The organism is Streptomyces sp. NPDC033966 (assembly GCF_055575955.1).
On sequence record NZ_JBVIRQ010000005.1, the window covers coordinates 224764 to 280839 of the forward strand.

The 56076-nt window shown below is 71.4% G+C and carries 52 protein-coding genes, 1 tRNA gene and 3 pseudogenes (1 of these 56 only partly in view); 20 read left to right on the plus strand and 36 right to left on the minus strand.

Annotation, left to right across the window (positions count from 1 at the left end; genetic code table 11):
• The 5 genes from ACZ518_RS16185 to ACZ518_RS16205 all read right to left on the minus strand — a co-directional run.
• Positions 1-31: the start of an alpha/beta hydrolase gene (locus ACZ518_RS16185; protein ID WP_469113676.1), read on the minus strand. It extends 845 nt beyond the left edge of the window; 31 of the gene's 876 nt are visible here — the first part of the coding sequence; the start codon lies at positions 29-31; the stop codon falls past the left edge of the window.
• A gap of 171 nt (positions 32-202) precedes the next feature.
• On the minus strand, positions 203-1414 hold the full coding sequence (kynU, locus tag ACZ518_RS16190) for a kynureninase (RefSeq protein WP_469113677.1): 1212 nt from the start codon (positions 1412-1414) through the stop codon (positions 203-205).
• Positions 1407-2255: a tryptophan 2,3-dioxygenase family protein gene (locus ACZ518_RS16195; protein ID WP_469113678.1), complete on the minus strand. Its 849-nt coding sequence runs from the start codon at positions 2253-2255 to the stop codon at positions 1407-1409. The genes kynU and ACZ518_RS16195 overlap by 8 nt, the downstream gene beginning before the upstream one ends.
• 129 nt (positions 2256-2384) lie before the next feature.
• Complete coding sequence (locus tag ACZ518_RS16200) at positions 2385-2798, minus strand: DUF3151 domain-containing protein (RefSeq protein WP_469113679.1); 414 nt, start codon at positions 2796-2798, stop codon at positions 2385-2387.
• A 68-nt stretch (positions 2799-2866) separates the two neighbouring features.
• Complete coding sequence (locus ACZ518_RS16205) at positions 2867-4003, minus strand: CE1758 family FMN-dependent luciferase-like monooxygenase (RefSeq protein ID WP_469113680.1); 1137 nt, start codon at positions 4001-4003, stop codon at positions 2867-2869.
• Positions 4004-4308: 305 nt separating this feature from the next.
• On the opposite strand from ACZ518_RS16205, the gene ACZ518_RS16210 reads away from it, so the two are divergent.
• Complete coding sequence (locus ACZ518_RS16210; RefSeq protein ID WP_469113681.1) at positions 4309-5514, plus strand: IS701 family transposase; 1206 nt, start codon at positions 4309-4311, stop codon at positions 5512-5514.
• A 72-nt stretch (positions 5515-5586) separates the two neighbouring features.
• Here the strand turns inward: ACZ518_RS16210 and ACZ518_RS16215 are convergent, their stop codons facing one another.
• The 9 genes from ACZ518_RS16215 to ACZ518_RS16255 form a co-directional block, all read right to left on the minus strand.
• Positions 5587-7524: a helix-turn-helix domain-containing protein gene (locus ACZ518_RS16215; RefSeq protein WP_469113682.1), complete on the minus strand. Its 1938-nt coding sequence runs from the start codon at positions 7522-7524 to the stop codon at positions 5587-5589.
• 151 nt (positions 7525-7675) lie between these two features.
• On the minus strand, positions 7676-8383 hold the full coding sequence (locus tag ACZ518_RS16220; protein WP_469113683.1) for an AfsR/SARP family transcriptional regulator: 708 nt from the start codon (positions 8381-8383) through the stop codon (positions 7676-7678).
• A 77-nt stretch (positions 8384-8460) separates the two neighbouring features.
• Complete coding sequence (locus tag ACZ518_RS16225; RefSeq protein WP_469113684.1) at positions 8461-9165, minus strand: ScbR family autoregulator-binding transcription factor; 705 nt, start codon at positions 9163-9165, stop codon at positions 8461-8463.
• A 220-nt stretch (positions 9166-9385) separates the two neighbouring features.
• Positions 9386-10408, minus strand: a complete 1023-nt coding sequence (fbaA, locus tag ACZ518_RS16230) for a class II fructose-bisphosphate aldolase (RefSeq protein WP_388933322.1) — start codon at positions 10406-10408, stop codon at positions 9386-9388.
• A gap of 303 nt (positions 10409-10711) precedes the next feature.
• A complete protein-coding gene (gene pyrE, locus ACZ518_RS16235) occupies positions 10712-11251 on the minus strand; it encodes an orotate phosphoribosyltransferase (RefSeq protein WP_267034081.1) in 540 nt (179 codons plus the stop codon).
• 56 nt (positions 11252-11307) lie between these two features.
• The gene (locus tag ACZ518_RS16240; protein WP_469113685.1) at positions 11308-12096 is read right to left on the minus strand and encodes an aldose epimerase family protein; all 789 of its coding nucleotides are present in this window, start codon (positions 12094-12096) and stop codon (positions 11308-11310) included.
• 19 nt (positions 12097-12115) lie between these two features.
• Positions 12116-12979 carry an SRPBCC domain-containing protein gene (locus tag ACZ518_RS16245; protein WP_469113686.1) on the minus strand — a complete coding sequence of 288 codons (864 nt, stop codon included), beginning with the start codon at positions 12977-12979 and terminating at the stop codon, positions 12116-12118.
• Between the two features lie 54 nt (positions 12980-13033).
• On the minus strand, positions 13034-14677 hold the full coding sequence (locus tag ACZ518_RS16250; protein WP_469113687.1) for a polyamine aminopropyltransferase: 1644 nt from the start codon (positions 14675-14677) through the stop codon (positions 13034-13036).
• A 105-nt stretch (positions 14678-14782) separates the two neighbouring features.
• Positions 14783-15301, minus strand: coding sequence for a DUF2617 family protein (locus tag ACZ518_RS16255; RefSeq protein WP_469113688.1), 519 nt, complete (start codon positions 15299-15301; stop codon positions 14783-14785).
• A gap of 737 nt (positions 15302-16038) precedes the next feature.
• Here ACZ518_RS16255 and ACZ518_RS16260 point away from each other — a divergent pair.
• Entirely contained in the window at positions 16039-17226 is a 1188-nt protein-coding gene (locus ACZ518_RS16260) for a pyridoxal phosphate-dependent aminotransferase (protein ID WP_469113689.1), read from the plus strand.
• The gene (locus ACZ518_RS16265) at positions 17172-18386 is read left to right on the plus strand and encodes a hypothetical protein (protein ID WP_469114005.1); all 1215 of its coding nucleotides are present in this window, start codon (positions 17172-17174) and stop codon (positions 18384-18386) included. The genes ACZ518_RS16260 and ACZ518_RS16265 overlap by 55 nt, the downstream gene beginning before the upstream one ends.
• A 15-nt stretch (positions 18387-18401) precedes the next feature.
• Here the strand turns inward: ACZ518_RS16265 and ACZ518_RS16270 are convergent, their stop codons facing one another.
• Entirely contained in the window at positions 18402-18941 is a 540-nt protein-coding gene (locus ACZ518_RS16270; RefSeq protein ID WP_469113690.1) for a type III secretion system chaperone family protein, read from the minus strand.
• Positions 18942-19048: 107 nt separating this feature from the next.
• Complete coding sequence (gene clpB / locus ACZ518_RS16275) at positions 19049-21640, minus strand: ATP-dependent chaperone ClpB (RefSeq protein ID WP_469113691.1); 2592 nt, start codon at positions 21638-21640, stop codon at positions 19049-19051.
• Between the two features lie 171 nt (positions 21641-21811).
• On the opposite strand from clpB, the gene ACZ518_RS16280 reads away from it, so the two are divergent.
• Positions 21812-22216 carry a pyridoxamine 5'-phosphate oxidase family protein gene (locus tag ACZ518_RS16280; RefSeq protein ID WP_469113692.1) on the plus strand — a complete coding sequence of 135 codons (405 nt, stop codon included), beginning with the start codon at positions 21812-21814 and terminating at the stop codon, positions 22214-22216.
• A 198-nt stretch (positions 22217-22414) separates the two neighbouring features.
• On the opposite strand, the gene ACZ518_RS16285 is transcribed toward ACZ518_RS16280, so the two are convergent.
• Together ACZ518_RS16285 and ACZ518_RS16290 are read right to left on the minus strand one after the other, a co-directional pair.
• Positions 22415-22729, minus strand: coding sequence for a Rieske (2Fe-2S) protein (locus ACZ518_RS16285; RefSeq protein WP_030228709.1), 315 nt, complete (start codon positions 22727-22729; stop codon positions 22415-22417).
• A complete protein-coding gene (locus ACZ518_RS16290) occupies positions 22729-22926 on the minus strand; it encodes a hypothetical protein (RefSeq protein ID WP_469113693.1) in 198 nt (65 codons plus the stop codon). Before ACZ518_RS16290 ends, ACZ518_RS16285 begins: the two co-directional genes overlap by 1 nt.
• An 85-nt stretch (positions 22927-23011) precedes the next feature.
• Between ACZ518_RS16290 and ACZ518_RS16295 the strand changes: the two genes are divergently transcribed.
• Positions 23012-24046 (plus strand): helix-turn-helix transcriptional regulator, encoded by a 1035-nt coding sequence (locus ACZ518_RS16295; RefSeq protein WP_469113694.1) that lies wholly within the window; start codon positions 23012-23014, stop codon positions 24044-24046.
• Positions 24047-24167: 121 nt separating this feature from the next.
• On the opposite strand, the gene ACZ518_RS16300 is transcribed toward ACZ518_RS16295, so the two are convergent.
• From ACZ518_RS16300 to dnaK, 4 genes are read right to left on the minus strand one after another with little or no spacing between them, the layout of a single operon-like run.
• The gene (locus ACZ518_RS16300) at positions 24168-24635 is read right to left on the minus strand and encodes a heat shock protein transcriptional repressor HspR (RefSeq protein WP_427708201.1); all 468 of its coding nucleotides are present in this window, start codon (positions 24633-24635) and stop codon (positions 24168-24170) included.
• A gap of 1 nt (position 24636) precedes the next feature.
• Entirely contained in the window at positions 24637-25812 is a 1176-nt protein-coding gene (gene dnaJ, locus ACZ518_RS16305) for a molecular chaperone DnaJ (RefSeq protein WP_469113695.1), read from the minus strand.
• 39 nt (positions 25813-25851) lie between these two features.
• Positions 25852-26514, minus strand: coding sequence for a nucleotide exchange factor GrpE (grpE, locus tag ACZ518_RS16310; protein ID WP_469113696.1), 663 nt, complete (start codon positions 26512-26514; stop codon positions 25852-25854).
• Positions 26514-28358, minus strand: a complete 1845-nt coding sequence (gene dnaK, locus ACZ518_RS16315) for a molecular chaperone DnaK (RefSeq protein WP_469113697.1) — start codon at positions 28356-28358, stop codon at positions 26514-26516. Before dnaK ends, grpE begins: the two co-directional genes overlap by 1 nt.
• A 286-nt stretch (positions 28359-28644) precedes the next feature.
• Between dnaK and ACZ518_RS16320 the strand changes: the two genes are divergently transcribed.
• Both ACZ518_RS16320 and ACZ518_RS16325 read left to right on the plus strand, forming a co-directional pair.
• Positions 28645-29223, plus strand: a complete 579-nt coding sequence (locus tag ACZ518_RS16320; RefSeq protein ID WP_469113698.1) for a sugar transferase — start codon at positions 28645-28647, stop codon at positions 29221-29223.
• 110 nt (positions 29224-29333) lie between these two features.
• Entirely contained in the window at positions 29334-32132 is a 2799-nt protein-coding gene (locus tag ACZ518_RS16325) for a heterodisulfide reductase-related iron-sulfur binding cluster (protein WP_469113699.1), read from the plus strand.
• Positions 32133-32204: 72 nt separating this feature from the next.
• Here ACZ518_RS16325 and ACZ518_RS16330 read toward each other — a convergent pair whose 3' ends face one another.
• A complete protein-coding gene (locus ACZ518_RS16330) occupies positions 32205-33194 on the minus strand; it encodes a hypothetical protein (RefSeq protein WP_469113700.1) in 990 nt (329 codons plus the stop codon).
• A gap of 232 nt (positions 33195-33426) precedes the next feature.
• On the opposite strand from ACZ518_RS16330, the gene ACZ518_RS16335 reads away from it, so the two are divergent.
• Positions 33427-34392: a Yip1 family protein gene (locus tag ACZ518_RS16335; protein WP_469113701.1), complete on the plus strand. Its 966-nt coding sequence runs from the start codon at positions 33427-33429 to the stop codon at positions 34390-34392.
• Positions 34393-34464: 72 nt separating this feature from the next.
• On the opposite strand, the gene ACZ518_RS16340 is transcribed toward ACZ518_RS16335, so the two are convergent.
• Positions 34465-34962, minus strand: a complete 498-nt coding sequence (locus ACZ518_RS16340) for a phosphoribosyltransferase (protein ID WP_361605732.1) — start codon at positions 34960-34962, stop codon at positions 34465-34467.
• The gene (gene dcd, locus ACZ518_RS16345) at positions 34959-35546 is read right to left on the minus strand and encodes a dCTP deaminase (RefSeq protein ID WP_125603638.1); all 588 of its coding nucleotides are present in this window, start codon (positions 35544-35546) and stop codon (positions 34959-34961) included. Before dcd ends, ACZ518_RS16340 begins: the two co-directional genes overlap by 4 nt.
• 480 nt (positions 35547-36026) lie before the next feature.
• Here dcd and ACZ518_RS16350 point away from each other — a divergent pair.
• Positions 36027-36097: transfer RNA gene (locus tag ACZ518_RS16350), tRNA-Gly, on the plus strand.
• A gap of 253 nt (positions 36098-36350) precedes the next feature.
• Here the strand turns inward: ACZ518_RS16350 and ACZ518_RS16355 are convergent.
• Positions 36351-36482 (minus strand): hypothetical protein, encoded by a 132-nt coding sequence (locus ACZ518_RS16355; protein ID WP_469113702.1) that lies wholly within the window; start codon positions 36480-36482, stop codon positions 36351-36353.
• Positions 36483-36608: 126 nt separating this feature from the next.
• On the opposite strand from ACZ518_RS16355, the gene ACZ518_RS16360 reads away from it, so the two are divergent.
• Positions 36609-37817, plus strand: a complete 1209-nt coding sequence (locus ACZ518_RS16360; RefSeq protein WP_469113703.1) for a S8 family peptidase — start codon at positions 36609-36611, stop codon at positions 37815-37817.
• Here ACZ518_RS16360 and ACZ518_RS16365 read toward each other — a convergent pair.
• Both ACZ518_RS16365 and ACZ518_RS16370 read right to left on the minus strand, forming a co-directional pair.
• Positions 37801-38154 (minus strand): protease inhibitor I9 family protein, encoded by a 354-nt coding sequence (locus ACZ518_RS16365; protein ID WP_469113704.1) that lies wholly within the window; start codon positions 38152-38154, stop codon positions 37801-37803. The two genes, ACZ518_RS16360 and ACZ518_RS16365, sit on opposite strands and share 17 nt — an antisense overlap.
• A gap of 164 nt (positions 38155-38318) precedes the next feature.
• Positions 38319-38600: pseudogene (locus ACZ518_RS16370) on the minus strand (tyrosine-type recombinase/integrase); the annotation flags it as partial.
• Between the two features lie 412 nt (positions 38601-39012).
• Between ACZ518_RS16370 and ACZ518_RS16375 the strand changes: the two are divergent.
• Positions 39013-39219: pseudogene (locus tag ACZ518_RS16375) on the plus strand (DUF2637 domain-containing protein); the annotation flags it as partial.
• A 245-nt stretch (positions 39220-39464) separates the two neighbouring features.
• On the opposite strand, the gene ACZ518_RS16380 reads toward ACZ518_RS16375, so the two are convergent.
• Together ACZ518_RS16380 and ACZ518_RS16385 are read right to left on the minus strand one after the other, a co-directional pair.
• Complete coding sequence (locus ACZ518_RS16380) at positions 39465-40682, minus strand: S8 family peptidase (RefSeq protein WP_469113705.1); 1218 nt, start codon at positions 40680-40682, stop codon at positions 39465-39467.
• A gap of 361 nt (positions 40683-41043) precedes the next feature.
• Positions 41044-41541: a GNAT family N-acetyltransferase gene (locus ACZ518_RS16385; protein WP_469113706.1), complete on the minus strand. Its 498-nt coding sequence runs from the start codon at positions 41539-41541 to the stop codon at positions 41044-41046.
• Positions 41542-41852: 311 nt separating this feature from the next.
• Here ACZ518_RS16385 and ACZ518_RS16390 point away from each other — a divergent pair, with 311 nt between their 5' ends.
• The 5 genes from ACZ518_RS16390 to ACZ518_RS16410 all read left to right on the plus strand — a co-directional run bounded on the left by ACZ518_RS16390 (position 41853) and on the right by ACZ518_RS16410 (position 46628).
• Complete coding sequence (locus ACZ518_RS16390) at positions 41853-42566, plus strand: response regulator (protein ID WP_469113707.1); 714 nt, start codon at positions 41853-41855, stop codon at positions 42564-42566.
• The gene (locus ACZ518_RS16395) at positions 42563-43723 is read left to right on the plus strand and encodes a sensor histidine kinase (protein WP_469113708.1); all 1161 of its coding nucleotides are present in this window, start codon (positions 42563-42565) and stop codon (positions 43721-43723) included. The genes ACZ518_RS16390 and ACZ518_RS16395 overlap by 4 nt, the downstream gene beginning before the upstream one ends.
• Positions 43724-44390: 667 nt before the next feature.
• Positions 44391-44837: a helix-turn-helix domain-containing protein gene (locus tag ACZ518_RS16400; RefSeq protein ID WP_469113709.1), complete on the plus strand. Its 447-nt coding sequence runs from the start codon at positions 44391-44393 to the stop codon at positions 44835-44837.
• Positions 44838-45441: 604 nt separating this feature from the next.
• Positions 45442-46287: a hypothetical protein gene (locus ACZ518_RS16405; protein ID WP_469113710.1), complete on the plus strand. Its 846-nt coding sequence runs from the start codon at positions 45442-45444 to the stop codon at positions 46285-46287.
• 2 nt (positions 46288-46289) lie between these two features.
• Positions 46290-46628, plus strand: coding sequence for a hypothetical protein (locus ACZ518_RS16410; protein ID WP_469113711.1), 339 nt, complete (start codon positions 46290-46292; stop codon positions 46626-46628).
• A gap of 543 nt (positions 46629-47171) precedes the next feature.
• Here the strand turns inward: ACZ518_RS16410 and ACZ518_RS16415 are convergent.
• The 6 genes and pseudogenes from ACZ518_RS16415 to ACZ518_RS16440 form a co-directional block, all read right to left on the minus strand.
• Positions 47172-47732 (minus strand): hypothetical protein, encoded by a 561-nt coding sequence (locus ACZ518_RS16415; RefSeq protein ID WP_469113712.1) that lies wholly within the window; start codon positions 47730-47732, stop codon positions 47172-47174.
• A 27-nt stretch (positions 47733-47759) separates the two neighbouring features.
• Entirely contained in the window at positions 47760-48215 is a 456-nt protein-coding gene (locus tag ACZ518_RS16420) for a hypothetical protein (RefSeq protein WP_469113713.1), read from the minus strand.
• Between the two features lie 741 nt (positions 48216-48956).
• Positions 48957-49811: pseudogene (locus ACZ518_RS16425) on the minus strand (tyrosine-type recombinase/integrase); the annotation flags it as partial.
• A 312-nt stretch (positions 49812-50123) separates the two neighbouring features.
• On the minus strand, positions 50124-50558 hold the full coding sequence (locus ACZ518_RS16430; RefSeq protein ID WP_469113714.1) for an NUDIX hydrolase: 435 nt from the start codon (positions 50556-50558) through the stop codon (positions 50124-50126).
• A 30-nt stretch (positions 50559-50588) separates the two neighbouring features.
• The gene (locus tag ACZ518_RS16435; protein WP_469113715.1) at positions 50589-50711 is read right to left on the minus strand and encodes an SDR family oxidoreductase; all 123 of its coding nucleotides are present in this window, start codon (positions 50709-50711) and stop codon (positions 50589-50591) included.
• A gap of 295 nt (positions 50712-51006) precedes the next feature.
• Positions 51007-51666 (minus strand): hypothetical protein, encoded by a 660-nt coding sequence (locus ACZ518_RS16440; RefSeq protein WP_469113716.1) that lies wholly within the window; start codon positions 51664-51666, stop codon positions 51007-51009.
• 1495 nt (positions 51667-53161) lie between these two features.
• Between ACZ518_RS16440 and ACZ518_RS16445 the strand changes: the two genes are divergently transcribed.
• The 4 genes from ACZ518_RS16445 to ACZ518_RS16460 all read left to right on the plus strand — a co-directional run bounded on the left by ACZ518_RS16445 (position 53162) and on the right by ACZ518_RS16460 (position 56018).
• A complete protein-coding gene (locus ACZ518_RS16445; protein WP_469113717.1) occupies positions 53162-53365 on the plus strand; it encodes a cold-shock protein in 204 nt (67 codons plus the stop codon).
• A gap of 317 nt (positions 53366-53682) precedes the next feature.
• Entirely contained in the window at positions 53683-55197 is a 1515-nt protein-coding gene (locus ACZ518_RS16450; RefSeq protein WP_469113718.1) for a DEAD/DEAH box helicase, read from the plus strand.
• A 46-nt stretch (positions 55198-55243) separates the two neighbouring features.
• The gene (locus ACZ518_RS16455) at positions 55244-55657 is read left to right on the plus strand and encodes a CBS domain-containing protein (protein WP_469113719.1); all 414 of its coding nucleotides are present in this window, start codon (positions 55244-55246) and stop codon (positions 55655-55657) included.
• 49 nt (positions 55658-55706) lie between these two features.
• Positions 55707-56018: an SCO5918 family protein gene (locus ACZ518_RS16460; protein WP_469113720.1), complete on the plus strand. Its 312-nt coding sequence runs from the start codon at positions 55707-55709 to the stop codon at positions 56016-56018.
• The last annotated feature ends 58 nt before the right edge of the window (positions 56019-56076 follow it).

Here is a 56076-nt window from a genome sequence, read left to right on the forward strand (position 1 = left end):
CGGCGTCCCGTTCGACTGCGGGGTCCGTCATCGGCTCAACCTCTCGGTAACGCGTGGGACAGGGGGGACAGATGTTCCGGTGTTCCGACTGAGCGGGACCGTACCAGTCCGACACGTGCCACCGACCGCCGGAACGGGCCCGCACGGAGGCGGGCGGAGCCGTAGCCCCGCCCGCCCCGTGGTGTGACGTTTCGCTACCGCGTCACCCGAAAATGTGACCCAGTGTGCGGGCCGCGCGCTCCACATCGGCGAATCCGACGTAGAGCGGGGTGAACCCGAACCGCAGGACGTCGGGGGCGCGGAAGTCGCCCACGACCCCCCTGGAGATGAGCTCCGCCATCACCTCGCGGGCGCCCTCCGCCCACAGCGAGACCTGGCTGCCGCGCCGGCCGTGCTCGGCCGGGGTGACCGGCTCGACCCGGCCCTGCGGGACGTACGCGGCCACGCATTCGAGGAAGAAGTCCGTCAGCGCGAGGGACTTGGCGCGCACGGCCTCGACGTCCACGCCCTCCCAGGCGTCGAGGGCCGACTCCAGCGCCAGCATCGACAGGATGTCCGGGGTCCCGACGCGCATCCGGGCCGATCCCTCGGCGGGGACGTAGTCCGGGGTCATCGCGAAGGGCTCCGCGTGCCCGTTCCAGCCGGGCAGCGGGGAGTCGAAGGCGCCCTGGTGCCGTTCGGCCACGTAGATGTAGGCGGGCGAACCGGGGCCCCCGTTGAGGTACTTGTACGTGCAGCCCACCGCCAGGTCGACGGCGTGCGCGTCGAGCCCGACGGGCAGGGCTCCGGCGCTGTGGCACAGGTCCCACACGATCAGCGCGCCCGCGGCGTGCGCGGCCGCCGTGAGGCCGGGCAGGTCGTGCAGCCGTCCGGTGCGGTAGTCGACGTGGTTGAGCAGTACCACCGCGGTGTCGTCGCCGAGTGCGCCTGCCGCGTCGGAGGGGTCGACCGGGACGAGTTCGAGGCCGGTCATCCGGGCGGCGGACGCGGCGATGTAGCCGTCCGTCGGGAAGGTGGTGGCGTCGACCAGCATCCGGGTCCGGCCGGGCGCCGCCAGACGGGCGGCACCGACGAGGGCCTTGAAGAGGTTGACGCTGGTGGAGTCGCCCACGGTCACCTGGCCGGGGCCGGCGCCGATCAGCGGGGCGATGCGGTCGCCGATCCGCTGCGGGGCGGTCCACCAGCCGCTCTCGTCCCAGGAGCGGATGAGCAGCTCGCCCCACTGGCGGTGCACGACGTCGGCCACCGCGCCGGGGACCCCGGCCGGCAGCGCGCCGAGGGAGTTCCCGTCGAGGTAGACCACCCCGTCGGGCAGGGTGAAGCGCTCGCGGAGCTTGCCGAGGCCGTCCTCGGTGTCGAGGCGCGCGGCCCGCTCCTGGAGCTCCGGTATCGGGTTCGGGGCGGCCTCAGACATGGCTGCGGGCCGTCCAGAGCTCGGGGAAGACGTTCTTCGTGGCGCGCTTCTCCAGCCAGGTCACCCCGGCCGAGCCGCCCGTGCCCGTCTTCGCGCCCATCGCCCGGCGCGTGGCGACCAGGTGGTCGTTGCGCCAGCGCCAGACCAGCTCGGCGACGTCCGTCAGCACCTCGCCGAGGCGGTGCAGGTCGGCGTGGCGGCCGGCCGGGTCGGCGTAGAGGTCCGTCCACACGGCCTCGACCTCGGCGGAGGGCTCGTAGCGCAGGGCGAGGTCCCGGTCCAGGACCGCCTTGGGGACCGGCAGGCCGCGGCGGGCCAGCAGGCGCAGGGTCTCGTCGTACACGCTGGGCTCGTGGAGGGCCTTCTCCAGCTCGGCGTGGACCCGCGGGGCGCCCCGGTGGGGGACCAGCATCGACGCGGACTTCTCGCCCAGCAGGAACTCCATCCGGCGGTACATCGCCGACTGGAAACCGGAACCCTCGCCGAGGGCGGCGCGGTACGAGTTGAACTGCCCGGGGGTGAGCTGGGCCAGCGGCCGCCAGGAGGCGTTCAGGGCCTCCAGCTCACGGAGGGATCGTTTCAGCGCGTCCATCGCGACCGGGACGTCGTCCTCGCGCAGGGCGCGGGCGGCGGTCTCCCACTCGTGGACGATGACCGTGAACCACAGTTCCATGACCTGGGTGGTCACCAGGAACACCATCTCGCCGGGATCGTCCGAGCGCAGGTGCTGGAGGTGGGTGAGGACGTCCGCCTGGACGTAGTCCTCGTACGGAGTCGTGCCGTCGAAGTCGAGGTTCGGGGTGTCCGAACCGGCTCCGGAGGCATCAAGGGCGTGCGACATTTCTGTCTCCTCGACACGTGCTTCCGGGTAGCGGTCCGCTCCTTCCGGTGAGGTAAGTGGAGCCCCGGTCCCCTGCTCCGCATCATAAGCAGGGGATCCGGAAGCCCTCTAGGGCGCTCCTGGAGAGCGTTATGCGAGCGTGTCCGCCGCCGTCTCCGAGGAATCGCGCAGGAAGGTCGAGCAGCGCTCGTACTCCTCCTTCTCGCCGATGGCCCCGGCGGCCCGCGCCAGGGCGTGCAGGGCGCGCAGGAAGCCGCGGTTCGGCTCGTGCTCCCACGGCACCGGACCGTGGCCCTTCCAGCCGGCGCGGCGCAGCGCGTCGAGGCCGCGGTGGTAGCCCGTACGGGCGTACGCGTACGACTCGACCGTGCGGCCGGCCTCGAAGGCCTGGTCGGCGAGGGCGGCCCAGGCGAGGGAGGAGGAGGGGTGCGCGGCGGCCACCTCGGTCGGGTCGGTTCCGGCGGCGAGGGCCTCGCGGGGCGCGGGCTCGTCGGGCAGGTGGGTGGGGGCGGGGCCCCCGAGCAGGTTCTGGTGAATCGACATGGGTTCAGTCTGGCCGACGGAGCCGGCGGCCGGCGGCCGGGCCCGGATCACGCGCCGGCACGTCCGCGTCACCCGCCCGCGGCACGCCCCGGCCCCAGCACCGTCCCCGGCCCCGTCGCCGTCGCTGTCGCCGGCCCCCGCCCCGGCCCCGTCGCCGGATGGCGGGGGCCCGGGGGGACGGACGCGGGACGGGAGGCGGCCAGCTCCCGGCGCAGGACCGGCACGATCCGCTCGCCCAGCACGTCGACCTGCTCCAGGGCCACCGCCGACGGCAGCCCGGAGTGGTCCACGGCGAAGAGCTGGCGCTGGTAGTCCCCGTACACCTCGCGGAAGGCGAGGACCTTCTCGATCACCTGGTCCGGACTGCCCACGGCCAGCGGCGTCCGCGCCACGCACTCCTCCAGCGAGTAGCGCCCGCCGAAGACCCGGGACCGGTCGAAGTACGGGCGGAACTCCCGCACCGCGTCCTGCGAGCGCGCCCGCACGAAGACCTGCCCGCCCAGCCCGACGACCGCCTGCTCGGCGGTGCCGTGGCCGTGCTCCTCGTACCGGGCGCGGTACAGCTCCACCAGGCGGGCGTACTGGTCGACCGGCCCGAGGAGGTTGTCCGCGAAGAAGCCGTCGCCGTAGTACGCGGCCTGCTCCGCGGTCTCCGGCGAGCGCACCGACCCGTGCCACACGAAGGGCGGTACGCCGTCCAGCGGCCGGGGCACGGAGGTGAAGCCGTCGAGGCGGGCCCGGAAGCGGCCCTGCCAGTCGACGTCCTCCTCCCGCCACAGGCGGTGCAGCAGGGCGTAGTTCTCCCGGGCCAGCGCCATGCCCTGGCGCAGGTCCTGCCCGAACCACGGATAGCAGTTCGGGGTGTTGCCCCGGCCCGTCATCAGGTCGAGGCGCCCGCCCGCCAGGTGCTGGAGCAGTGCGTACTCCTCCGCGACGCGGACCGGGTCGTTGGTGGTGACCAGGGTGGTGGCGGTGGACAGGATCAGCCGCCGGGTGCGCGCCGCGAGGTAGCCGAGCAGGGTCGGCGGCGAGGAGGTCACGTAGGGCGGGCTGTGGTGCTCGCCGGTGGCGAAGACGTCGAGCCCGGCGTCCTCCGCCCGCTGGGCGAGCGCGGTCATGGCCAGGATCCGCTCGTGCTCGGTCGGCATGCGGCCCGTCGACGGGTCGGGCGCGACCTCGCCGATCGAGAAGACGCCGAACTGCACCCCGCCCCTCCCGTGTCGACTCCGCCGCCCCGCGGGGGCGGCGGAGCGGGGCAGGCCCCGGCACCGCGGCTCGTGGCCCCGCGACCCGACCGTGCCCGATTCGCGTCGGTCCGGCCAGGTCCGCCCCGGCAGTCCGTCAAGTCGCCCGGGGGATGTCCGCGACGTGGCGCACCCCCCGGGTGGTGGCGGCCCCACCACGATCCGGCCGAGTGCGGTGACCGGCACACCTCCCCGGAAGAGGGGTGCTCGGCCGACGGTAGAGGTGCAGTGGACGCACGCCGAGGGGGCATGTCGTGAAAGCGGTCATGAGCAGCATCAACAGCATCAGCAGGGGCACCGGCACGGGCACGGGCACGGTGGCGCAGGTCCGGCGGGACCCGGCCCGGGAGGCGGCCGACGACCTGTGTTCCGTGGTCCTGTCCTCGCTGCGCCGCAAGGACCAGCGGGAGAAGGGCCGGCAGTACGTGCAGGGGCTGCTCGCCCTGCCCGGCCGCAAGTCGATGCGCGGGATCGCGGGGCAGGTCGGGGGCGGGGCCGCCGAGCAGAGCATGCACCACTTCATCTCCGGCTCCACCTGGGACTGGGAGCCGATCCGCGCCTCGCTCGCGGGGTTCCTCCAGGCGGCCACCCCGCTGACCGCGTGGGTGGCGCAGCCGATGGCCATCCCGAAGGGCGGCGAGCACTCGGTGGGGGTGGCGCACCGCTTCGACCCGCACCAGGGTCAGATGTTCCGGGGGCAGCAGGCCTTCGGGACCTGGTTCGCCTCGGCGGGGCTGGTCACTCCGGTCGGCTGGCGGATGCACCTGCCGGAGGACGCCGCCCCCGGCGCCCCCGGCGCCCCCGGTGGCTTCGACGCCGCCGACGCGCAGGCCGCGTACGAGGAGTCCGCGGCGGACGCGGTCATCGAGACGGTGCGGCGCAGCGGCAACCGGCGCCCGGTGGTGCTGGACATCCAGCGGATCGGCACCCGCTCCACGATGAACCGCTTCGCCGAGGCCGGACTGCCCGTCATCGCCCGCGTCGCGCCGTCGACGCCGCTGCTCGTCACCGACCCCGCGCTGCCCGGCCACGGCGCCGGGGCGCGCCCCGCGCGGGACGTCCTGCAGTCGGTGAAGGGGCTGTGCACCCCGGTGGAGTGGACCGACCCGGACCCCGCGGTCCCGGGCGGCCGCCACCGCAGCACCCTGGCCGTCGCGGTGCGGGTGATGATGCCCGACCCCTCCCCGGCCCGCCGCCGCCACCTGCTGCTGGTCGGCGAGTGGACGGACCCGCGCCGCCCTCCGGCGCAGCTGTGGGTGACGGACCTGGTACGGCTGCCCGTGGGCCCGTTGCTGCGGCTGACGAAGCAGGGCCGGCGGGTCGGGTTCGCCGCCGAGCACAGCGGCCAGGAGGCGGGCCTGCGCGACTTCGCCGGGCGGGCCCTGCCCGGCTGGCACCGGCACGTCACGCTGGCCTCGGTCGCGCACGCGGCCCGCGCCCTGACCCGCACGGAGCACTACGCGGCGGCGTAGACCGGGCGGGGCCGGGCGGGACGGCTTGGCGGGACAGCCGGGCGGGACGGCCGGGCGGGACGGCTTGGCGGGCTACACACCCTCCGAGCGGTCGGCGGCCGTGCGGCGGTCGTGCAGCACGGCGCGGGCCTTGCGCAGCCGCAGGGCCATCTGGATCTCCAGTGCCCCGGCGGGCTTCTGCCAGTCGGGGCCGAGGAGTTCGGCGATGCGGTCCAGCCGGCGGGAGACGGTGTTGGGGTGTACGTGCAGGGCCTCGGCGGCGTGGGTGGGGCTGGCGCCCGAGGCGAAGTACGCCTCCAGGGTGCGGGTCAGCTCCGTCAGCCGGTCCGTGTCGTACTCCAGGACGGGTCCGATGGTCGCCGCGATGAACGACTCCACGTCGTGGTCGGCGGACAGCAGCATGCCGAGGAAGCCCAGTTCGCGCAGGGAGGCGGTGCCGCCCACCCCGTCGAGCGCGGTCAGCGCGTCCAGGCAGCGCACGGCCTCGGCGTAGACGCGGGCCACCTCGCCCGGGCTCCCGGTGGGGCCCGCGGCCCCGGTGGACACGGCGTGGCCCAGCAGCGGCGACAGCTCCCCGGAGGCCCGGTGCGCGGCGGCCGAGGCGTCGGTGCCGGGCAGGACGAGGACGATGCAGCCGCGGCGGACGCCCTTGAGCCCGCCCATCCGGTACGCGTACGAGGACGCCCACGCCACGGCCTTGCCCAGTTCGCCGCCCTCGGGCCGGGCGACGACCACCACGTGCGGGCCGTCGAGGTCGATGCCGAGGCGGCGGGTGCGCTCCAGCAGGTGCAGGTCGACGGAGTGCGGGCGTTCCAGCAGATCGGCGAGGAGTTCGTCGTGGACGGGGCCCTCGGCGGCGGCCGTGCCCCGCTGGATCAGCATCAGCGAGGCCACGGACTGGGCGGCCAGCTGGAGCAGCCGTACGTCCTCCTCGGCGAGCGGCTCGGAGGCGCTGAGCAGCAGCACCCCGAGGTCCTCGGCCCCCGCCAGTACCGGGGCGAGCCACAGGTCGCCGGGCAGGCGCACCGGGCGCCGGTCGGTGAGGGCCTGGAGGGCGCCCTTGGTCACCGCGTCCTCGTCCAGGCCGGGCAGTTCCCCGGTCGCGGTCAGCGGCCGCCCGCCCGGGTCCCTCACCTGGAGCACGCCGTCCAGCGCGTCGGCGGTGGCCCGGGCGAGGGTGGCGAGGCCGGCTCCGTCCAGGACCAGCCCGGCCAGCCGGGCGTGGCACTCCCACAGGTAGCGGACCCGGGTGAGGGCGGTGTTGGTGCGCGAGCCGAAGGCCGCCAGCTCGGTGACCTCGTCGCGGGTCTGCTCCAGCAGCCGGGCCTTCTCGATGGCGACCGCGGCCAGGTCGGCGAGGGAGAGCATGATGCCGATCTCGTCCGGGGTGAACTCCCGTACGGCGCGGTCGGATCCGTAGAGCGCGCCGAGGGTGGAGTTCCCGCGCCGCAGCGGGACCGCGATGATCGCGTGCAGGCTCTCCGCCTCGACCACGGCGTCGATCCCGGGGGCGTGCGCGATGGAGGAGTCGGCGAGGTAGTCGGGGGTCCACACCGGTGAGCGGCGGGCCTGCGCGATGCTGCCGAGGCCCAGGCCGGTGCCGAGTTCGAGGCCGACGTTGAGCGCGGTGGTCTCGCCCTCCGAGGTGCGCACGTACGCCGAGCCGTCCGGGCGGCTCAGCGACAGCCAGGCCATGTCGAAGCCGAGGAGGCGCCTGGCCCGGCGGGTGATCAGGCGCAGCAGGCCGTCGATGTCGTACGGGGAGGTCAGGTCGTGGGCGGTGTCGACGAGGGCGGTGAGGGCGGCCTCCCGCTGTTTGCCGCTGCTCGCGGCAGCCCGCACCGAGCCGGCCAGGTCCACGGCCCGGGTGAGGGCGGCGAGTTCGGCTTCGTCCGCGCCCGCGGCGCGGGCCTCGGCGAGCAGGGTCTCGTACCGGCTCTGCGGGGCGTCCTGCGCGAGCAGCTCCAGTACGGCCAGCGGACCGCCCCCGTCCCCGTCCCCGCGTCGCATACCGCCGCTCCCCCCACCCCGACCAGCCGTTTTACGTCCCCGGCCCCGAACCTAGGTTCCGCCGGGCGAGGGGTCAAGCAGGACGCCCGCTGCCGGATGCGGGTCGGGTGACGGCGGGTCGGGTGGCTGCGGGGCCGGTGCGGGGCCCGGGTCAGGTGCGGGCGGCGCAGGTCAGGGAGGGTTCGGGGGTCGGCCGGGTCCTGCGGTCGGCCTCGACGCGTGCCTCGGCCCGGCGCAGCGCCGCCAGGTAGGCGCCGCTGGGCCGGCCGGCTCCGGAGCCGCGCAGGACGGCGAGCGCGAGGCGCAGCTCGCGGTGGCGGCCGAGGGCGAGTTCCGCCTCGGCCCACTGGCCGAGCACGGAGAGCCGGTCGGCGTCGAGGCAGGCGATGCGGCCGCGGAGCCAGGTCCCGGCGTCGATGCCGTCGAGGGCGGGGCCGGTCCACAGGTCCAGTGCCCGGCGGAGCCGTGCGGCGGCCTGCCCGTAGTCGCCGCGTTCCATGGCCCGGTATCCGGCCCCGGCCTCGCGTTCGAACTCGCGGACGTCGCAGCGGCCGCCGGCGGTGTCGAGAAGATACCCGCCGGGCCGGGTGGACAGCACGGTCTCGGGAGTTCGTACCGAGCCGGCCCCCAGGGCCTCCGCGAACCGCTCGCGCAGCCGGCGTACGGCGGTGTGCAGGGCGGCGTGGGCGTGCTCGGGCGGGACGCGGCGGGCCAGCTCGTCCGCGAGCACGGAAACGGGGACGACCCGGTCGGGACAGGCCGCGAGGACCGCCAGGACGTGCCGGGACTCCGGCGTGGGGGCGGTGATGGGCACACCGTTCTCGATGACCCGCGGTGTACCGAGTACCTCAATGTCCACAGTGATCTCCCTGGGCAGGCCAGCGGAAAAATAATACCCAGGAGGATCTTTTTGGGAAGAGGGCGGGCCGGTCGGCGTCAGGCCTCCTCCCGCGGGGGCACCCCGTCCACGCAGCCGTGCCGGCACTCGTGCGTGCCCTGCGGTCCGTACAGCGCCCGCGCACCCCGCCCGGGGGCGGTGTCCAGCCGGATCGCCACGGCCGGGATCACCACGCTGGGCATCACGTGCGTGTAGAGCTCCGAGACCTGTGCGTCCATGTCCAGGCCGAGCGTGTACGACATGGTGTTCAGCCCCGCGTACGCGCCCACGATCAGACGCGCCGGCACCCACGGGTCCACGTTCGGCAGCAGCTCCCCGCGCCGCTGGGCCTCTTCCAGCAGCGGGATGTGCAGCTCGATCCAGGTCTGGTAGGGGGTCACCCGGTCGAGGCCCCGGCCCGCGTGGTCGAGGGTGAGGCGGGTGCTGGCCCGCATCAGCGCGTCGTGGCGCATCTGGTGCGAGAAGACCATGCCGATGTCCACGAACTCCTGCGCCTTGTACTGCTGCGGCAGCATCTGCGGCTGCGCCTCGTTCTGCGCGTCGATGACGGCCTGGGCCAGGCCCTCCTTGGACTCGAAGTGGAAGTACAGCGCGCCCTTGGTGACGTTGGCGATGTTGACGATGTCCGAGAGCTTGGCCGTGTCGTAGCCGTGCTCCTCGAAGACCAGGGCGGCCGCCTCCAGGATCGCCCGGCGCGTGCGCACCGCCCTCTCCTGCTTGACCTGGGGTCGCTCTGTCTTCATTTCTGGCGTCGCCTTCTCCTGGCCCCGCCGGTTTTACATCCCCACGGGTACTTTTCTATGGGCAGATTCCACACCATCGGGCGGCCGCGCGTCCACCGGCGTATGTCACCTCGGGCGGATCCCGGGCGAATCCCTCCCGGATCCACCCCGGGGCACATGCGAAAAAAAGGGGGTCCGCCGGTCCGTGACGGACCGGCGGACCCCCTCGGGTCCTCGCCGCTTACTTCAGCTTGGTGCCCGTGGAGCGCAGGTCGGCACAGGCCTGGGTGACGCGCTTGGCCATGCTCGCCTCGGCCAGCTTGCCCCAGGTGCGCGGGTCGTAGGTGGACTTCTTGCCGACCTCGCCGTCGACCTTCAGGACGCCGTCGTAGTTGCGGAACATGTGGTCCGCGACCGGGCGGGTGAAGGCGTACTGGGTGTCGGTGTCGAGGTTCATCTTCACGACGCCGTTCTCCAGCGCGGTGGCGATCTCCTCGGGCGTGGAGCCCGAACCGCCGTGGAAGACGAAGTCGAACGGCGAGGCCTTGCCGAACTTCTCGGCGACACCGGCCTGCAGGTCCTTCAGCAGCTCGGGACGCAGGACGACGTTGCCCGGCTTGTAGACGCCGTGCACGTTGCCGAAGGAGGCGGCCAGCAGGTAGCGGCCCTTCTCGCCCAGGCCCAGGGCCTCGGCGGTGCGGATCGCGTCGTCGACGGTGGTGTACAGCTCGTCGTTGATCTCGTGGCTGACGCCGTCCTCCTCGCCGCCGGTCGGGGTGATCTCGACCTCAAGGATGATCTTCGCGGCGGCGGCCTTGGCGAGCAGCTCCTGGCCGATGGCCAGGTTGTCGGCCAGGGTCTCGGCGGAGCCGTCCCACATGTGCGACTGGAAGAGGGGGTTCAGGCCGCGGGCGACGCGCTCGGCGGACACTTCCAGGAGCGGACGTACGTAGCCGTCCAGCTTGTCCTTGGGGCAGTGGTCCGTGTGCAGCGCGACCGTGACGTCGTACTTGGCGGCGACGACGTGCGCGAACTCGGCCAGGGCGACCGCGCCGGTCACCATGTCCTTGCTGTACTGGCCGCCCAGGAACTCGGCACCACCGGTGGAGATCTGGATGATGCCGTCGCTCTCGGCCTCCGCGAAGCCGCGCAGCGCGGCGTGCAGGGTCTGGGTCGAGGTGACGTTGATGGCCGGGTAGGCGAACTTGCCTGCCTTCGCCCGGTCGAGCATCTCGTTGTAGACCTCGGGGGTTGCGATGGGCATCTGTCCGCTCCTTGGATGTGCGGGGAGTGTGCTTATTGCGGGCCCTGACCTGGGGGCGACGTCGCCGTCGCGCCTATCTTTCCAGACTCGGCGCAACACTCCACCCCGCCTGTCAGCCCCCTCTTACCGAAGCGGGCGGGATGTTTCACGTGAAACACCCCGCCCGCCGGAAAAGCCGCAGGTCAGGACCGGAGCGAGGACCTCCGGGACCTTGGTCACCAGTTGTCCCGCACCCGTTCCCCGGCCCGCCCGTCACCCCCGCGCGACCACGATCCGAGACGACCGGGGCCGGACCGGAAGGGGTCAGGCGAGGCCCAGGTCCCCGAGCTGGTAGCCGGTGAGGTAGGGCAGGCCGGCCCCGGCGATCGCGTCGGCGGCACCGCGGTCCACGATGGTCGCGACGGCCACGACCTCGCCGCCGGCCTCGCGGACCGCCTCGACGGCGGTCAGCGGGGAGCCGCCGGTGGTCGAGGTGTCCTCGACCACCAGGCAGCGCTTGCCCTTCACGTCGGTGCCCTCGATGCGGCGCTGCATGCCGTGGGCCTTCTGCGCCTTGCGGACGACGAAAGCGTCCAGGCGCTCGCCGCGCGCGGCGGAGGCGTGCAGCATCGAGGTGGCGACCGGGTCGGCGCCCAGGGTCAGGCCGCCGACGCAGTCGAACTCCAGGTCGGCGGTGAGGTCCAGCATGACCTGCCCGACCAGCGGGGCGGCCTCGCCGTCGAGGGTGATCCGGCGGAGGTCGATGTAGTAGTCGGCTTCCTTGCCGGAGGAGAGCGTCACCTTGCCGTGCACGACGGCCTTGTCCTTGATCTGCTGCAGAAGCGCATCGCGTACGTCAGTCATGGGTTCGAGCTTAGGGGGCCCGGTCATGCTCCGCCGGACACCCCCCGCGTCGCGGGTCAGTCGAGCCGCCGCCAGGTCCAGGTCGTGGAGACCTCCAGCGGGTCCACCGGCGTGACCAGGCGCGGGAGGGTGTTCAGGCCGTTCGGCGGGCCGGACTGCGGCTCGACGCAGACGGTCTCGGGCTGCTCGTCGTACACGACCACCCATTCGGCGGGGCTGGTGACCTTCAGCTCCAGCTGACCGGGCCAGGTGAGGGTGACGTCGACCCCGTAGGGCATGCCGAAGCAGTCGTCCCAGGGGCCGGGCTTCGGGTCGGTGCGGCGGCCGGTCGGGATGTGGTCCTCGTCGCGCTCCTCCTGCCAGGCCGGGTCGAAGCCGATCCGGGCCGGCTCCCCGCCCTCGGTCAGGACCCGGTTGAACCAGGGGTGCCAGCCCGCCTGCGCAGGGAAGGAGTCCTGGTACGTCTCCACGCCCAGGCGGATCGTCAGCGCGTCCGCGCCCAGCTCGAAGAGCTGCGTCACCCGGCCGGGGTACGGCCAGGGGTCGACGAGGTCGTAGGTGAAGGCCGCGGTGGTGTCCGTGGCCGAGGCCGTCTTCCAGGGCGCGTCCCGGGCGAGGCCGTGGATGGCGTGCGGCGGGTGGTTGAGCGGCAGCTGGTGGACCTCGGCGCCGTCGTGGAACCGTCCGTTCGCCGTGCGCCCGCACCACGGGACCATCGGGAAGGCCCCGAACTTCGGGCCCTGCCGCAGCAGCTCGATGCCGTCGACGCGCAGACCGCTGACCCGGCAGCCGTTTTCCTGATCGATGGTGAGTTCGGCGCCGCCGGCGCTCAGTCGCGTAGTCATACGGTGACCCTACGGCGCGTCAGCGACGGCGGCGCAACGCCCTTCCGACCACGACCGCCGAGGCGAGGGCCAGGGCCGCCGCGGGGGCGATCCAGCGCAGACCGTTGCCACCGCCCGCGGCGGAGGGCGCCGGGACCGGGGCGTAACGCCCGCGCGGGGGCGCGTGGTCGACCTCCTCGGCGCTGCGGCCGATCATCGTGCGGCGGGCGTGGGCGGCCTCGGCCGGCGGGCGCCCGGGGCCGGCGGGGTCCGTGCCGGCCCCTTCCACCTCCTCCGGCTCGGCGAAGGCGGCGAAGTCCGCGAACTCGCCTTCGAGGAAGGGGTCGAGGGTCGGGGGCGGCACCTCGGCGTCGAACACGGACGGCACGGCTCCGGAGGCTCCGGCCCCGTCCTCCCCGACCCCGTCCCCGCCCTCCCCGTCCAGCCCGGCCTCGGCGACGGGATCGCCCACGGTGCCGGCCGCGCCGGCCAGGTTGGCGGCGAAGCGGTCGAGGAGCCGTCCGGCGGCGGTGGCGGTGGCCTTCGGGTCGAAGGCGGCGGCCCGGCCGTCGGCGGTGGCCCCGCCGCTGAACTCCAGCAGGGTCCCGCCGTCGTGCGGGACGAGCCGCAGCACGAGCGCGAGGGTGACGGTGCCGCTGCCCCGCACCTCGGTGCCCTCGCCCTCCGCGGCGAAGTGGTCCGGGTCCCGTTCGGCGAGGGCCAGGGCGCCCCGGTAGGTCACGGCGTGGCCGCCGACCCGCACCTTGAGCCGCCCGGCCAGCGGCCCGGCGGCGGTGTCGGCGTCCTGCTGGAGCCCGGGAACGCAGCGGGCCACCCGGGCGGGGTCGCGCAGCACGGCGCGGACGTCTTGTGCCGGTACCGGAACGAACACCTGATGCTCCATGCGGCCGAGCCTACCGACGGGACCCGCCCCTGCACACGGACACGACGCCCCGACTCAGTGGTAACGCGGATGCGGCAGCGTGGACGGCGGGAGCCCGGGGGCCGGCCGGCTCCGGGCGGCGTCCCGGGCCGCGTCCTGCAGCCCCCGGGTGTTCACGGCCCGCAGGGCGGGGGTGTCGCGGTCCACGTGCAGCTCGGGGACCCGGTCGCGGGCGGCGAGCACGAAGCCCCAGTCCTGCGGCGGCGCGTCGGCCGCGCCCTGGGTGCGGTCGGGCCCGGCGGCGAAGCCGGAGCGCCGGCCGCCCGTGCTGTACGGGGTGGTGAGCAGCCCGGCGGCGCGCAGGGTGGACTCGACGGTCCAGTAGGTACGCGGCCTCGTGGTGAGGGGGCCGGCGTGGACCGCGATGCGCCCGCCCGGCTTCAGGGCCCGCGCGGCGAGCCCGTAGAACTCCTGCGAGTACAGCTTCGTGCTCGGCGTGATGCCCGGGTCGGGGAGGTCGGAGACGATGACGTCGAAGCGGTCCCGCGCGGCGGGCCCCCGCAGCCACCGGAAGGCGTCCTGGGTGACGACGCCGAGGCGCGGGTCGGCGTACGCCCGGGCGTTGAGCGCGGAGAGCATCGGGTCGGTGCGGGCGAGGCGGACCACGCCGGGGTCGAGCTCGACGACGGTGACGGAGGCGACGTCCCGGTAGCGCAGCACCTCGCGGGCGGCGAGCCCGTCGCCGCCGCCGAGGACCAGGACGCGGGCGTGCGGGCCGGTCATCGCGGGGTGGACCAGGGCCTCGTGGTAGCGGTACTCGTCGTAGCCGCTGACCCGCAGCCGCCCGTCCAGGAAGAGGTCCAGGGAGCGCGGGGATCCGGTGGACGGCCCGGTCAGCACCAGTTCCTGCACCCCGGTCTGCGCGGCGACCCGCACCTCGGCTCCGTAGACGGCGGTGCGCGCGGCCCGCTCGAAGTCGTCGACGAGGAGGGTGGCGGAGGCGAGCAGGGCGAGGACGGTCGCGTTGGCGGTGACCAGCAGCCAGCGGCAGCGTCTGCTGAGGTCGTGGCGGAACAGCCACAGGACGAGTCCGCCGCCGACGACGGCGTTCACGGTGCCGGTCAGCATGGCCCCGGTGAGCTGGCCGAGCACGGGCAGCAGCAGGAAGGGGAAGGCGAGCCCGCCGGCCAGGGCGCCCACGTAGTCGGCGGCGAAGAGGTCGGCGACGGCCCCGCCGGCGTCCTGTCTGCGGATGCGCTGGATGAGCACCATCAGCAGCGGGATCTCGGCGCCGATGAGCACTCCGATGCCGAAGGAGAACGCGACGAGGGCCGGCCGGGACTCCCCCAGCCAGGCGAAGCTCGCGTACAGGGCGATGGCGGAGAAGCCGCCGAGCAGGGCGAGCGCGGCCTCGATGGCGCCGAACCCGAAGGCGGGCCGGCGGCGCAGGCGTTTGGCGAGGAGGGAGCCGACGCCCATGGCGAAGACCATGACGGACAGGACGACCGACGCCTGTGTGACGGAGTCGCCGATGAGGTACGAGCCGAGGGCGAGCAGCTCCAGCTCGTAGACGAGCCCGCAGGCGGCGCAGACGAACACCGTGGCCAGCACGAGGAGTCGGCCGGTCCGGGGGCGTACGGGCAGGGCGGCCTGGACGGTCTGCACGCCCCGCGGCTCCGCCGCCGGGAGCACCCCGCGGGGGGCGGAACGGTCGATCATGCAGCGAACCGTACGTCACCGCCCACCGGCACCCTGTCACCCACATGGGTGCAAGTGGCGTGTCGATCAGGCCAGTTGGCGTAATCGTGAGGGCTCTCGGCGGGGCTAGACCGTGGCGCCCATGCGCACGCCCACTCGGGTGCGGGTGGCCACCAGCTGGCCCTCCTGGGGGTACGCGTGCCAGGTGCGCCAGCGCACCTGGCCCTCGTGCCGTTGCGCGAGCATCGCGGTGAACGCGTGCGGGTCACCGGGGAAGGTGCCGGCTAGCCCGTTCGGATGGTCCGCGACCAGCGCGAGCAGTTCCTGCGCCCGCCCCGCGAAAGACCCCCGGGAGAGGGTCTCGACCCGCGCGGCGAACTCGTACTCCCAGTCGCCCACCCGCTTCGCCACGCCGAGCGGCAGCGGCGTACTGCTGCCGGGCATACAGGCGACCGTCTCCGAGCAGAGCACCTCGCCCTCCTCCAGGAGCACCTGGTGAGAGGCCCCGAGCAGGCGCAACTCCACCTTCGCGTCCGCGAGCTGGAGGTTCAGTACGGCCAGGGCGGGCAGCCGGTCGCGTCCCAGGGCCCAGGCGAGATCGGCGGCACGCGTGTCGGTGTAGGTGGTCTGGAGGGTCGTGAGCATGAGTCGGCTCCGCAAACGCGCGAGGGAGATGGGCCGGGGCCCGCCAGCGGTAGTCAACGGGTGGGGGGACACCGGCACGGGTCCACAGGAAGTCCCGGGAGGTCCGGGGACTGGTCTACTCAACCGAGGGAATCATGAAAGGCACGGCACTCACAGCGTTTTTACCCAACTTGACGGGGTTTACATCCCCCCGGGGGCTTCACGGTTCACGTGTTCAACACGACGCCGCCCGTACGCCGTAGTGAGCGCCCGAACAAGAAGACGCCCGAAGGAAGTTGTCCCCGCCGGGCGTCTTGTCCACACCGGGTACGCGCGGCTTCCGCACACAGCGCGGATTCCTGATCGCGGCCCGCGGCGCACGTACCAGTGTCAGCTGGACCCGCAGCCTCCGCCACCGCAGGAGGACGAGGACCCGCACGACGAGGACGAACCGCAGGACGAGGACGAGCCGCAGGAGGACGAGGAGCCCCCGCCGCCGGCCCACCAGCTGGACCCGGAACCACCGGACCCGGAACCACCGGACCCGCTGCCGCCCGACCCTGACAGACGCGCCACCAGGACGACGAACCCCACGACCGCCGCCACCACGAGAACCAGGACGAGGGACATGGCCCCGCCTCCTTCCCCACACCCCGGTCGCCCGGGTCGCGGCACCCCCGTGGCCCGCGTGCAGGAGGGATGCCCGCAGGCCAAAGCCTCGAAAGCACACTTGAGCAACTCCAGAGGTTCCCCCGAGGATGACGCTCATGAGCGCACTCGCGGGCAGCAGCAGCCGCCCCTTCCTCAACCGCCGCCTCGCCGCCTTCGGCACCACGATCTTCGCGGAGATGTCGGCGCTGGCCGCCCGCACCGGGTCGATCAACCTGGGCCAGGGCTTCCCCGACACCGACGGCCCCGCCGAGATCGCCGAAGCCGCCGTACGCGCGATCCGCGACGGCCGCGGCAACCAGTACCCGCCCGGCCCCGGCATCCCCGAACTGCGCACCGCCGTCGCCGCCCACCAGCAGCGTTTCCACGGCCTGTCCTACGACCCGGACACCGAGGTCCTCGTCACCGCCGGTGCCACCGAGGCCATCGCCGCCTCCCTCCTGGCCCTCCTCGAACCGGGCGACGAGGTCATCGCGCTGGAGCCGTTCTACGACTCCTACGCCGCCTGCATCGCCATGGCGGGCGCCGTCCGCGTCCCGCTCACCCTGCGCGCCCCGCACTTCCGCCCGGACCTCGACGCCCTGCGCGACGCGATCACCCCGCGCACCCGGCTGCTCCTGCTCAACACCCCGCACAACCCCACGGGCACCGTCCTGACCCGCGAGGAACTGGCCGCCATCGCCGAGCTCGCCGTGGAGCGCGACCTCCTCGTCGTCACCGACGAGGTGTACGAGCACCTCGTCTTCGAGGGCACGCACGTGCCGCTGGCCTCCCTGCCCGGCATGCGCGAACGCACCGTCACCATCTCCTCCGCCGGCAAGACCTTCTCCTTCACCGGCTGGAAGGTCGGCTGGATCACCGCCCCGCCCGCGCTGGTCTCGGCGGTCCGCTCCGCCAAGCAGTTCCTGACGTACGTCTCCTCCGGCCCCTTCCAGTACGCCGTGGCCGAGGCCCTCGCCCTCCCCGACTCCTACTTCGACGGCTTCCGCGTCGACCTCGCCGCCAAGCGCGACCTGCTCTCCGACGGGCTCGCCGCCGCCGGCTTCGAGGTCTTCCGCCCGCAGGGCACGTACTTCATCACCACCGACGTCTCGCCCCTGGGCGAGAAGGACGGCCTCGCCTTCTGCCGCGCCCTGCCCGAGCGGTGCGGGGTCGTCGCCATCCCGAACCAGGTCTTCTACGACGACAAGTCCGCCGGGGCCACCCAGGTCCGCTGGGCCTTCTGCAAGCAGACCGACGTCCTCCAGGAGGCCGTGGACCGCCTCCGCCGGCTCTGAGGCCCGGCGTGGACGCGCCGACGAGACAGGTCCCGTCCGCCCCCGGACGAACGGGCCGAAGACGGGGGACGGCCTGGCCGGCCGGGGTCGCGCTCGGGGTGTTCGCCGCCGTGCGCGGGGCCGGGGTCCTGGTCATCGCCCTCGGCGCCTGGTGGGCCGGCCGGAATCCGGTGAAGGTGCTCGGCGGCTCCTGGGACTCCTTCTGGTACCTGTCCATCGCCGCCGACGGCTACGGCCGCACCCAGATGTGGCCCGCCTCCCACTCCATCCAGAGCGACTACGCCTTCTTCCCGCTGTACCCGCTGCTGGTGGACCTCACCGGCGGCGGTCCCGTCGCCGGGCTCGTGGTGTCCTGGACGGCCGCGGCCGCTGCCGCCGTCGGGGTGTACCGGATCGGGGAGCTGCTGCTCGGGGCGCGGGCCGGGGTGCTGCTCGTCGCGCTGTGGGCCTCGCTGCCGCACGCGGTGGTGCTGGGCCTCGCCTACACCGAGCCGCTGCTGTGCGCGCTGGCCGCCTGGTCGCTGTACGCGCTGCTGCGGGAGCGCTGGCTGGGGGCGGCCTCCCTGGCCGCGGTCGCCGGGCTGACCCGGCCCACCGGGATCGCCGTCGCCGCCGCCGTGACCGTCCTGGCCCTGCGGGAGCTGGTGCTGCGGGGCAACCGCGCGCCCGAGGTGTGGGCGGCCGGGCTGCTCGCGCCCGCGGGCTGGGCCTCGTACGTCGTGGCCGTCGGGGCGCACCGCCACGACCCCCTCGGCTACTTCACCGTCCAGCGGCAGTGGGGCTCGCGCTTCGACTTCGGCGGCGGGACCCTGGAGACGGCCTGGAAGGCCCTGTCCGGCGGGCCCGTGACCGTCCCGGCCGGGGTGGCGCTGGCCGTGCTCGCCGCCGCCGGGCTGCTCGCGGTGGCGGCCGTACTGGACCGGACGCCGCTGCCGCTGCTCGTGTACGCGGGGACGCTGCTGGTGATCACCTTCGGCGGGGCGGGCTTCTTCGAGTCGAAGCCGCGCTTCCTGCTGCCCGCGTTCCCGCTGCTGCTGCCGGTGGCGGCCGCCATGGCGAGAGCCCGGCCCCGCACGGCGGTCGCGGTGACCGCCGGCCTGGCCGGGCTCTCGTGGGGCTACGGGGCGTACCTGCTCCTCATGGCGAAGGTACCCCTGTAGGAGGAGCGGGGACGGCTACTCGCCGTCCTCCTCCTTCTTCTCCTCGTCCTGGGCGGAGTCGACGTCCTTCTCCAGGCCGAGCTGCTCCAGCAGCCACTTGTCGAACTCGATCGACGCGCGGACCCAGCTGACCGTGGAGGACACGAAGTGCTCCAGGCTGACGCCGGTGCCGATCAGCATCTGCGCCTCGCCGATCAGCCGGACGGAGCCGTCGTCGTGCGTGTGGCTGTAGACCTTGGGCCACAGCGTGCGGCGGTTCCAGTCGTCGATCGACTCCAGCAGCTGCGGCTTGTCGTCGATCGCGTGCGGGCGGTCGTAGAAGGTCCGCACGGAGAAGACCTGCTGCTCGCCCTCTCCGCGGAACATGAAGTAGGTGCGGAAGTCCTCCCACGGCGCCGCGAGGTCACCCTCGTCGTCGACGACGTACTTCAGCTCCATCTGCTCCAGGAGCTGCTTGACGAGGTCCTGGTCGGGGACGACGGGGCCCGCCGGTCCTTGGCCTTGCGGTTCGGGCTGACCCCCGAAGTTCGGAATCGAGGCCGGGTCGATGCTCACCGTGTACTTCCCTTCGTGCGGATGATTCCATCCTCCCCCATCGCGCCCACCCCGTGTCCAGCCCCGCACCCTCGATCCGCTCCGGGCGGAACGGGGCCCGGCGGCCCTTACAGGGCCCGGCCGACCAGCAGGTCCTCGCCGGCCACGTCCACCCGTACGGTGTCGCCGTCGCGGACCTCGCCGGAGAGGATCTCCTTGGCGAGGCGGTCGCCCACGGCCGTCTGGATCAGGCGGCGCAGGGGGCGGGCGCCGTACGCCGGGTCGTTGCCCTTGTCCGCCAGCCAGGCCAGGGCCTCGGGGGTGACGTCCAGGGCGAGCCGGCGGTCGGCGAGGCGCTTGGCGAGCCGGGCGATCTGGAGCTCGGCGATGTGCGCCAGCTCGTCGCGGGTCAGCGCGGAGAAGACGACGAGGTCGTCGAGGCGGTTGAGGAACTCCGGCTTGAAGCTCGCCCGGACCACCTCCAGGACCCGCGTCTTCTTGTCCTCGGCGGAGGGCACCGGATCCACCAGGAACTGGCTGCCCAGGTTCGAGGTGAGGATCAGGATGGTGTTGCGGAAGTCCACCGTCCGGCCCTGGCCGTCGGTGAGGCGGCCGTCGTCGAGGACCTGGAGCAGGATGTCGAAGACCTCGGGGTGGGCCTTCTCGACCTCGTCCAGCAGCACCACGCTGTACGGGCGGCGCCGGACGGCCTCGGTGAGCTGGCCGCCCTCCTCGTAGCCGACGTAGCCGGGCGGGGCGCCGACCAGCCGGGCCACGCTGTGCTTCTCGGAGTACTCGGACATGTCGATGCGGACCATGGCCCGCTCGTCGTCGAAGAGGAAGTCCGCGAGGGCCTTGGCCAGCTCCGTCTTGCCCACGCCCGTCGGGCCCAGGAAGAGGAACGAGCCGGTGGGGCGGTCCGGGTCGGCGATGCCGGCCCGGGTGCGGCGCACGGCGTCCGCGACGGCCCGTACGGCCTCGGTCTGGCCGATCAGGCGGCGGCCCAGCTCGTCCTCCATGCGCAGGAGCTTCTGGGTCTCCCCTTCGAGGAGCCGGCCGGCCGGGATGCCGGTCCAGGCGCCGACCACGTCGGCGATGTCGTCGGGGCCGACCTCGTCCTTGACCATGGAGTTCTTCGCGGTCCCGGCCGCGGCCTCCTCCTCGGTGGCCTCCGCCAGCTCGCGCTCCAGCTGCGGGATCTCCCCGTAGAGCAGCTTGGAGGCGGTGTCGAAGTCGCCGTCGCGCTGGGCGCGCTCGGCCTGGCCGCGCAGGTCGTCCAGGCGCTCCTTGAGCTCGCCGACGCGGTTGAGGGACTGCTTCTCCTTCTCCCAGCGGGCGGTGAGGCCGCGCAGCTCCTCCTCCTTGTCCGCGAGGTCCTTGCGGATCTTGTCGAGGCGTTCGATCGAGGCCGGGTCGGACTCGTTCTTCAGCGCCAGCTCCTCCATCCGCATCCGGTCCACGGAGCGCTGGAGCTCGTCGATCTCCACGGGCGAGGAGTCGATCTCCATGCGGAGCCGGGAGGCCGCCTCGTCGACGAGGTCGATGGCCTTGTCGGGCAGGAAGCGGGAGGTGATGTAGCGGTCGGACAGGGTGGCGGCGGCGACGAGGGCGCTGTCGTTGATGACGACCTTGTGGTGGGCCTCGTAGCGGCCCTTGAGCCCGCGCAGGATCGCGATGGTGTCCTCGACGGTGGGCTCGGCGACCAGCACCTGCTGGAAGCGGCGCTCCAGCGCCGGGTCCTTCTCGATGCGCTCGCGGTACTCGTCCAGGGTGGTCGCGCCGACCATGCGCAGCTCGCCGCGGGCCAGCATGGGCTTGAGCATGTTGCCCGCGTCCATGGCGGAGTCCCCGCCGGCCCCGGCGCCGACGACGGTGTGCAGTTCGTCGATGAAGGTGATGATCTGCCCCTCGCTCGACTTGATCTCGGCGAGGACGGTCTTCAGCCGCTCCTCGAACTCGCCGCGGTACTTGGCGCCGGCCACCATCGCGCCGAGGTCGAGGGAGACGAGCCGCTTGCCCTTGAGGGACTCGGGGACGTCGCCCTTGACGATGCGCTGGGCCAGGCCCTCGACGACGGCGGTCTTGCCGACGCCGGGCTCGCCGATGAGCACCGGGTTGTTCTTGGTGCGGCGGGAGAGGACCTGGACGACGCGCCGGATCTCGTGGTCGCGGCCGATGACGGGGTCGAGCTTGCCGTCGCGGGCGGCGGCGGTGAAGTCGGTGCCGAACTTCTCCAGGGCCTTGTACTGGCCCTCGGGGTCGGGGGTGGTCACCCGCCGTGCTCCTCGTGCGTTCTGGAAGGCGTCCAGCAGCTTCTTCGCCGTGGCGCCCTGGGCGGAAAGGACCTCACCGGCCGGTCCGCCCTTGGCGGCGATGGCGATGAGGAGGTGTTCGGTGGAGAGGTACTCGTCGCCGAGGCGGCCGGCCTGGGAGTCGGCCTCGGCCAGTACGGCGAGCAGGTCGCGGCTGGGCTGCGGGGGCGCGACGGTGGAGCCGGTGACGCTGGGCAGGGCGGCGAGCAGGCGCTCCGCCCCGGTGCGGACGGCGGCCTGGTCGGCGTCGGTGGCGACCAGCAGGTCGACGACGTTCTCGTTGTCCTCGCCGGCGAGCAGCGCCAGCAGGAGGTGCGCGGGGGTCAGGTCGGCGTGGCCGTCCTTGACGGCCCTGCTGGTGGCCGCGTTCAGGGCGTCGCGGCTCTTGTTGGTCAGCTCGGCGTCCACTCTCGGTTTCTCCTCTCCGGCGGGCGTACGTGACCTGTCGCACCCGGCTGGCGGCCGGATACGCACTCTGACAGATTCAGCATCTGCAAAGTTGAGTCTATTCCACTCAAGGCTGTACGGGGGCCATTCTCCCGCCGGATCCGGCGGGTGCGCGGGCGTACGCTTCGGCCCATGTCCCATGACGTACTCAACCCGACGCCCGAGTACCTCGCCTTCTGGCGGGAGCGGCACGTCTGCACCCTGACCACGCCGCGCCCGGACGGCACGCCGCACGTGGTGCCCGTCGGCGTGACCTACGACCCGGAGTCCGGGCTGGCACGGGTGATCAGCAACAAGCACAGCAAGAAGGTCCGCAACGTCCTGGCGGCGGCCGGCGGCGGCGCGCGGGTGGCGGTCTGCCAGATGGAGGGCAGGCGCTGGGCCACCCTGGAGGGGCGCGCGGTGATCCGTACGGACGAGGCGTCGGTCGCCGAGGCCGTGGCGCGCTACGCGGAGCGGTACGGGCGGATGCCCTCGCCCAACCCGGACCGGGTGGTCCTGGAGATCACCCTGGACCGGGCCATGGGCCGGGCCTGAGCCCCCCGGGGCGGACCTGGAGCGGCCTGCGAGCGGCCTTCGAGCAGCCTTCGGGCGTTCCCCGGCGGATCCCCGGGCGATTGTCCGGTTCAACCACTGGACGCGGACATCACAACGGCGCCATCGTGGTCAGGTCCACGATGGCGCCGTTGTGTGGGGGTAGCACCTGGAGCGATCTGCAACGACGGGGGAATCGCCTCAGGCACTGCGGGGGGTGGCGGTGGTGATATCGGGCTCGAACAGCTGGTGGTCACGCTGGTCGAGGTTGACGAAGACCATTCCGTACCGCACTTCGCAGCGGACGGGCTGCGGTGCGCCCCGGGGGCGGCGCAGACAGCGGTAGGCGCGGACGTCCTCGTCCTCCTCGCGCACGACGACGATCGGCTGGCCGAAAAGAGTGACCATCAACGAATCGCCGGCGTAGGGGATCGCCGTGGCGAGGTCTATGAACTGCCACCCGGAGCGGTACGCGGATGCCATTTCGCGGCGGAAGTCGCGGTCGTCCGGGGTCATCAGGAGGCCTTCGCAGGGATGCTGTTCCAGCCGAAGTCGCTCTCGACCGCCGTCCCGGCCGACGGACCGGCAGCAGCCGGAGCGCTCCCCGTGTCCCCGTCGACGGCGACGACTGCCCCAAAGACGGCAACGGTGGAGAAAACAACGGCAAGCGCCGAGCGAAGCATTCTCTTATACATGGTCGGCTTCGTCCTCACTTGATGGAATCCTCTCCCCCGCACTGACAGACGATGGCTCATTCAGGCACGTCAGTGCCACAGGGACGATGCATCATGTTCTTACATGTTCAGGACCCTGGGGGGTGGAGATTTGCCCAAGAGCGACATAAACCCGACACATCGCCACCCCGTCACGGAGATGTGCACCGAGGGCGCGCGACTCTACGCGGCGGCCCTGAGCACCGGCCGCGTCGCCCGCGGCGAGGTCGCGAACGCCCCCTGCCTGCTCGAATTCGCGCTACTGCGCCCCGACCCGGACGACGCGAACCAGCTGCGCGCGGTTCCCCCGTCCATCGCGCTGGCCCAGCGGCTCCATCCGATCGAACGCGAGATCCAGGAGCGCAGGCGCACCGCAGTAGATCTCACCGACGCATTCGAGCCGTTCCTCACCATCAGCGCCCAGAGTCCCGCAAATACCCACGCCATCACGGTGCTGGAGGGATTCGACCAGATCAACGCCGCCATCGACCTGGCCACCGCCGAGTGCCACACCGAGGCCCTGACCGTCCAGCCGGGTGGCGCCCGGCCGACCTCCGTGCTCAGCGAGTCCCTGGAGCGGGCCACGCCGATGATCGACCGCGGGGTGAGCATCCGCACGCTCTACCAGCACACGGTGCGGCACAGCCAGGGCACGCTCGCCTACGTGGACCGGATCTCCGCCGGAAAGGTCGAGATCCGCACGCTGGAGGAGCTGATAGAGCGTCTCATGATCTTCGACCGCACGGTGGCCATCATCCCCGCCAGCGACGACCGGCGGGTGGCCCTGGAACTGCGGCACCCGGGACTGGTGGACTACCTCATCAAGGTCTTCGAACAACTCTGGCGCAGGGCCGTGCCGTTGGGCGACGAGGTCACGTACACGCACAGCCCGGATGGTATCTCCGGAGTGCAGCGTTCCATCGCGCAGCTGCTGATCGAGGGCCACGTGGACGAGGCGATCGCCCGCCGGCTGGGAATGAACGTACGCACCTGCCGCGCGCACATCGCGAAGCTGGCCGCCGCCCTGGGCAGCGGGAGCAGGGCCCAACTGGGCTACCTCATCGCCCAGTCCGGGATCCTGCACGGATCCGGCGGCCCGGCGCAGCTCCCCGAGGCCTGACAGCGGCCCGCAGGCGGCCGCCAGGAGCCCCCGGACGCACGGAAGGCCCCGTTGGAGCCCTCCTCGTGCGGGAGGGGCCCCACGGGGCCTGCACGGCGCGGCCGGCGGCGCGGCCGGCGGGTCAGTCGCCCGGGCGCTTGGTGGGGCGCCAGACGACCAGGGCGTTACCGGGCACCGGCGGCTGGTACGGCACCAGGTCACGGCGGTACGAGGCGTGCACCTGGGCCTCGCGGGCCTGGAGGGCGGCGGCCGCCCCGTCCACGGCGGCGGACAGCTCGGCCACGCGCTGCTGGAGCGCGGCCACCTGGTTCTCCAGTTCGATGATCCGCTTGATCCCGGCCAGGTTGATGCCCTCGTCCTGGGACAGCTGCTGCACCGTGCGGAGCAGTTCGATGTCCCTGGCCGAATACCGCCGGCCGCGGCCGGCCGTACGGTCCGGGGAGACCAGGCCGAGCCGGTCGTACTGGCGCAGGGTCTGCGGGTGCAGGCCCGAGAGCTGGGCGGCCACCGAGATCACGTAGACCGGGGTCTCGTCGGTGAGCTGGTAAGCCCCCTCGCCGAAGCGGGGCTGTCGGCGGCGGCCGTCCATGTCATGCTCCCTTCGCGGACTCGAACAGGAGGGCGCGCGGGTCCTCGGACCCGGTCGCGTCCCGGTACATCTCCAGCGCCTCGCGGGCCTTGTCGGACAGCTCCGCCGGAACCGCGACCTCCACCGTGACGAGCAGGTCGCCGCGGGTACCGTCCTTGCGGACCGCGCCCTTGCCGCGGGCCCGCATGGTGCGGCCGCCGGGGGTGCCCGGGGGGAGCTTCAGGGTGACCGGGGGGCCGCCCAGGGTCGGCACCTTGATGTCGGCGCCCAGGACGGCCTCGGCGAAGGTCACCGGGACCGTCACCGTGAGGTTGTCGCCCTTGCGGCCGAACACCGGGTGGGTGCCGACGTGCACCACCACGTAGAGGTCGCCCGCCGGGCCGCCGCGCTCGCCCGGAGCGCCCTTGCCGCGCAGCCGGATCCGCTGGCCGTCGGAGACGCCCGCCGGGATCCGGACCTGCATGGTGCGGGAGGACTTGGCGCGCCCGCTGCCCTTGCAGACCTCGCAGGGGTTCTCCGCGATCAGGCCGCGGCCCTTGCAGTCGGCGCAGGGGTCGGTCAGCGAGAAGCCGCCGCCGCTGCCCCGGGACACCTGGCCGGTGCCGACGCAGGTCGGGCACACGCGGGGCGTGCCGTTCGTGTCGCCGGTGCCCGAACAGGCCTTGCAGGGGGACTGCGAGGACATCCGCAGCGGCACGGTCGCACCGTCCACGGCCTCCGTGAAGGAGAGCGTGACCTCCGACTCGATGTCCTGGCCGCGGCGCGGCTGGACGCGGGTGCCCGCACCGGCGCCCGCGCCGCGGTTGAACAGCCCGCCGAAGACGTCGCCCAGGCCGCCGCCGAAGCCGCCCTGGCCGCCCTGCTGGGTACCGCCGAACAGGTCGCCCAGGTCGAAGTTGAACGAGCCGCCGCCGCCCGGACCGGCGCGGAAGCCACCGTTCCCGAACAGCGCGCGGGCCTCGTCGTACTCCTTGCGCTTCTTGGCGTCGCCGAGGATGTCGTTCGCCTCGGAGATCTCCTTGAAGCGCTCCTCGGCCGAGGCGTCGCCCTTGTTGGCGTCCGGGTGGAACTCGCGGGCGAGCTTCCGGTACGCCTTCTTGATCTCGGCCTCGGTGGCGTCCTTCGGGACACCGAGGACCTTGTAGTAGTCCTTCTCGACGAAGTCCTTCGTGCTCATCCCCGGTGTCCCTCCTCTCGGATCCCTACATGGTGTGCGTCAGCCCTTGTCGGGGGCATCCGTGTCCTTGTCGGACGGCGTGTCGCCGTCGCCGGACTCGGACTTCGCGGCGGGTGCCGCGCCCGGCTGGGGCTCGGCCACCGCGACCCGCGCGGGGCGGATCGTGCGCTCGCCGATCCGGTACCCCGGCTGCAGGATCGCCACGCAGGTCGTCTCGGTGACGTCCGGCGCGTACGAGTGCATCAGGGCCTCGTGGATCGTCGGGTCGAAGGGCTCGCCCTCCTTGCCGAACTGCTGCAGCCCCATCTTGGCCGCGGCGGTCTCCAGCGACTCGGCCACCGACTTGAAGCCGCCGACCAGCTCGCCGTGCTCCCGGGCCCGGCCGATGTCGTCCAGGGTCGGGAGGAGCTCCGTCAGCAGGCTCGCGACCGCGATCTCCTTGACGGCGACCCGGTCCCGCTCCACGCGGCGACGGTAGTTCTGGTACTCGGCCTGGAGCCGCTGGAGGTCCGCGGTGCGCTCGCCGAGCGCGGTACGGGCCTGGTCCAGCTGCGCCAGCAGGGCCACGTCGGCCTTGTCCCCGGCCGGGGCCGCCTCGTCCTCCTTCTTGGAGGAGTCGGCGGCCTTCGGCTCCGCGTCGTCAGCGCCGGCGCCGGTGGGGACTTCGGGCTCCTCGTCGAAACCCGGGGTCTCCTCCGACATCAGGCAGCGCCGCCCTTCGGCTTCTCGTCGTCGACGATCTCGGCGTCGACGACGTCGTCGTCGGCCTTGGCCTGGCCCGCGTCACCCGCACCGCCGGCGGCCTGGGCGGCCTGCGCGTCGGCGTAGATGGCCTGGCCGAGCTTCTGGCTGACCGCGGCGAGCTTCTCCGTCGCCGTGCGGATCTCGGCGGTGTCCTCGCCCTTGAGCTTGTCCTTCAGCTCGGTGACGGCCGTCTCGACCTCGGTCTTGACCTCGGCCGGGACCTTCTCCGCGTTGTCCGCGAGGAACTTCTCCGTCTGGTAGACGAGCTGCTCGCCCTGGTTGCGGGACTCGGCGGCCTCCTTGCGGCGCAGGTCCTCGTCCGCGTACTGCTCGGCCTCCTGGCGCATGCGGTCGACCTCGTCCTTGCCGAGCGAGGAGCCGCCGGTGACGGTCATCTTCTGCTCCTTGCCCGTGCCAAGGTCCTTGGCCGTGACGTGCATGATGCCGTTCGCGTCGATGTCGAAGGAGACCTCGATCTGCGGGACGCCGCGCGGGGCCGGCGGCAGGCCCGTCAGCTCGAACATGCCGAGCTTCTTGTTGTACGCCGCGATCTCGCGCTCGCCCTGGTAGACCTGGATCTGCACGGACGGCTGGTTGTCCTCGGCCGTCGTGAAGATCTCCGACCGCTTGGTCGGGATGGTCGTGTTGCGCTCGATGAGCTTGGTCATGATGCCGCCCTTGGTCTCGATGCCGAGGGACAGCGGGGTCACGTCGAGGAGCAGGACGTCCTTGACCTCACCCTTGAGGACACCGGCCTGGAGGGTGGCGCCGATGGCGACGACCTCGTCCGGGTTGACGCCCTTGTTGGCGTCCTGACCGCCGGTGAGCTCCTTCACGAGCTCGGCGACGGCCGGCATGCGGGTGGAGCCGCCGACCAGGACCACGTGGTCGATCTCGGACAGCTGGATGCCGGCGTCCTTGATGACGTTGTGGAACGGGGTCTTGCAGCGGTCGAGCAGGTCCGCGGTCAGCTGCTGGAACTGGGCGCGGGTGAGCTTCTCGTCCAGGTGCAGCGGGCCCTCGGCGGAGGCCGTGATGTACGGCAGGTTGATCGAGGTCTCCGTGGAGGAGGACAGCTCGATCTTCGCCTTCTCGGCGGCCTCGCGCAGGCGCTGGAGCGCCATCTTGTCCTTGGACAGGTCGACGCCGTGGCCGTTGGCGAACTGCTTCACCAGGTAGTCGACGACGCGCTGGTCCCAGTCGTCGCCACCGAGGTGGTTGTCACCGTTGGTGGCCTTGACCTCGACGACACCGTCGCCGATCTCCAGGAGCGACACGTCGAAGGTGCCGCCACCGAGGTCGAAGACGAGAATGGTCTGGTCGTCCTTGTCGAGGCCGTACGCCAGGGCGGCGGCGGTCGGCTCGTTGACGATGCGCAGGACGTTCAGACCGGCGATCTCGCCGGCCTCCTTCGTCGCCTGGCGCTCGGAGTCGTTGAAGTAGGCAGGAACGGTGATGACCGCGTCCGTGACCTTCTCGCCCAGGTACGCCTCGGCGTCGCGCTTCAGCTTCTGCAGGATGAAGGCGCTCATCTGCTGCGGGTTGAAGTCCTTGCCATCCAGGTTGATCTTCCAGTCAGTGCCCATGTGGCGCTTGACGGAGCGGATGGTCCGGTCAACGTTCGTGACCGCCTGGCGCTTGGCCACCTCGCCGACGAGGACTTCGCCGTTCTTGGCGAAGGCGACGACGGACGGCGTGGTCCTGGCACCCTCGGCGTTGGTGATGACGGTGGGCTCGCCGCCTTCGAGAACGCTGACGACGGAGTTAGTGGTGCCCAGGTCGATGCCGACCGCACGTGCCATTTCGATTCCTCCAACTGACTTGAGTGGAACAGGCTCAAGAATGCCGTAACGCTGCGCTGGCGTCAACAGAGGTGAGCCGAGGGGGCTCAACCTTTAGGCTGCGCTTACGCTCATGGCCACTACCACCTGGGGCTGCGCCCCGACCCGGGCACCGAGGCTGGGCGCGGGCCCGGCGCGGGGTCCGGGGCAGAGCCCCAGCGGTCGACCCGCGCCCGAACGGGTTCCGGGCGCGGGGGCGGCCGCGCGGCGCGCCTGGGGCACCACGGGCTTCCGGCACGGTGCTGGCATGCCTCCGCTGACCACCCTCACCGCCCGGCCAGGGCCCCGGCCGCGGCCGCTCCGGACCTGGATCCCGGCGAGAATCCACCTTCCGGCCAGGCCGCCGGCGAAGCGGGTCTTCGACCTGATCGGCGCGGTGACCCTGCTGACGGCCGCGGTCCTCCCGCTGCTGCTGACCACCGCCCTGCTGTACGCGGCGACCCGCGCGGGCGTCCTCGTACGCGAGCCCGTGCTCGGGCTCGGCGGGCGCCCCTTCCGCGCCTGGCGGCTGCGCACCGAGGGCGCGGGGCGTACCGGCGCGCTGGTGCGGCGGTGTGCGCTGGAGGGGCTGCCGCGGCTGCTCAACGTGGTGCGCGGCGAGATGTCGCTGGTCGGGCCGCGCCCGGAGCCCCGTACCGATCACCCGGAACGCCTGCTCGTTCGCCCCGGAATGACCGGATTGTGGCAGGTCAGCGCGCGTTCCGACCTCCCCTGGGAGGAGATGGCCCTGCTGGACCGGCACTATGTGGAGAGCCATTGGCTGGGGATGGATCTCGCGATCCTCGCGCAGACCCCTCGGGCGGCCTACCGACAGAGGCATGCCTGAGCGACACAGATCACCGCACGCTCACCTACAGTGCGGCGCGGGAACTGGGTAACCTCAAGCCTTGACTCAATAAGTTACCGCTTAGTAAGTCCCGCCCGAGGAGCCCTCCCATGCAACTCGCCGCGATCATCGTGTCGCTGGTCCTGACCGTGGTCGGCGTCGCGCTGATCGCCCGAGCCGTGGCGCAGATCTACCGGTTCGTGAAGCTCGGCCAACCCGTACCGGCGGGCAGCCGCACGGACCGCCCGAAGGACCGAACGATCACCCTGGTCAAGGAGTTCCTCGGCCACACCCGGATGAACCGGTGGGGCATCGTCGGCTTCGCGCACTGGTTCGTCGCGATCGGCTTCCTGACGCTGCCGCCCACCCTGGTGCAGGCCTTCGGCCAGCTCTTCCAGGCGGACTGGCTGCTGCCGATCGTCGGCGACTTCCTGCCCTTCGAGCTCTACACCGAGTTCATCGGCCTGATGACCGTCGTCGGCATCGTCGTCCTGATGGCGATCCGCCTGCTCAACCTCCCCTCGCGGGCCGGTCGCAAGTCGCGCTTCGCCGGCTCGAAGGCCTGGCAGGCGTACTTCGTCGAGTACGTCATCCTCACCATCGGCCTCGCGATCCTGGCCCTGCGCGGCCTCGAGGGCGCGATCCACGGCGTCGAGTCGTACGAGCCGGCGTACTTCGCCTCGTACCCGCTGGTGCTGGCCTTCAAGGGGCTCTCGTTCAGCGGCATCCAGAACGCCATCTACTTCACCGCGATGGTGAAGATCAGCGTCTCCTTCATCTGGATGATCACGGTCTCGCTCAACACCAACATGGGTGTGGCCTGGCACCGCTTCCTCGGCTTCCCCAACATCTGGTTCAAGCGCAACGCCGACGGTTCGACGGCGCTCGGCGCCCTGCAGCCGATGACGAGCGGCGGCAAGGAGATCGACTTCGAGGAGCCCGGCGAGGACGACGTCTTCGGCGTCTCCCAGGTCGAGCAGTTCTCCTGGAAGGGCATCCTCGACTTCTCCACCTGCACCGAGTGCGGACGCTGCCAGTCGCAGTGCCCCGCCTGGAACACCGGCAAGCCGCTGTCCCCGAAGCTCCTGATCATGTCGCTGCGCGACCACGCGCACGCGAAGGCCCCGTACCTGCTCGCGGGCGGCGGCAAGACGATGGAGGGCGAGGAGAAGGCGACCGCCGAGCAGCTCAAGGACGTCCCGGCGGCGGCCCTGGCCGAGGCGGAGCGTCCGCTGATCGGCACGGCCGAGGAGAACGGCGTCATCGACCCGGACGTACTGTGGTCCTGCACGACCTGCGGTGCGTGCGTGGAGCAGTGCCCGGTCGACATCGAGCACATCGACCACATCGTCGACATGCGCCGCTACCAGGTGATGATCGAGAGCGCGTTCCCGTCGGAGGCGGGCACGATGCTCAAGAACCTGGAGAAGAAGGGCAACCCCTGGGGTCTGGCCAAGAAGCAGCGCGTGGAGTGGACGAAGGAGGTCGACTTCGAGGTCCCGATCATCGGGAAGGACGCGGAGGACCTCTCCGAGTTCGACTACCTGTACTGGGTCGGCTGCGCGGGCGCCCTGGAGGACCGCGCGAAGAAGACCACGAAGGCCTTCGCGGAGCTGCTGAACATCGCGGGCGTCAAGTTCGCGATCATGGGCGGCGACGAGAAGTGCACCGGTGACTCGCCGCGCCGCCTGGGCAACGAGCCGCTGTTCCAGCAGCTGGGCCAGGAGAACGTGGCCATGCTGAACATGGCGTTCGGCGAGGACGACGACGACCCGTCGACGAAGAAGCCGAAGTCGGCGAAGCGGATCGTCTCCACCTGCCCGCACTGCTTCAACACCATCGCGAACGAGTACCCGCAGCTGGGCGGCGAGTACGAGGTCATCCACCACACGCAGCTGCTCCAGCACCTGATCGACGAGGGCCGCCTCACGCCGGTGACCCCGGTGGACGGCCTGATCACGTACCACGACCCCTGCTACCTGGGCCGGCACAACAAGGTCTACACGCCGCCGCGCGAGATCATGTCCGCCGTGCCGGGGCTGCGTCAGCAGGAGATGCACCGCCACAAGGAGCGGGGCTTCTGCTGTGGCGCCGGTGGTGCGCGGATGTGGATGGAGGAGCGGATCGGCAAGCGCATCAACAACGAGCGCGTCGACGAGGCCCTCTCGCTGAACCCGGACATCGTGTCGACGGCCTGCCCGTTCTGCCTGGTGATGCTGACCGACTCGGTGAACGGCAAGAAGAACGACGGCCAGGCGAAGGAATCCGTCCAGGTCGTGGACGTGGCGCAGCTGCTGCTGGAGTCCGTGAAGGCCCCGGAGCCGACGGAGGAGGAGCTCGCGGCGCTGGCGGCGGAGGCCGAGGCCGCCGAGGCCGCTGCCGCTGCGGAAGCCGAGGCGAAGGCGGCTGCGGAAGCCGAGGCGAAGGCCAAGGCGGAGGCCGAAGCCAAGGCCAAGGCCGAGGCGGCTGCCGCTGCGGAGGCGAAGGCCAAGGAAGAGGCGGAGGCCAAGGCCGCCGCCGAAGCCGCCGCCGAGGCCGAGGCCGAGGCCGAGCCGAAGCCGGAGACCGACGCGGAGGACAAGGCCGAGGCCGAGGCTCCGGCCGAGGACAAGGCCGAGGCTCCGGCCGAGGAAGAGGCCGAGGCTCCGGCCGAGGAAGAGGCCGAAGCCGAGGCGGCACCGAAGGCGGACGCCGAGCCCGCCGCGGAGCCGAAGGCCGACGCCGAGCCCGCCGCGGAGACCGAGGCTGCCGATGAGGCGCCTGCGGCTCCGGCCGAGGCCAAGGCAGAGGACGAGGCTCCGGCGGAGGCCGAGCCCGAGGCCAAGGCGGACGCTGCCACCGAGACCGAGGACAAGGTCGACGACAAGGTCGAGGACGAGGGCGAGGCGAAGCCCGAGGCGGCCAAGTAGTCCCGGTAGCCCCGGGCCGAACAGCACGGACGGAACGGCCGGTCCCCCACGGGGGACCGGCCGTTCCGCGTATCAGCCGTCGGTGCGGTTCCGGCGGAGCAGCGCGAAGCCGAGGCCCGCGGCGCCCGTCGCGGCCATGCCGCCGCCCGCGGCCAGCAGCATCGGGGTGCCGGCCTGCGGGGCGGGGGCCCCCTGGCCGCCGCCGGCGTTCACTCCGCCCTTCGGGAGGACCCGCTCGACCTTCGACGTCTCCGTCTTCGCCGGCTTCTCCGCCGTGTACCGCTCGATCAGCTTGCCGGTGGAGAAGTCGTACACCCAGCTGTCCCCGCCCCCCTTGCCGTCGATGACGACGAACTTCACGTGCTTCCGGTCCTGGACGAGCTTGTACGTCCAGCCGTCGTTCAGCGCGCTCCGGTTCTTCATGTCGATCGTGCCGAGCAGGTTCCCGTTCGGCATGGAGATCTCGACGCGCTTGCCCTTCGGGCCGTCGGTCAGCCGCGCGATCCGCCCGTCCGGCATCGTGATCCGTACCGAGGTCTCCTTCTTGACCCGCGGCTCCGGCTTCTCGGAGGGCTTCTCGGAGGGCTTCTCGGAGGGCTTCTCGGAGGGCTTGCGGGTGCCGCCCTCGATCCACGAGGTCACGGTGCCGTTCGGCTGGAGGACGACGTGCAGGCCGTTGTTCTGCCCGTACGCCGGCTTGCCGTCCCTGCTGACCAGGGTGTCCAGCTTCGTGCCGCGGGCGAAGACGTCGGCCTCGAAGTGACCGTCGCCGAGCTTGTAGACCCTGGCGACCGACCCGTCGGCCAGCTTCACGGTGGTGACGTACGCCCGGCCCTTCGAAGGCTTCTCGACGGGCTTCTCGACGGGCTTCTCGGACGGCTTCACCGACGGGTCCACCACCGGCTGCTCGATCCCCGGCTGCTCGATCCCCGGCAGCACCTCGGGTTCCGGCACCGTCGGCGAGTCCGCGAAGGCGGATCCGACGGGCAGCGCCAGCACGGCGGCCGCGCCGGTGAGGACTGCGGCGGTACGAAGGGTGGTGCTGCGGTGGGTACGGCGCATGTCTTGGGTTTCCGTTCTGGTTCGTGACTCCGTGGCGGCGACATTCACGAAGCTACGGGCCCGATACGTACACATTCCGTCGGCTACGTAACGAACCACCACAGACACCGACGCAACCGTGTAAACCACCCTCCCCCGGCTCCCCCTAGGGGATGTCACAGGTCAGCCGCAAAGGACGCCCGTTCCGGTGGCCCGGCCACGGCCGCCCGGCGGAGCAGGTACTTTCGATCACGTGGCTGGATTCAGGATCGGACGCGGCAGGGACGACAACAACCCTCCGCAGCAACCCCCGCACACCCCGCGGCAGCAGCCGTACGGTCAGCAGCAGCAAGCGCCGCAGGCACCGTACGGCCATCAGCCCTACCCGCCCGCCGGCCCGCCGCCGCAGCAGCACTGGCCGGCCCAGGGCGGCGCGGGCGACCACGGCGAGCCCGAGTACTTCGACCCGTACGGCCAGCCGGGCCAGCAGGCCCAGCCGGGCCGGCACGGCCAGTACTCCCACCCGCACCCGCAGCCGCCGCAGGACCCGTACGCGGGCCCGCACGGGGCCTCGTACGCGAACGACCCGGGGTACACCCAGGCCTTCTCGGTCGGCGAGGACCCGTACGGCCAGGGCGCGACGTACCAGGCGGGCGCGGCCCCCGCGGCCCCCGCCGGGCCGCGGCTGCACTGGAAGGACCTGCTGCGCGGCATGGTGCTGCGACCGGGGCCGACCTTCCACCAGATGCGCGACTACGCCGTCTGGGGTCCTGCGCTGGTCGTGACCTTCGTCTACGGCATGCTCGCGGTCTTCGGCTTCGACAAGGCCCGCGAGGACGCCATCAAGGCGACCCTCACCCAGGTGATCCCGATCATCCTCAGCGCCGGCGTGGCCTTCGTCCTGTGCGGCCTGATCCTCGGTGCGGTCACCCACACCCTGGCCCGCCAGCTGGGCGGCGACGGGGCGTGGCAGCCGACCGTGGGCCTGTCGATGCTGGTCATGTCCATCACGGACGCGCCGCGCCTGCTGGTGGCGGTGTTCCTGGGCGGCGACAACATGTTCGTGCAGGTGCTGGGCTGGGTGACCTGGCTGGCGGCCGGCGCGCTCTTCACCTCGATGGTGAGCAAGTCGCACGACCTGCCCTGGCAGAAGGCCCTGGGCGCGTCCTCGATCCAGCTGGTCGCACTGCTCTCGATGATCAAGCTGGGCACGCTCTAGCCGACACGTACGGGAAGGGCCCGCCGCGCGGTCGCGCGGCGGGCCCTTCCCGTATCCGTCCGTCCTGCTCGCTCAGGCGTCGAGGACCTGGCCCTCGCGCTTGACCACGGGCGGCTGGACCGACCAGGGGAACTCGATCCAGTCGTCGGTGCGCTTCCACACGTACTCGCACTGGACGAGCGAGTGGGACTTCTCGTAGATGACGGCGGAGCGCACCTCGGCGACGTGGCCGAGGCAGAAGTCGTGGACGAGCTTGAGCGTCTTGCCCGTGTCGGCCACGTCGTCGGCGATCAGGACCTTCTTGTTCGTGAAGTCGATCGCCTCGGGCACGGGCGCCAGCATGACCGGCATCTCCAGCGTGGTGCCCACGCCGGTGTAGAACTCGACGTTCACCAGGTGGATGTTCTTGCAGTCGAGCGCGTACGCCAGACCGCCGGCGACGAACACCCCGCCGCGGGCGATGCTCAGGATGATGTCCGGCTCGTAGCCGTCGTCGGCGATGGTCTGCGCCAGCTCGCGGACGGCGCGGCCGAACCCCTCGTACGTCAGGTTCTCGCGTACTTCGCTCATGCCTCGTGCCTCACCTGGGTGCGGTGGAAGTTCTGGAAGGAGCGCGAGGCGGTCGGCCCGCGCTGCCCCTGGTACCTGGAGCCGTACCGCTCGCTGCCGTACGGGAACTCCGCGGGCGAGCTGAGGCGGAACATGCACAGCTGCCCGATCTTCATGCCCGGCCACAGCTTGATCGGAAGGGTGGCCAGGTTCGACAGCTCCAGGGTCACGTGCCCCGAGAACCCCGGGTCGATGAATCCGGCCGTCGAATGCGTCACCAGACCCAGGCGGCCCAGGCTGGACTTCCCCTCCAGTCTGGAGGCGATGTCCTCGGGCAGCGAGATGACCTCGTACGTCGAGGCGAGCACGAACTCACCCGGATGCAGGATGAACGCCTCGTCGCCCTCGGGCTCGACCATGCGGGTCAGGTCGGGCTGCTCGGTGGCGGGGTCGATGTGCGCGTAGCGGTGGTTCTCGAAGACCCGGAAGAACCGGTCGAGGCGTACGTCGATGCTGGAGGGCTGCACCATCGACTCGTCGAACGGGTCAATGCGAACCCGTCCGCTGTCGATCTCGGCCCGGATGTCTTTGTCGGAGAGAAGCACGTCCCGAGGATACGCAGAGCGCGCGGGCCACCCCCAATCGAGAAGGCTCCCGCGCGCCCGTACCGCCTACCGTCCTGCCGCCCGGCGCCCTACCGCTTGACGCCGCCGACGGGCACCGCGTGCCTCAGCCGCGCGCACCGCGGACACCGCAGCAGCCGCCCGGGCCCGATCCGGCCGGCACCGAGGTGCTGCAACGGGAACGAAGCGGTGTTGAAAACATGCCCTTCGGCACAACGGACGACTGTGTGCTCCATCGAGTCCCTTTCCCCAACGAGCCGTAACGCGATGAATCGCCACATTAGGGGATGATCGGGACCCACTCCAGCCGCCGCTCCGCACCCCCACGGTACGCCCCAACTCCCGCCCCCACGAACCCTCCTGCGCCGCGGAAACGACGACGACCGCGACGGGAGAATTCACCGGGGGTCGATCATGGGGTACAGTGTGCAACGGTAGGGATCCAGGCAGCTGGACCACTGCGCGGATGTAGTTTAATGGTAGAACATGAGCTTCCCAAGCTTATAGCGCGGGTTCGATTCCCGTCATCCGCTCTTCCACGAAGCCCCAGGTCAGCGACCTGGGGCTTCGCCGTTGTCTAGACCTTTCGGGCCTCGCCGTGCCCCCCGCGTGCCCAACTCGCAGGAATGCCCTGCCCGGAGGTCCTCCCCCGCACCACTTCCACCACCTGAGCGCACACTCGCCTCGGATCGCGAGACGCATTTCCTTTGACCTGCGCCACAGATCGTCCCCGATTCGCGTGTTCGTCTCCACCGAGCCGGGGCCGCAACCGCCCACCCGGTCAGGTCAGTTGGTGTGGGTGGTGCGGAGGTGGGTGCCGATGTACCCGACGTGGACCCGGCCGGTGCGGTCGCCGGTGCCGTCGTAGAGGTGGAGGCGAGGAGCCGGGGGCCGGCCGATGCGGACGTGTTCGCCCACGGGAATCCCGTGGGGAGGTGGAGGCACACGGTTGGCGGAGCGCATTCGAGGTGTGCTTCGGGCGCCTGTCGAATTGCGAGGGAATGTCGTAGGTCGTGATTGTTTCTGCATGATCAACTCCTCGGCATGATCACTCGTGCCAAGCTCGTGCTCGCGAGCGCAGCCACCGCCGCCCTGGCCCTCGCCGCCCCGCTGGCGGCCGCCTCGCCGTCCACCGCCGCACCGGAGCCCACCCCCGCGCCCCTGAGCACCGCGGCCAACCCGGTACCCGGCAACTACATCGTCACCCTGGCGAAGGGGGTGGACGCGGCGAAGACCGCGCAGAAGCTGGGCCTGAAGCCGTCCTTCCTCTACACGTCGGCCCTGAACGGCTTCGCGGTGCCGCTGAACTCGCTCCAGCTCACCATCGTCCGCAACACCCTGGGAGTGAAGGCGGTCGAGGAGGACGCGAAGGTGCAGTCCGTCCCGCAGCCCACCACCACGCCCGGCACCCGGGCGCCGTCGAACTCCTGGGGCCTGGACCGGATCAACCAGAAGGAACTGCCGCTGGACAACACCTTCACCGCCGAGGGCAACGGCGCCGGAGTGACCGCGTACATCCTCGACTCCGGCATCGACTACAGCCACCCCGAGTTCGGCGGGCCCGACAACTCACGTGCCACCTTCGGCTTCGACGCCGTCGGCGACGGCCGCAACGGCCAGGACTGCCAGGGCCACGGAACGCACGTCGCGGGCACGGTCGCCGGCAAGACGTACGGCGTGGCGCGCAAGGCCAGCCTGGTCAGCGTCCGCGTCCTCGGCTGCGACGGCAAGGGCACCTGGTCGGGGATCATCGCGGGCATGGACTGGGTGGCGAAGAACGCCAAGCAGCCGGCCGTCCTGAACGGCTCCCTGGGCGGGGACAGGTCGACCGCGGTGAACGACGCCGCGACCGCCCTGTCCGACGCGGGCGTCCTGCCGGTCATCGCGGCGGGCAACAGCTCGAAGGACGCCTGCTACGTCTCGCCGGCGTCCGCCGCCCGCGTGCTCACGGTCGCCGCGAGCAACCAGTGGGACGAGGAGACCGACTTCTCCAACTACGGCAGCTGCGTCTCCCTCTACGCCCCCGGGCAGGCCATCGTCTCCGCGAAGCTCGGTGGCGGCAGCGTGGCCCTCGACGGAACCTCGATGGCCGCGCCGCACGTCGCCGGTGTCGCCGTCCTCTACAAGCAGGCGCACCCGAACGCGGACCCGGGCGAGATCAACGAGTTCCTCGACGGCGAATCCACCAAGGACGTCCTGAAGAGCATCAGCAAGAGCAGCCCCAACACCCTGCTCTTCACCGGCGGCCTGTAGCCCCCGGCCCCACCGGCGCCCCGACGGCCTCCCCGTCCCGCTCGACGGCGACGACGTCGGGGCGCACCCGCAGCGCGGCCACCTGCCCGCCGTCGAGGTCGGCGGCGAAGCCGGACACCGTGCTGGCGTAGACGTACCGGGCCTCGACGACGCCGGTCTCGCGCATCACCTGCTCGGGATCGGCGCCCGGGGCGAGGGTGACGATGTACGGCCCGCCCTCGCCCTCCTCGGCACTCACCGGCGCCACCCACGGGGCGGCGTACGCGGCGGGGGCGAGGGCGACGGGCGCGCCGAGCAGCAGGACGGCGGCCACGACAGGACGCAGGATCGGGCGCACGGGGAACTCCGTTTCGTCGGGGACAGCGGCTACCCCCTCCTTCGGCCACCGGGCCCTGCACCTTGAACATCCGGCCGGGGCACCTGCCTCAGCCCTTCAAGGAGGCCCGGCCCCCGCCCGGCGAGCCGGTCCAGGGCTGGGGAGGCGTTCACGCCTCCCGCACGGCCCTCGGCGCGGCGGCCGGTGTTCAGCTCCGGGGCCGCCTCGATGATCCGTACGGCGAGGGGGTCCAGGGTGACCGAGGTCCGGCGCAGGGCTGCCTGCTCCTCCGGGCGCATCGGGCCGTAGGCGCAGAAGTGGACCATCAGCCGCCAGCGCGGGCCCATGGCCTCGGCGAGGGCGTCGACCTGGGCGACGGTCGCGGTCGGACGCTCCTTGGCCTGCTCGCTGCCCGCGCCCCCGATGCGGCACGGATTGCGGCGGATCAGCTCGTCGTCAGTCGCCGTCCCACCCGTCCCAGAAGCCGGCTGATCCGGCCGCACGAGGCCGTACGCACGGGCCGCGGTCCGAACTCGGCGCCGCAACCGCGCCCCGGGGCCTGACCCCCACCGACCCGTCCCACTCGTATCACCGCCCGCAGGTCGGACCGGGGACGACTGATAGGGCTGGGACGGATCCACCCGTACCTGCACCCGCGCGGAGGCCCTCAGCCCGCCGACGCGCCCCGCCGCCCGGCCGACCTCCTGCGCCCGTCCCACCCGTACCGGACGAGGCCAGCACAGGGACGTCACACGACCGGCCGGGACGGGTCCGACGCGTACCACCCCGCCACCCGTACCTGCCCTGACCAGGCACGGGACGAGGTGGACGGGTCTTCACCCTCACGGCGCCGTACTCGGCGACCGCTTCACCACACCCCTGGAGTGCATCCGCTTCGCCCGCCTCTGCCACCCCCTCGCCGAGGTCGCCGGACAGCACGGCCTGGGCCGCTCCCCCGCAAGAAAGTGGGCCTGGACCGCCACCCTCGACGCCTTCATCGTCTCCGGCGAACTGCTGATGCTCCGGCCGGCCTGCGCCGGGTGGGCGATCAGCCTCACGGCCGTCGGCTCCCTCGGCTCGATCTCGCGCACCTACCCGCCGACCCCGTAACCGTGCACTCCCCGAGCTTGCGCCGCCGCGTCCCCGTCCCCCCATCCACCACGCAGCCGGCCATCAAGGACACCGGCTACAACACCCGGCGCCGCTGAGCCGGCCGCTGTGGGTTCCCCCTGGCCGCGATGACAGCACCTGGGGGCCACCCGCACGGGCGGGCGGCCCCCAGGCTACGAACCGGTTCGATCAGGGCGCAGGACGCCCGGGGTGGTTAGTGGTTAGAGGCCGCCGGTGTACAGCAGGTGGTTGAAGGCGCCCTTGGAGAGGTTGTGGAGGACGTCCTTGGTGCTCTCGAAGTCGAGCCACTCGGCGACCTCGGAGGAGGTGGCGTTGGGGTTGGCGGCCTTGTAGAGGGCGGCAGCGCCGGCGGTGTGGGCCGCGGCCATCTGGGTGCTGCTGCGGACGGCGCTGCCGCCGGCGGCGGAGGCGGAGGTGATGTCTTCACCGGGGGCGTAGATGTGCAGGCACTCGCCGTAGTTCGAGAACTGGCTTTCTTCGTCCCACTTGTTGGTGGCCGCGACGGTCGCGACGCGGAGGGCGCTGGCGGGGGAGTAGGCGCAGGCGTCCAGCGTCTGGTTTCCGGCGGCGACCACGGGAAGGACGTTGAGGTCGGAGGCGGCCTGGGCGGCGGTGTCGACGAGGGCGTTCTTGGCGAGGACGACGGAGACGTCCATGAGGGCGGGCTTGTTCTGGAGGCGTGCCTGGGCCGCGACGTAGTCCATGCCGGCGATGAGGCCGGCGGCGGTGCCGGTGCCGTTGCAGCCCAGGACGCGGACGGCGACGAGCTTGGCCTGGCGGGCCACGCCGTAGGTGTTGCCACCGATGGTGGAGGCGACGGCGGTGCCCTGGCCGTAGCAGTCGGCCTGCTGCTGCCCGTCGACGACGGCGTTGAAGCCGCGGGTGGCACGCCCGCCGAACTCGGGCAGGGCGATGTTGATGCCGGAGTCGACGACGTACACGGTCACGTTGGACGTGTTCTGGGTGACGTTGAACTGACCGTCCAGCGGCAGCTTGTGCTGGTCGATACGGTCCAGGCCCCACGAGGTCGCCGCCACCGCGGCCTGGGTGGTCGCGGCCGGCTGCGCCTTGGCCGGGTCGGCGCTGGTGACGCTGTCCTCGGTGACGGCGGCCACGCCGGGGGTGTTGCGGATCTTGTCGACCTGGGCCGGGGTCAGCTTGGCCGCGAAGCCGTTGAGGACGGTGTTGAAGGTGTGCAGGGTGGTCACACCGGGGAGGGCCTGCTTGGCCACATCGGCGGGGACGACGCCCTTGTCGAGGGTGACGATGTACTGGCCGGCGACCGCGTTGGCGCTGGCGTTCAGCGGCGCGGGCTCGGCCCGCACCGCGGTGCGGGCCTCGGCGGACACGAGCGGGCCGGCGGCGAGAGCGGCGGCCACGATGAGCGCGGCGGAGCTGTAACGCAAGGTCGAACGCACTTCGACTCCTCATGGGTCAGGTCAGACGAACAGGAGCAGGGCCCAGCGGCCGGGCAACGTGATGGGCTGCCGGGTCACGGTCGCGCGGGCACGGGTCAGGTGCCGTGGCGCCGGTATGGGGTTCAGAGACCGCGGGTGTGCAGGGGGTGACGGCGCCGGCCATGGAGGCCCGGCGCCCTCAGCGCGTGCTTGGCGGACTCTTCCTCGAACCACTCGCGGGTTTCCGCAGGAGCAGCGAAGCGCAGTGCCTGGGCGTGGTGCGCGTGGTCACAGGCCAGACCCAACAGGCTGCCGGTAAGGCATGTAAAGGGGCGAAAATGGGTCGATCTGCGGCCTCCTTGGCGCCGGATCGTTTCCTCCCTTATGAAGAAAGGATTCTCCGCCAAAAGGATCCGCCCTCGACATCAAGATCCAATTTCACCCGACCGGCCGGTGGTACACACATGCGCACGCCGGGGGCACGACGCTGCGGCGCTTCACCGGCACCCGCGGCCGCTGTGCGGCCCGGACACCGCCCGAGTGCGGCGAGAACGAAGAGGCGGGACACCATTGGCCCCTGCCCGAGAGCGAGGAGGGTCGCGTAGCAGGAGGACGCGTCGTCGTCCTCGGCACCGAGCACGACGGCAACCTGCGCGGCGCCGAGCTCGGCGACCCGCGCTTCAGCAAGCAACAAGAGCCGCTGCCCCAGCCCAGTACCGCGCTGAGCCGGATCCACCGCCAGCTGCCAGGAAGACCCCGCGCCAGTCGGCGCGGGGTACCCCTTCGGGGCCACGTACGGAGCCGTCACCGTCACCGTGCCCACCAGCCCGCCCCTCCTGGAGGGCCACCCAGCACTCACCGGCGGTGCTCTGGGCGACATCCAGCCGCTCCATGACCGCGGTAAGCGGAACGGCCTCGTGATCGATCTTGTCGGCCGGCGTGTCTGGTTGTGCAGCCAGCAGCATCACATCACCGACCTGCGCCCTCTGCTCACCCCGACCCGCGCGCCGGCTACGCCCTGACCGGCGCGGCTCTCACCGGGCTCACGGGTGGCCTTCGGCAGCTGTGCCGGGCGGGTGAGATCGACCCCGCCGGTCGGCGGGGCGGGGTTCATCCCTGGAGGGGACGAGCGCAGATAGATGCCCCGTACAGTCATACCGTCGGTAGGGGGAGTGGGAGAGGCGGCGGCAGGTGGACGGCCAGTGGAACCAGGAGCGGCGCGGGGACGTGCTGCGTGTGGTGGTCGTGGATGACGAGGAACTGGTCCGCTCGGGTCTGCGGATGGTCCTGGACACGGCCGCGGACATCGACGTCGTGGCGGTGTGCGACGGCCCGGCCGCCCTGGCCACGGTCGTGGCGACGTCCCCGGATGTCGTGCTGCTGGATGTCCGCATGCCGCGGGTGGACGGGCTGACGGTGCTGGCCCGGATACGGGCGCTGCCCGCGCCGCCGGTGGTGGCCATGCTGACCTCCTTCACGACCGGTGACCTCCTGCACGCCGCACTGCGCCAGGGCGCGGCCGGCTACCTCCTCAAGGACAGCGGACCCGAGCAGCTGATCCGCGACGTGCGGGCGCTGGCCGGCGGCCTGCGCCCGCTGGCCGACACCGTCGTACCGGTGGTCATCGACGGCTTTCTCGCCCACAGCCTCTCCAGCGATGCTGTGGAGGCCGCCGGGCTGACCCGGCGGGAGACGGAGGTTCTCGCCCTGCTGGGGCAGGGCCTGACGAACGCGGAGATCGGGAACCGCCTATCGATGTCCGCAAGCACGGCCAAGGACCACGCCAGCGCGGTGATCACCAAACTGGGCGTCGCCAACAGGGTTCAGGCCGCCGTCCTGGCCGAGCGGGCCGGCCTGCTCCGGCCACCCGCTGCTGCTGTACCGGACAGCACCACAGCGCCATGAACAAAGTCCTCGCCCTCCGGACCGCGAAGACCGCTGCCCTGCTGGTCCTTCCCGTCCTCGCCGTGTGGTGGAACATCGCGATGACGGCGGATACGCCCAAGGGCTTCGGAGCGTGGGAAGCGCTCCTGTCGCTGCAGGCCCTGCTGCTCCTGGCCCGTGACCGGCTCCCGCTGACCGTCACGCTGACCGCGATCTTGCCCGCGGCACACCTGGACGGCTGGCCCCTCGTATCCGACATCGCCCTCTACAGCCTCGCCCGCCACTACGGCGGCCGCTGGCAGACGTGGATCGGCTACGGCCTCGTCGCGGCCACGCCCCTGCTCCTGGGCCCACACGAGCACACCCCGCTCCAGCGGCTGCACTGGTCGGTGTGGTTCGCCGTCTTCTGTGCCCTGCCCCTGGCCGTCGGCTTCCTGGTCCAGGCACGCAAGGAGCTCGCCTGCCGCCTCGCCGAGCTGGAGGCGGTGCGAGAGCGCGAACACGAGCTCCTGGCGCAGCGGATCCAGATCGTCGAACGCGCGAGGATGGCACGCGACATGCACGACGTCATCGCCCACAAGGTCGCCGTCATCAGCGTCCAGGCGGCGGCCCTGCAGGCCACCACGGCCGATGACGCCACCCGCACCACCGCCCGCACCCTCCGGGAACTCGCCGCCTCCACCCTCGGCGAACTCCACCGGCTGCTCGGCGTCCTGCGCACGCCCGTCGCCGGTGAAGCGGACAGCCGGCGACCGGTAATGGCGGACCTGCCGCACCTCATCGACGCCAGCACCCTGCCGGTGACCTTCCGCGCCTCGATCGCCTTGAGCGGCCCGGACGCCCGGCCCTGGCCCGCCGCCGTACACGAAGCGGTGTTCCACATCGTGCAGGAAGGCCTCACCAACGCGGCCAAACACGCGCCCGGCGCGGACATCGATGTCCATGTGGACGACGGGCAGGGCCCCTTGACGGTGACCGTCGGCCACTCCCCGCCCCCACCCGGGGCAGCGCACCTGGGCCTGCCCGAGGGCGGGTTCGGCCTCCCGGGCCTACGTGAACGGACGGAACTGGCCGGGGGCCGGCTCCATACCCGCCCTGGGACGGACGGCTCCCACGTCCTGACAGCGACCTTCCCCGCGCCGAACGGCACTACCAGCCACGCTGCTTCGCCGCGATGACACGTCCCGGTCCACGCGGGAGAACCCCTGGCCGCCGCCCCCCGGAGGCCCGCGCCGGCCGGATGTGGGAACGCCCCCGGGGCTGACAGGATGCCGGCTCCCTGCCGCGGCGGGAACGCCGCGGCCCGGCTGCGTGGGCGGGCGGTGGTCGGGAGGTATCTGCCGTGTTCCTCCCCTGGAGGCATCCTCCGTGAGGACGGCTGAGGGGCGCCGGTCGGCGGGGTCACCCCCGGCCGGTCGCGGGATCGCCTGCGGTCCCCGGACCGGCAATGATCAGAAAGCCGGCAAGTTGGCCGGGCGGGCCCGGCCAGCTGGATGCCGGGGCCGTACGGGTGCCGTGGCTGGCCGGCCTGCTGGGAGTGGGCTCACAAGGTCGTCGTCCGTCCCGAGGCCGTACGGGGGTGTCGGGACTGGCGGATGACCTGTCGGCTGGTGGCCGCATCCGCGGCGCCCGGACTCCGGAACTTCGGAGTCGGCAGGTCTGCCCTGCCTCGGTGGGGCCGCGCAGTACCTCCGCCTCCGGTCGGTCAGTGACCACCCCGGCTGGAGGCGGTCCCACCCGCCGGGTCCCGGTCGTGTGTGCGGCGGCCTCCCCGAGCTCCCCCATTGCCAGGGAACTCGGCACGCGAGGGCGCAGGCGGGGACACGGCGCATTCGCCTACGACGGATGGACGTCCGGGACCCGAAGGCGGGCACGGCTATGTACGTGGAGGCGGAGATGGGCCTGTCGGACAGGCACGGAGCAACCGGATGTCCGTGCGGCATCGCGGATCCATCAGAGTGGAAGGCGCGACCGCTGGCGCGGCTGACCGACCGTGAGCGGCAGGTACTCCTGCTGCTGGGCGGCGGCGTGTCGAACCGGGCCATCGCTCGCCGCCTGGGGATCGGCGAACGCACGGTGAAGAAGCACCTCACCAACGTCTTGGCCAAACTGCAGTTGCCATCGCGGCTGGCAGCGGCCCTGTTGGCCCAGCACCGCCACGCGGAACTATGCCCCCATGCCGGGGGCGTTGCAGAAGACGGCCCCCGTCGGCATGACCCCAAGGTCCACTGTCGGCCAGGCCTGCTCCCCGGTCATGCTTCTTCATGTCAGCCGGGCCGGCCGGGTGTCTGAGAGGATCCAAGCCGATGCCGCGCCGCCATCACCTGCCGGAGCTCATCACCCGGGCCTGTCACCTGGCGACGGCCCGTCCGGCACGGCAGTGGTCCGCCACAGCCATCGCCGTAACGCGGAGACACCCCGTCCCGATCCACCTCAGCTCCCCACGTCCACCAGCGGGGCACTGACGCCAGCAGGGCCCGCTTGGGCGACTTCGGGGAGTCCCGACCGCCTCGCGCGGCTCCCTTCGCCAGGCCCGTTTCGGGCCCTGCGAGCCGGGGCCGGGTATACACCCCCACCGCTGCCCGGCCCCGGCACCACCCACGGCAGGCCCTCACCCCTCGCTCGCGAGGATTCCCGCCGACCGGCCTGCCCCGGTCCTGTGCCGTGCAGGGAGGGGTGCGCCGGGCCGCTGGTGGGCGGGGTGCGTTTCCGCTGGTCGGCGGGTAGTGGTGACGGCCTGCGATGCCCAGGATGGAGATCGTCCTGATGCGGCGCGGTGGCCTTTCGGCCTCGACAGCACTGTTGTGCTGCGCCGTTCTCTCCCGGCAGCCACGGGCCCCCATCCAAGCGGTCCATGGTGCTGGGGCAGTGATTGACCCTGAAATGAGTACGCACAGTGATATCTGCAGCATCCCGCTTCGCCCCTGCCCGTTTCCGGACGGCCGCCGTGCTGGTCGCCGCGATCGCGGGGGCCGTCATCCTCGCCGGCAACCCCGCTTCGGCCGCCGACCACTCCCCGGCGGGGCAGGCGGCGCGGACCGCGACGGCGGTGGAGAAGGCATCGGGCACCGGTGACGTGATCGCCGACGACAGCGGTGTGCTCGCCTCGACCGCGGCCGCCTGGACGCGCGTACCGGCCGACAGCACCTCCACGGTCGGGATCGCTCTCTCCGCCACCCGGGATGCGGTCGGCATCCCCACCGCCAACGGCACGGTCGTCTACCCGGGCGCCGCCGGGGCCGGCAGCCTCGCCGCCCAGGCCCTGGACGACGGGGGCATCCGTCTCCTGGTCACCCTCGAGAACGCCCAGGCACCCACGGAGTACCGGTTCCGGCTCGACCTGCCCGAGGGCGCCACCCTCCAGAGCCAGCCGGACGGCAGCGTCATCCTCGTCCGCCAGGGCGAAACCATCGGCGCGTTCCAGGCGCCGTGGGCAAAGGACGCCCACGGCACGCCCGTCCCCACCGCCTACCGCATCGAGGGCGCCACCCTGGTGCAGAGCATCACGGTCACCGAGCAGACCGCTTTCCCCGTGGTGGCAGACCCGACCTGGGAAGGCATGAAGAAGCGCGGCAAGGCCGCGCTGAAGAACTCCAACAAGTCCACCGTCACGGGCGCGGCCGCCGGCTGCGTGGTCGGGGCGATCAGCGCAGCCGGCGCGGGCTGCGGACCGGGCGCCGCGGTGGGAGCGGTCGGCGGCTTCGTCAAGGGAGCCGGCGAAGGCTTCATCAAGGGCAAGTAGCCGTGGAAGCAGAACAAACCCCCATGCCCGACAGCCCGGACGACCGCACCCGCCCCCACGGGCTGGAAGGTTCCGAGCCGGACACCGGGGCAGCTCACCAGGACCACTCGCACAGTCCTGCTGATGTGCCGTCGTGGCCGTTCATCGTCGTGGCCATCCTGCTGTCACGGCTGCTTGAGATCCCTCTCCATCGTGTGCTGCCCTACGACGGCTGGGCCGGCTACGCCGTCACCCTCCTCGTCGCCCTGGCCATTGCCACGATCGCTGGCCTCGCCGCACGACTCGTGACCCGAGCACGCCGCCGCCCGGCCACACCCCCACCAGACCGGCGGACCCGGTAACAGCCGATCCCATCACCCGGGTCGACCCAGCCGACCGCTTGCGACAGCAATCCTGTGTGCCAGCGCCCGATCGACGAAAGGTACCCATCGGCGATCCGGGCAGCTGGCGCCGCCTCTGGGGCAGCCTCGCCAAGGGCGTGCCCCAACCGTGCCCTTCGGAGCGGTGAACAGCGGTCAGTACGGGTGCGGGCGGACCCTCGCAAAAGCGCACCCGGCAGGCTGTTTTCGCAGGTCAGATGCCTTACCGGCACCCCGAGCACCATTGATTCCCAAGCTTATAGCGCGGGTTCGATTCCCGTCATCCGCTCCACGACAAAGCCCCAGGTCAGCGACCTGGGGCTTTTGTATTGCCTAAACGCTTCCCGCCATCCCCTGTCGGAACCGAGGGGAAAGCGGAATCTTTGACCTCGGTCCGACCAGAACCGTACGCGGCAATACGGACGAACGACCGTCATCGCGCACCCGACCCACGGGCGGGTGCGTCAACCTCTTCGACAGTCATTGCCGGACCGGCAGATTCTTCCCTAAAATGGACATACCGGACTATCCGTTGCCATTTGCACCACGGAGCATGCCGCTCGCACGTTGCATGAAGTTCTCGAACGCAGCCTCCGCGTCATTGAGACTCATCAATGACGCAAAGTTGGAGGCCGCAGCCTTGGACAGCGCTTCGTCGTTGCCTCGACCCCAGGCGTACATGTGGGGGCCAACCGCCTGGACAGCCTGCTTGGCGGCTTTCAGCACGGGTAGCGACGGGGCATCTCCACCGTCCAGAAGCGAGATCCGACGATGCCGCAGCTCAAGATCGCGGCACAGGGATTCCGAGCGGTACACCATGTCCCGGTACTCATCGAAGCTCCTCACGATCCAGAGCGAGGTCGCTACCCGCAGGATCTGCCCTTGGAGTTCTTCCCAAGCGGCGCAGAAGCCCTCGTAAGCCTGGTACCGCTCCGAGAGTAGCGCTGAGGTGCTGGCTGTGATCCTCAGTTGCTGGATGTCTCGCGCCTGCACCACAGGTCCGTGCACGGTCGAGTGATCGAGCCCGTTGGCCACGTCGACCGTCTTCTGCTGAACGGACGACTTTTCTCTACGAGATGAGTCCACGCTCGGATGTTAAGGCCCGATACGAAATCACGCCTGAGTACTGCCCCAACCTCTTTCGGGAGGCGTCCCGAAGCTGAGCGAGCCCACACTGCCAGCCTGGACCACGGGGCCATGCTGCACACCCCCACTGATCGTGTTGTGCACCTCCGCGAACTGTTGATCGCCTCGCCTTGATGCAAGTTCATCGAGCACTGACTGAAGTTCAGAAGCAGCAGTCGGGTTGGCCATCAAGGTGCGCCGCAGTCGTGTACGCCACTCCGCCTCGACGTCCGAGACCGTCTGGTCGTCACCGGCCTCCATCGCCGCCGTGAGCTCCCCGCGCGAGGTCTCCAGCTCGCCTTCGATCACGACTCCTTCGCCATCGCCGCGACGCGAGAAGAACAAGGCGATCCGATCACGCGCCTGTGCCCACGAGTCAGTCGCCATCTGCTGAACGAATGCCGTTGCACCTGCGGCAGCGAGTGCCATCAACTCTGCTTCCACCCATCCCCCTTGCTAGCAGTCGAGTCAACCACCCTACCCATGGCGCTCAACGATCAAAGGCCGACGGCTAACGTACGTCCGCACGCTCCCGCCATGCACGAGTCCCCTGGGCGACCGTGGCTTCTCGCCGCACGGGTGCCACCTCCCGCGCCCGACGCACCTCGCCTCTGAGACGCGAGAGCCGGTATCCCTGAGGCGACCACCTCAGAGGGCGAGTCAACGCTCGTAGGTGGACAGCAACCCCAACCCCGCAAGAAGGGACGGAACCAAAGCTGACCAGAGCCCGCTCTCGGTTCTGGCCCACAAACCTCCCGACGGAATTGCGACGAGGAGAACAGACCAGCACAGACGCCGGAACCTCCTCCGCGAACGGGCAAGCTGAGCAGCTACAGCCTCGCGCCGCCGCCTCTGAGCGTCCTCGACCGCCCATTGGTCCTGCGTGCGTTCCCGAAGGCGCGCCAGGAACGCAGCCTGGCCAGCGTCATGCGCACCGACGGGTGACGCGACGTTGAAGTTGAGATCCCCGTGAACAGCGCCGGCCTGCACGACAGGGCCCTCAACGTGACCGCTCAACTCAAGCTTATAGCGCGGGTTCGATTCCCGTCATCCGCTCCACGACAAAGCCCCAGGTCAGCGACCTGGGGCTTGTTTGTTGTCTAGACCCATCTGGGCCCGCGTGCCATTCGCGTGCCATAACTGCCCTAACGGGGCGTCAGGTTGCTGTCGCGCCCCTTGTGGGGATCACCTCACCCGGGCGGCCCGGCCGGACGGCGGCGGAGCGGGCACGAACATACGCCCGGCCCCAGCCGGGCCGGGCCGCCCGCTGTCGCCGGGCACCCGCTGGAGCCGGACGGTGGCGTCGATGTCTTCGGCGAGCCTGCACTGGTGCTCCTTGGTGGAGTGCTGATCGATCAGCTGAGCCCGCTCCGAGGACTGCCCCGCTCGGACCATGAGGTCCTTCGGCTTGGCGCCGGTGTCGGCGGCGAGGGTGTTCCCGGTGTGGCGCAGGTCGTAGAAGCGGAACTCCTTCGGCATGCCCACGGCGTCTCGCGCCTTGCGCCACTTCCGGCCGAAGCTCGTCCCGCGCAGGGGCGCGCCCCCCTCCCCGACGAAGACGAGGCCCTCGGGCCCGTCCTGCGCGAACCACTCCAGGTGCCGGCGGACGTCGAGGAGGACGAAGCCCGGCAGCATGATCTCCCTCTTCCCCGCACGGGACTTGGGGTCGCCGATCACCCGGCGACCCGTGTTCAGCTCCGGAGCGGCGCGCCGGACCCGTACCGAGCCGGTGTCGAGGTCGACGTCTGCTCTGCGCAGTTCCGCCAGTTCCTCCGGTCGCATGGATGCGAAGGCTCCCAGCAGCACCATCAGTCGCCAGCGGACCCCGATCGCCTCGGCGAGCGCGAAGACCTGCTCGACGCTGGCCACGGGCCGCTCCTCGGCGTCCTCGCGGCCGGCTCCGCGGATAGAGCAAGGGTTGCGCCGGATCAGCTCGTCCTCGACCGCCGTCTGCATGATCGCCTCCAGCAGCCGGCAGGCCTTCGCCGTCGTGGTCTTGCCGGTCTCCTTCAGCCGCTCGGCACGCGGAACACACCACGTGGTGGGCCGCTCGTCCTCCCCGCGGTCGTCGCCCTACCGCACCGCCCGCTTCCGAAGGCCCGCACGCTGCACGAGCAGCGCACCCTCGTCGCCAACGACCGGCAGCAGCCGGAACCGCTCACCCCGCTCCAGCTGGAGCTGGTTATCGGCCAAGACACTCTTCCCCGGCGGGGAAGAGTGTCTTGGCCGACCCGCCCCTGGGGGTGGCGGGAGCGGACCGGAGCCAGGGGGCACCGGTCCACCACATCACTGGCGGCGGCCATGTTCCTCCAGGAGCACAGCAGGTATTCCCCGGAAGCCCGCCCGGGTCGTTCAGTGACTGAGCAGGGCGAGAGTCCCGGCGCTGATGGCGCCCCGCAGGACGTGGGCCATTTCCTCGGGCTTGAGGTCGATGCCGTCGAGGCCTTCGACGGTCAGCGGGATCTCCTCCAGCGCGTACTCGCCCCGGCCTTCGGCGCTGAACTCGGGGCCGGTGCGGTCCTCGAAGGACCAGGTCGCGATGCGGGCGAGGTAGAAGAGCTGGCGCTCGTCGTCGGACTCCATCGTGTGGAGGAGTCGGACGACGTCGGCCTTCCCTGCGATCTCCTCGTGGATCTCCCGGTGGAGGGCGGCCTCCCGGGACTCGTCGCCGGGCTCGACTCCGCCGCCCGGGAGCACCCAGTACGGGGGGATGTCGGGCTTGGTTCGGCGGATGACCAGCATCGTGTCGTCGGCGGTGACGAGGACGGCGCGGACTCGTTCCTTCATTTCGTTCTGTCTCCTTGCTTGTTGACGGTCTCAGTGCAGCAGCCGGCCGCCGTCGACGTGGACGGATTGCCCAGTGATGAACGACGCGGAGGGGCCCACCAGGCACGCCACCAGGGCCGCGACGTCGTCGGGCCGGCCTCGGCGAGGGAGCATCCGGCACCCAGACGACACCGTCCCCGCGCCCACGGAGGAGGAGCCGGGCAACTGTGCTCGTCCCTACGGCACACACTGCCGGCACGGACACTCCGGCTTCTCCGAACCAGACCATCGCTCCGCCTTGCAGGAGTCGCATCGGGCCGCCGCTTCGCGTTCGGCTCTTGCTGCCGAGAGTGGGGCTCTTGACCCTCACGTGGCGTCAGGCTGCATGGTCGACGCCGTGGAGGATCACTGGACCGTGGGACGCGTGGCCGAGCTGGCCGACCGGCAGGGCAGCGCAGAGCCCGCATGCTCACGTTGCGGGGAGCGGGAGCCTCAGCCGGATCGGGGGGCCTTCACGGGTCGGATCGTCCAGGACGAGGACGACCGCGGTCGGTCGGCGGTCCGTGGTGGCGGTGACGGCACGGTATTCATCGAAGTGCGGGGGCGCGCCGCTGCCTCCGCCGGAGATTTCCTCGGGGTCGTCCATGTCGGGAGCGTGCTCGAAGAGGAGTCTCAGGGGCTGCTGCGGCCAAGGGTCGGGCAAGTCGGGTGCGCCTGGGCGGCGTACGGCGTGGGCGGCTACGTGGCAGCCTCCGGGGGAGGACACGACTCCGCTGTGCCGAACGGTCCACTCGGTGTCCTCGTGCACGACAGCCCCCGGGAGCAGGAGTCGCAGGAAGGCGCCCGGTTTGATGTCGGGTTCGGCGTCGGGTTCGGTGAGCCTGTTGAGCGTGTACTGCTCGTCCCGGTCGGGGAGCAGGATGCGGGCGGCGCTTCCGGGGGTGTCCGGGAGGATGAGCTGGGACAGGCGGGTCCGCGGTGGGCCGAGAAGGGTCAGTTCGTCGGCCACGATCGGTGCCGCGTCCGCGCCGGGTACAAACCAGACGGGCTCCGGGGCACGGTCAGGATCCGCGGCCACCACGGATCCGACGAGGAGTTCCGTCCCTGAGGGCGTCTGCTCGGCGAACAACCAGACGGCGTCGTCCGGCCCGTCGGCCGGCGGCCGGAGCCACCCCAACCCCCCAGACGTGGGCGTCGTCAATTCGAGCACCCCAGCTTCGCCGGAGATGACTTGCCGCCACCATGGAAGACACCGTTCTGGACGTAGGCCCTTGCCTCCGTCACGTACCACCGGGCAGCGGAACTCTTCTTGCAGGGCGTGGCGAACCAGATGCGGGAGACCCTCCAGTTGTCTTCCTTGCGGTCGCTTCGGCGCCAGACGGTCACCTCACGGTCCGCACACCGCTCGCAAGCCCGGCTCAGGAGGCGGACCTCCAGCCACTTCGGGGCCCAGTCAGGGCGTGAGTCGCACGTGTGATCCGCATAGCCGTAGATCCGCCCCTCGGCATCCAGCGTCGGAGCGTACTCGTTGACTTGGCAAATGAACTTGCCCGCACGGGGCTCAGGGGGTGCCGGTTCCGCGTGGACGGTCCCACTCAGGGACGAGACGAGCAGGACTGTGGCGGCGAGGGCCAAAACGCGTCGCATGGGCAGTGCGTCCTCATCATCGAGAAGCCGATTCCCGGACCATAGCGTCGCTTCAAGATGAAAGGGCAGGAATGCACCCGGATGGCCCCGCACGTGCTGCTCGCCTTCTCGGCAGGACCGTGCCACAACGTGCCAGCAGGAACGGCAAACAGCGGTCAACAAGGGCTACGCCGGAAGCAGCCACACCAGGCAGGGAATGGGCGTTTCCGCAGGTCAACAGGGCTGGCCGGGCCCAAGTGCCGAGTGATTCCCAAGCTTATAGTGCGGGTTCGATTCCCGTCATCCGCTCTTGAACGAAGCCCCAGGTCAGCGACCTGGGGCTTCGTCGTTGCCTAGACCTCTCAGCCCTCGCCGTGCCCTCCGCGTGCCCCAACTCGCAGGAATGTCCTGGCCAGAAGGCTCTTCACGCGCCACTTGTACCGCAGCAGCGCGATGCCGTCTCGAACCGCGAGACGCACTTCGCGCGACCCGCACCACAGGCCCGCTCGGATTCGCCCGTTCGCACCCTGTAGCGCGGACGATCAACCACCCCGCCCGCGTTACCAGTTCACGAGGGCACAGCGCCCCCGTTCCAGCGGTCCACCGCGTCAGCACCCACCCCGATACGGCCTCAACCAGCCCGCTTCGCGACGACCTCGCTGCCGCGTCCTGCAGCCGACGGCGAGCACTTGAAAACGCTGCGCTCGGGGTGAATCAATATCTGTCACCGCGACCTAAGAATTTAACGGATCCCGCGGGGAGAGTTTCTACCGCCACACGGCAGCCAGAAATATTCAACGCACACAAGCCGCCGCAGCGTGCTACTGTCGATCTCAGTTGCAGTTTTGGTACCCAAGAACTTGAAGCGCCTCCAGCCGGACTTCGGACCGCAAGAAGCGCTTTGCATTTCCCGGTCAATTTCCGGGCGGGGCATCATCGCGGCGACACGGCGTCCGCACAGTGCAGACGTTGATGTATTGCCCCAAAGGAGATATGACATGGCTACTGGTACCGTCAAGTGGTTCAACGCGGAAAAGGGTTTCGGCTTCATCGAGCAGGACGGTGGCGGCGCTGACGTGTTCGCCCACTACTCGAACATCGCCACCCAGGGCTTCCGCGAGCTGAACGAGGGCCAGAAGGTCAGCTTCGACATCGCGCAGGGCCAGAAGGGCCCGACGGCCGAGAACATCGTTCCCGCCTGACGCTGACACACATTCTGCAGCTGGGGCCCGCATCCCTCGGGGTGCGGGCCCCAGCTGCATGCATTTCCCGCGGTGCGTTCACCCGCGCTATCAAGCATTGAGAGATCGGGCCGACTGGCCCTCTCGGAGCTGCACCAGATTTCGTTTCTTGGTTGTCGCGTCCACATGACGCCACCTTATTTCAGCGTCTGAGCCCGAACAGATTCCTGTCCGCCAGATCCGCTATCGCATTCCATTCGGTCCGTTCTCGCAATTCCGTGCGCCGCTCCTACGCTGCGGTAATTCCTTGATACGCGCCGCATCAAGGAAGGTTCCGCATGAACCCCACCCGTACGAACGAGCGCTCTTCTCGCACCCGCGGCCGCACCGGCGGCCCCGCTTTCGGCACCGGCGCCGGTTCGGGGCGGGGCAGCCGCTTCGGCTCGTCGAGCCCGAGCCGTTCCGGAGGTCCGAGCCGCTCGGGCGGCTACGGCCGCCGGCCCGCCGCGATCCAGGGCGAGTTCGCACCGCCGAAGACGATCACCCCCGCGCTGCCCGCCGTCGAGGCCTTCGCCGACCTCGACATGCCGGCCCAGCTGCTCACGACGCTCACCGGTGAGGGCATGGCCACACCGTTCCCGATCCAGGCCGCGACGCTGCCCAACACCCTCGCGGGCCGCGACGTCCTCGGCCGCGGCCGTACCGGCTCCGGCAAGACCCTGGCCTTCGGCCTCGCGCTGCTGGCCCGTACGGCCGGCCAGAGCGCCGAGCCGGGTCAGCCGCTCGCGCTGGTCCTCGTACCGACGCGAGAGCTCGCCCAGCAGGTCACCGCCGCGCTCACCCCCTACGCCCGGGCGGTCAAGCTGCGCCTGGCCACCGTGGTCGGCGGCATGCCGATCCACCGCCAGGCCGGTGCGCTGCGTGCCGGGGCCGAAGTGGTCGTCGCCACCCCCGGCCGGCTGAAGGACCTCATCGACCGTGGTGACTGCCGGTTGAACCAGGTCGCGATCACCGTCCTGGACGAGGCCGACCAGATGGCCGACATGGGCTTCATGCCGCAGGTCACCGCGCTCCTCGACCAGGTGCGCCCGGAAGGCCAGCGGATGCTCTTCTCCGCCACCCTCGACCGCAACGTCGACCTTCTCGTGCGCCGGTACCTGACCGACCCGGTCGTGCACTCCGTCGACCCCTCGCAGGGCGCGGTGACCACGATGGAGCACCATGTCCTGCACGTCCACGGCGCCGACAAGCACCGGATGACGACGGAGATCGCGGCCCGCGAAGGCCGGGTGATCATGTTCCTGGACACCAAGCATGCCGTGGACCGCCTCACCCAGGACCTCCTGGACTGCGGTGTCCGTGCCGCGGCCCTGCACGGCGGGAAGTCACAGCCTCAGCGCACCCGCACCCTCGCCCAGTTCAAGACCGGACACGTCACCGTCCTCGTCGCCACCAACGTGGCGGCGCGCGGCATCCACGTCGACAACCTGGACCTCGTCGTCAACGTCGACCCGCCCACCGACCACAAGGACTACCTGCACCGCGGCGGACGCACCGCCCGCGCCGGTGAGTCCGGCAGCGTCGTCACCCTCGTCACCCCCAACCAGCGCCGCGAGATGGTGCGCTTGATGCAGGCCGCGGGCATCACCCCGCGGACCACCCAGGTCCGCTCGGGCGACGAGGCTCTGAACCGCATCACCGGCGCCCAGACACCCTCCGGCATCCCGGTCACCATCACCGCACCGGTGTCCGAGCGCCCCAAGCGCAGCACGGCCTCCCGCGGTCGACGCGGGCCCACGGCGGCTGCCCGGCGCGCGCGCCTGCGACAGACCGCCTTCGACGCGGCGGCCTGAGATCCACGTGATCAGGACACTGACCCACCTCTGCAGGAGGCACCTTGTGACGCTGGTCCAGATGCAGCCCCGCCCGGCGCATGCCGATGCCCATGCCGACCTCGTCCACCGGACGGTGGACGACGCCATGGAAGCGGCCGGCCCACAGGTTTGCGACGACATGACCGTCGAGGTGGCCCTGGCCGTCATGGCCGGCGCCCGCGCGGACCATCTGCTCGTCTGCGACGAGGACGGCCTGTGCACCGGGCTGGTCACCCTTGCCCAGCTCACCGTCCGCGACAGCGCGGCGTACACGGACCGGACCCGTCTGCGCGATGTCCTCGGCGCCCGCGGGCCGTTCACCTCGCCCATGACGACGATGGCCGAGGCCGACCACGCGATGCGATACCGCAGGCTCACCGCCCTGCCCGTCGTGGACGAACAAGGCAGCGCCCTGGGCGTCCTCGCCCTCAGCCGCTGAACCACCGCACCGTGGTCGGACCGTTCCCCCTTCACCCTGTGAGGCATCCATGCGCTGTGTCATCGCCCGTTTCCCGTTCGACTTGACCAAGAGCGGTGTCCTGGAATCGATGAAGGGCATCAAGCCCGAGCAGGTCATGGGCGAGTCCGTGATCATCGGCCGCCGCACCTACCCCGTCAAGCAGGTCGGCCAGGTCATCACCCGCCAGGACCGCCGCGACTTCAGCGCCGGCGAAGTCCTCCGCGCCATGACCCAGCTCGGCTTCACCTGCCGCAGCCTCCCCCGGGCCTCCGTGCCTACGCGCGTCCTCAGCCCGCTCCAGAAGGCGGCCGCGATGCTCGGGCACCCCGTTATCGTCTGACGACGGGACCGGCGCGAGCCGAGACGGACACAGCGACGAGGGCCCGACCGGCACGTGC

Coding starts and splice junctions, on each gene's coding strand:
- kynU (WP_469113677.1), bottom strand. CDS start 1,414: ATGTCTGAGGCCGCCCCGAACCCGATACCGGAGCTCCAGGAGCGGGCC.
- ACZ518_RS16255 (WP_469113688.1), bottom strand. CDS start 15,301: ATGCTCACGACCCTCCAGACCACCTACACCGACACGCGTGCCGCCGAT.
- ACZ518_RS16200 (WP_469113679.1), bottom strand. CDS start 2,798: ATGTCGATTCACCAGAACCTGCTCGGGGGCCCCGCCCCCACCCACCTG.
- ACZ518_RS16395 (WP_469113708.1), top strand. CDS start 42,563: ATGAACAAAGTCCTCGCCCTCCGGACCGCGAAGACCGCTGCCCTGCTG.
- ACZ518_RS16285 (WP_030228709.1), bottom strand. CDS start 22,729: ATGACCCCGGACGACCGCGACTTCCGCCGCGAAATGGCATCCGCGTAC.
- ACZ518_RS16445 (WP_469113717.1), top strand. CDS start 53,162: ATGGCTACTGGTACCGTCAAGTGGTTCAACGCGGAAAAGGGTTTCGGC.
- ACZ518_RS16215 (WP_469113682.1), bottom strand. CDS start 7,524: ATGCGACGCGGGGACGGGGACGGGGGCGGTCCGCTGGCCGTACTGGAG.
- fbaA (WP_388933322.1), bottom strand. CDS start 10,408: ATGCCCATCGCAACCCCCGAGGTCTACAACGAGATGCTCGACCGGGCG.
- ACZ518_RS16295 (WP_469113694.1), top strand. CDS start 23,012: ATGTTCAGGACCCTGGGGGGTGGAGATTTGCCCAAGAGCGACATAAAC.
- ACZ518_RS16450 (WP_469113718.1), top strand. CDS start 53,683: ATGAACCCCACCCGTACGAACGAGCGCTCTTCTCGCACCCGCGGCCGC.
- ACZ518_RS16330 (WP_469113700.1), bottom strand. CDS start 33,194: ATGCGCCGTACCCACCGCAGCACCACCCTTCGTACCGCCGCAGTCCTC.
- ACZ518_RS16240 (WP_469113685.1), bottom strand. CDS start 12,096: ATGACTACGCGACTGAGCGCCGGCGGCGCCGAACTCACCATCGATCAG.
- ACZ518_RS16210 (WP_469113681.1), top strand. CDS start 4,309: ATGAGCAGCATCAACAGCATCAGCAGGGGCACCGGCACGGGCACGGGC.
- ACZ518_RS16385 (WP_469113706.1), bottom strand. CDS start 41,541: ATGTCGCCCAGAGCACCGCCGGTGAGTGCTGGGTGGCCCTCCAGGAGG.
- ACZ518_RS16245 (WP_469113686.1), bottom strand. CDS start 12,979: ATGGAGCATCAGGTGTTCGTTCCGGTACCGGCACAAGACGTCCGCGCC.
- ACZ518_RS16260 (WP_469113689.1), top strand. CDS start 16,039: ATGACGCTCATGAGCGCACTCGCGGGCAGCAGCAGCCGCCCCTTCCTC.
- ACZ518_RS16360 (WP_469113703.1), top strand. CDS start 36,609: ATGATCACTCGTGCCAAGCTCGTGCTCGCGAGCGCAGCCACCGCCGCC.
- ACZ518_RS16280 (WP_469113692.1), top strand. CDS start 21,812: ATGTCCCATGACGTACTCAACCCGACGCCCGAGTACCTCGCCTTCTGG.
- ACZ518_RS16195 (WP_469113678.1), bottom strand. CDS start 2,255: ATGTCGCACGCCCTTGATGCCTCCGGAGCCGGTTCGGACACCCCGAAC.
- ACZ518_RS16460 (WP_469113720.1), top strand. CDS start 55,707: ATGCGCTGTGTCATCGCCCGTTTCCCGTTCGACTTGACCAAGAGCGGT.
- ACZ518_RS16320 (WP_469113698.1), top strand. CDS start 28,645: ATGCCTCCGCTGACCACCCTCACCGCCCGGCCAGGGCCCCGGCCGCGG.
- ACZ518_RS16300 (WP_427708201.1), bottom strand. CDS start 24,635: ATGGACGGCCGCCGCCGACAGCCCCGCTTCGGCGAGGGGGCTTACCAG.
- ACZ518_RS16435 (WP_469113715.1), bottom strand. CDS start 50,711: ATGCTCCCTCGCCGAGGCCGGCCCGACGACGTCGCGGCCCTGGTGGCG.
- ACZ518_RS16430 (WP_469113714.1), bottom strand. CDS start 50,558: ATGAAGGAACGAGTCCGCGCCGTCCTCGTCACCGCCGACGACACGATG.
- dnaK (WP_469113697.1), bottom strand. CDS start 28,358: ATGGCACGTGCGGTCGGCATCGACCTGGGCACCACTAACTCCGTCGTC.
- ACZ518_RS16225 (WP_469113684.1), bottom strand. CDS start 9,165: ATGAAGACAGAGCGACCCCAGGTCAAGCAGGAGAGGGCGGTGCGCACG.
- ACZ518_RS16250 (WP_469113687.1), bottom strand. CDS start 14,677: ATGATCGACCGTTCCGCCCCCCGCGGGGTGCTCCCGGCGGCGGAGCCG.
- pyrE (WP_267034081.1), bottom strand. CDS start 11,251: ATGACTGACGTACGCGATGCGCTTCTGCAGCAGATCAAGGACAAGGCC.
- ACZ518_RS16325 (WP_469113699.1), top strand. CDS start 29,334: ATGCAACTCGCCGCGATCATCGTGTCGCTGGTCCTGACCGTGGTCGGC.
- dnaJ (WP_469113695.1), bottom strand. CDS start 25,812: ATGAGCACGAAGGACTTCGTCGAGAAGGACTACTACAAGGTCCTCGGT.
- grpE (WP_469113696.1), bottom strand. CDS start 26,514: ATGTCGGAGGAGACCCCGGGTTTCGACGAGGAGCCCGAAGTCCCCACC.
- ACZ518_RS16400 (WP_469113709.1), top strand. CDS start 44,391: ATGGACGTCCGGGACCCGAAGGCGGGCACGGCTATGTACGTGGAGGCG.
- ACZ518_RS16340 (WP_361605732.1), bottom strand. CDS start 34,962: ATGAGCGAAGTACGCGAGAACCTGACGTACGAGGGGTTCGGCCGCGCC.